The sequence below is a fragment of the Streptosporangium sp. NPDC023825 genome, from assembly GCF_040639575.1.
Lineage (GTDB): Bacteria > Actinomycetota > Actinomycetes > Streptosporangiales > Streptosporangiaceae > Streptosporangium.
Window position 1 is genome coordinate 114,991 of sequence record NZ_JBFAAE010000010.1, and the last position, 57,671, is coordinate 172,661.

Below are 57,671 nucleotides of genomic sequence, written 5' to 3' on the forward strand. Positions count from 1 at the left end.
AGATCGGCGCGCATGTTGCGCTCCATCATCCGCAGTGACGCCTCGGCGAGGTCGGGGTGGATGTGGGCCACGCAGTCGGAGGCCACCCGGACGGAGAAGTCGCGCACGTAGGCGTCCAGCGCGCTGTAGAGCACGCACTGCTCGGTGACCTGGCCGGCGAGCACGACGGTGTCGATCTCCTCGCGGCGCAGCAGGTACTCCAGTGGCGTGCCGAAGAACGCGCTGTGGCGCACCTTGGGCATGAAGGCGCAGTCGTCCGGGGGAAGCACCGGCTCGACCAGGTCGGGACGCCGGCCCTCCAGGGCGCGCCGCCGCAGGTCCTCGGTCGTGGCGGTGAAATCGCCGTGGTTGTCGTTGACGACTATCAGCCGGGCGTCTCGATGCCGGTGGGCGCGCCTCATCAGCCCCGCCAGGGGCTCCACGATCTGCTCGACACTCTTCTCCAGGGTGTCGGCGTCCTCGTGGTCGTAGGGATTCAGCATGTCCACCACGATCACCGCAACAGCACTCATGCCCTCACCCCTCATGATCGGGCCGTGGGTGATCACGGCCACCCGTACGAGAAACCGTGATCACCCGCGGGTCCCAGCCCTGTCAGGCCTGTCAGCCCTGTCCCGTCTCTTCCTTGCCGTAGCCGAGGGTCTGCGCCACCTCCGCCAGGGTGGTGAAGGTCCGCTCCGGCAGCGACCGCACCGCCTCGAGCACCGCGTCGGGCGCACCCTGCTCCTCGGCCCGGGCCAGCAGGGTGGCACGGTCGGCGGGGAAGACGTCGGCGCCGCTGATCCATCGGGCCAGTTCGCTGCGGGCCTCCACCCCCTGCGGGCTGATGCCCTGCGGCGTGCCGGGTTCGTGGCCGGGCGGCCGCGATGTCGATGTCATGTGTTCTCCTTCGATGTGATCCACAGATCTCGTTCCATGTCCCGGATCTCCCCGATCAGGGGTCGAGCTCCGGGTGAGCTTCTCGTGCCGGTGTCGCTCCTCCAGGCGCGCCGCGGCCCCGGCCTCGGACCGTGACGCCCCTTTTCTACCTGTCTACCTGCGAGTCTTCTGCCCGCGAGCGAGCCCTTACCCGCTCCCCGGCGGGCAAACATCCATGTGAGCGGCGCAGGCCCGCCGATCCGGCGAGCGCGGCGAGGACAGCGAGGACGGAGAGGACGGCAAGGGCGGGGAGGACAGGGAGGAAGCGAGAACGGGAGAACGGGAGGACGGGCCGTGCAGTGGCCGGGTGAGCTCCGGCCGAGACTCGTGGATCACACCGAACCGCGGGCGGTGGCTCGGCCGCGGGAAGCGAGGGCCCGCATCACGCGAGGTCTAGTGAGGGGCCATGTCGACGAAACGGCTGTAGTGACCCTGGAACGCCACGGTGACCGTGGCGGTGGGGCCGTTACGGTGCTTGGCCACGATCAGGTCGGCCTCACCCGCCCTGGGCGACTCGCGCTCGTAGGCGTCCTCCCGGTGGAGAAGGATGACCATGTCGGCATCCTGCTCGATGCTTCCGGACTCGCGCAGGTCGCTGACCATGGGCCTCTTGTCCGTTCGCTGCTCGGGGCCACGGTTGAGCTGGGAGATCGCGATCACCGGGACCTCCAGCTCCTTGGCGAGGAGCTTGATGGCCCGGGAGATCTCGGAGACCTCGTTCTGGCGGCTCTCGGTCTTCTTCGGCGAGGACATCAGCTGCAGGTAGTCGATGATGACGAACCGCAGGTCGTTGCGCTGCTTGAGGCGGCGGCACTTGGCCCTGATCTCCATCATCGACATGTTGGGCGAGTCGTCGATGAACAGCGGGGCCTCGGCCACCTCGCCCATCCGCCGGGCCAGCTTGGCCCAGTCGTCGTCGGTCATCGTGCCCGATCGCATGGCGTGCAGCGCCACCCGCGCCTCGGCCGACAGCAGACGCATCGTGATCTCATTGCGCGACATCTCCAGCGAGAACACCACGGTCGTCATACCGTGCTTGATAGCGGCAGACCTCGCGAAATCCAGCCCCAAAGTCGACTTGCCGATGGCGGGACGGGCGGCCACGACGATCATCTGGCCGGGGTGCAGGCCGTTGGTGAGGGAGTCGAGGTCCTGGAAGCCGGTGGGGACTCCGACCATCTGGCCGCTCCGGCCGCCGATGGCCTCCAGCTCGTCGAGGGCACCCGGCATGATGTCGGCCAGCGGGATGTAGTCCTCGGAGGTGCGGCGCTCGGTGACCTTGTAGATCTCCGCCTGGGCGCGGTCGACGAGGTCGTCGACCTCCTCGTCCTGACCGCCGTACCCGTAGGAGACGATGCGGGTGCCGGCCTCGATCAGGCGGCGGAGGATGGCCTGCTCGCGAACGATCCTGGCGTAGTAACCGGCGTTGGCCGCGGTCGGGACGACGGCGGTCAGCGTGTGGAGATAGGCGCCGCCGCCGATCCTGGCGACCTCGCCCCGCTTCTGCAGCTCGTCGAGGATGGTGACGGCGTCGGCGGGGTCGCCGCGGCCGTAGAGGTCGGTGATGATGTCGTAGATGATCTGGTGGGCCGGACGGTAGAAGTCGTCGGACCGCAGGATCTCGACCACGTCGGCGATGGCGTCCTTGGACAGCAGCATGCCGCCCAGGACCGACTGCTCGGCCTCGATGTTGTTCGGCGGGGTGCGCTCGAATCTCGGCTCGAAGACCGGCGGCTCCGCGATGCTCACCACACACCCCCTCTTTCGAACACAGTTACGTTATCTCTATTTGTAGCCGATCGGGGTGACAGTTTCGCGGCTCCGCGCCCGGCTGGCAACGCGGCCTGTCGACAGAGGTGTGGATAAGCTGTGCACTTCTTCCCCAGAGGTGTGGGCACCCTGGGGACAGTACTGTGGATAACTCTTGTCCACAGCTGTGGATAACCCTGTGACCAGGGAAAACGTCATCCACCGCCTGTGGAGAAAAGAAAGTTGGCACGACACGCCGAAAGTCGCCCCAGATGACACGCCCTGACGGGTTCATCCCACTGAAGATCCACCCGAAGGTAAGAGGCACAATGGACAAGTGCCTCTTACTCCTCGATCCGGCCGATCCGAGCCGTCCCGGCCCGGTCGATCCGGCCGGTCCGGCGAATCCGATCGGTCAGATGGGTCCGGTCGGTCAGGCGGATCCGGTCGCGACCACGACAGGCAGATCCTGCGGCTGGCGCTGCCCGCGTTCGGCGCCCTGGTGGCCGAACCGCTGTTCCTGCTGACCGACACCGTCGTCGTCGGCCGCCTGCCCGCCCCCGCGCTCGGCGCCCTGGGAGTGGCGAGCACGGTGCTGAGCTTCCTCGTGGGGCTGTGCGTGTTCCTGGCGTACGGCACGACCGCGGCGGTGGCGCGGCAGATCGGGGCGGGCGAGACAGGACGGGCGCTTCGGCAGGGGGTGGACGGTCTCTGGCTGGCCGCCGGGGTGGGACTGGCGATCATCGTGGTCGTCTGGCCCCTGGCACCCACGCTGGTTCATCTGCTCGGCGCCGAGGGCGAGCTCGCCCGGCAGGCGGTGACCTACCTGCGGATCAGCCTGCTCGGCGTCCCCGCCATGCTGCTGGTGCTCGCGGGCACGGGCGTGCTGCGCGGCATGCAGGACACCGCCACCCCGCTGCTGGTGTCGGTGGGGGCCTTCGCGCTGAACGCCGTGCTCAACATCGTGTTCGTCCTGGGACTGGGCTGGGGGATCGCGGGCTCGGCCTGGGGCACCGTGCTGGCACAGTCGCTCGCCGCCGCCGTCTATCTCCTGCTGATCCTCGTCCGGTACCGCGCGCCGTTCCGCCCCGACCTGGCGGGCGTGCGGGCGGCGGGCTCGGCCGGGATCGCTCTGATCATCCGTACGGCGTGCCTTCAGCTGGTGCTGGCCGTCGCGACCACCGCGGCCACCCGCATGGGAGAGCAGCAGATCGAGGCGCACACCGTCGCCATCAGGATCTGGACCCTGATGGCGTTCGCCCTGGACGCGATCGCCATCGCCGGGCAGGCGATCACCGGCCGCGCGCTGGGCGCCGGCGACGTGGCGGGAGCTCGCGGCGCGACCGGGAGGATGGTCGTCTGGGGGGTCGGCTCGGGCGTGCTGCTCGGCCTTCTCATCGTGCTGGCCAGGCCGTTCGTACCCGCGCTGTTCGACGCCGGCCCCGTCGTCTCCGCGGAGTTGCTCGACCTGCTCTGGGTGGTGGCCGCCCTGCAGCCCGTCGCCGGGGTGGTGTTCGTGCTGGACGGCGTGCTGATCGGAGCCGGAGACCGGCGCTACCTCGCCTGGGCGGGGGTGTGGACGACGATCGCCTACCTGCCCGCCGCTTTCCTGGTGGACCTGCGGGACGGCGGCCTGGTGGCGCTCTGGCTGGCGCTCGGGCTGTGGATGACGGCCCGGCTGGTCACCCTGTCGACGCGGGCGTACGGCAGGGCGTGGCTGGTGGTCGGCGGATGAAGCGGATGAAACGGTTGGAGCGGCCGGGTGGACGCCGAGACGCCGAGACGGCGGGACGGCGGGACGGCGGGACGGCGGGTGGTTCGCCTGTGACGGACGGTGTCCGCCGGGCAGGTGATCCAGGCGTGACACTGTGGTGTCCACGACGTGATCGGATAACCCTTGTCCGGTGGAACTCCCCTGCGGCACTGTGAAACGAGTCCAACAATATAGGGTTATCAGCCCACCACGATTGGTCACGTCGTGCCCGAAGGTCCTTCTTCGTCGATCGTTCGCCGCATGCCGCCGGGCCATGCCACAGGCCGGTTGACCGGTGCGCGCCACGGCCTTCCCACGGCCTATCGCGGGGCGGACCTCATCGTCCTCGGCATCGGGGTCATGATCGGCGCGGGCATCTTCGGCCTCGCCGGCCGCCAGGCGGCGAACATGGCCGGACCGGGCGTGATCCTCTCTTTCATGATCGCAGGAATCACCAGCCTGCTCGTGGCCTTCTGCTTCGCCGAGCTGTCCTCCGCCATGCCGAGCTCGGGAAGCGCCTACACCTTCGCCTACGTCATCTTCGGCGAGGTCTGGGCCTGGGTCGTGGGATGGGCGCTGGTCCTGGAACTCCTGCTGGCCACGGCCGCGGTGGCCCGCGCCTGGTCGCTCTACGCCGCCCAGATGCTCACCGACCTCGGCGTGCGCCTTCCCGAGGTGATCGCGGGCGTGGTCGGCCAGACCACGGGCTTCGACCTGTTCACGCTGTTCATCCTGGCGGTCCTCACGGCCGTGGTGGCCCTGGGCGCCCGTGTCGGGTTGCGCACCCTGTGGGTCATCGTGGTCGCCAAGCTGCTGGCCGTCGGCGCGGTCATCGTGGTCGGCGCCCTCCACTTCGACCAGCGCAACCTCGCGGCCATCCCGGTGCCGGCGGTGCCCGCGGGGAAGGCGGAGGAGGCCCTGGACTCCCCGCTGCTCGGCCTCCTCCTCGGCCAGACGGGCACGTTCGGCTGGTTCGGCATCTTCGCCGCCTCGGCGGCCATCACCTTCGCGTACATCGGCTTCGACGTCGTGGCCACCGCCGCCGAGGAGTCCGAGGACGCCCCGCGGTCGATCCCGAGGGGCATCATCCGCGGGCTGGTGCTCACCACGGTCATCTACATCGCGGTCGCGGTGATCATGGTCGGGATGACCCCGTATGACAAGATCTCCACGGATGCCCCGCTCGCCAGCGCCTTCCGCGAGGCGGGCGAGGGCTTCATGGTGCACGTCATCAACATCGGGGCGGTGCTCGGTCTCACCACCGTCGTCCTGGTGCTGCTCGTCGGCCTGACCCGCGTGCTGTTCTCCATGGCGCGCGACGGGCTGATCCCCCGCTCGCTCTCCAAGATCAACCGTAGCTACCGCAGCCCGACGAGGGTAACGGTGATCATCGGTTTCCTCGCGATCCTGCTGGCCGAGTTCGTGGACGTGCTGACGCTCGAACCGCTGGTCGTGATCGGGGCCCTGTTCGTGTTCATCGCCGTGGCCGGCGGGGTGGTCAGGATGCGGCAGACGATGCCGGACCTGCCCCGAGGCTTCCGCACCCCGCTCTCTCCCGGCGTGCCGATGGCCTCGATCCTCGCCTGCCTGTGGCTCATGGTGAACCTGCAGCTCATCACCTGGCTGTACTTCATCATCTGGATGGCCTTCGGCGTGCTGGTCTACCTGGTGTACGGAAGGCGCAACAGCGTGCTCGCCACGACGGCGCGGCCTCTCCCCGAGCCTCCCGCACCTCCCGCCCCGGAGCGCTACCAGTACGGCCCCGGGGACGGACGGACGGGCCCGCCCGGTCCACCCGGCCCGCCGGGACCGCCGGGCGGCCCGCCCGGTCCTCCGTTCGGCCCGCCCGGCGGTCCCGGCGGTCCCGGATCCGCCGCCGGGCCCCGCGGCAGGCACCGCCGCTGAGACCGTCCGCCGAGGCCTGGACGAGCCCCGGAATCCGGGAGCGGGAAGAGGTCAAAGGCGCCGGGCGTCGATCACACTCTGCACGAACTCCCTGGTACGAGGCTCACGAGGATCGGTGAAGATCTGCTCGGGGGTGCCTCGTTCCAGGAGCACGCCGCCGTCGAGGAAGCAGACGGTGTCGGCGATCTCCCGGCAGAAACCCATCTCGTGGGTGGTCAGGACCATGGTCATGCCCCCCTCCTTGAGCTCCCGGATGATCCCGAGCACCTCCTTGACCAGCGCCGGGTCCAGGGCCGAGGTGACCTCGTCCAGCAGCATCAGGCGAGGCTGGGTGGCCAGGGCCCTGATGATGGCGGCACGCTGCTGCTGGCCACCGGAGAGCTGGTCGGGGTAGGCGTCCGCCTTGTCCGCCAGGCCGAACCTGGCCAGCAGGTCGCGGGCCTGCGACTCGGCCTGCTTCCTGCCCGTCCTGTGCACCTTGCGCGGCGCCAGCGTGATGTTGTCCAGCACGCTCATGTGCGGGAACAGGTTGAACGCCTGGAACACGATGCCCATGCGCTTGCGCACGCCGTCGGGATCGGTCCTGGCATCGGTGATCTCCTCACCGTCCAGGGTGATCGTGCCGTCGTCGGCGGTCTCCAGCAGGTTGACGCAGCGCAGCAGGGTGGACTTGCCGGAGCCGGAGGCGCCGATCAGGCACACCACCTCGTGCGGCTCGACCTCCAGGTCGATCCCGCGCAGCACGCTGTGGCCGCGGTAGTTCTTCCACAGACCCTCGATGGCCAGCAGGCTCATGCCCTCTCCTCCCGTGCCGTCGCCGTCCCACCGGACGACGGGACGCCGCCGCCCGCCCCGGTCCGCCCGCTCACTGGCCCCGCCGCCGCTGCGAGCGGGCCGCCAGGTAGTCGGTGAAGCGGGCCATGGGGATGGTGAGCAGGATGAACAGCAGCGCCGCCGCCAGGTAGGGGGTGTAGTTGAAGGTGCTGGCGACGTGGATCTGCGCCTGCCTGAACGCCTCCAGGGGACCGATCGTGGCGACGAGCGCGGTGTCCTTCTGCAGCGAGACGAAGTCGTTGAGCAGCGGCGGCACCACCCTGCGCACGGCCTGCGGCAGCACCACGTGACGCATGGTCTGGCCGTGACTCAGCCCGAGGGACCGGGCGGCTGCCCGCTGGCTGGGGTGCACCGACTCGATGCCGGCCCGGAAGACCTCCGCCACGTACGCGCCGTACGAGAGGGTGAGCGCGATGATGCCCAGCGTCGCGAGGTCCGTCGGCGTGCCCTGCAGGCCGAGTGCGGGCAGGCCGAAGCCGACGAGGTAGATGACGAGGATCGTGGGCACGCCGCGGAAGACGTCGGTGTAGATCACCGCGAGGGCGCGCAGCGGGAAGAACACCGGCGCCGTGAGGTTGCGGGCCAGCGCGACGAGCATTCCCACCACGAGGATGAGCGGCTCGGCGATCAGGAAGATCTTGATGTTGAGCAGGAACCCGCTCAGCACGTCCGGCAGCGCCTCGATGAGCTGGTCGAGGTCGAAGAACGTCTCCCGCACCCGGGGCCAGCCCGGTGAGGTGGTGAAGAGCCAGAGCAGCAGGACGATCACGAGGATCGTCGAGACCGTCGCGACGGAGCCCGAACGGATCGACGACCTTCTGCGGAGCCGCTCCCGTTCGAGCTGCCGCTCGCTCTTCGCCCAGTCGGCGGGGACCCCCAGGCGCTCGTCGTTCCTCATCGGGCGCCGCCGTGCCGCGGGCCGTACGCGCTCCGCGCCCGCGGCGAACCCTCGGCCCCGGCCCCGGCCCCGATTACGGTTGCGGCTCTGTCTCCGGCCGTGGTTCCGGCTCCGGGCATGGGCATGGGCGACGTCGGAGGGGACTCCAGGGTCACTTCAGCTCCGGTGCGCCCGCGGCGGAGCCGAGCCACTCGGTCTCGATCTTCGCCAGCTCACCGGAGGCGGTCAGCTCGTCGATGGCCTTGTTGACGCAGCCCACCAACGGGCTGCCCTTCTCGAAGACCGCGCCGAAGACCTCGGGCTCCCCCGAGGCCGCGCCGAACTGGCCGACGATCTTGGAGTTCTCGACCTGGGCCGCGGTCACGTAGAAGGCGGTGGGCAGGTCGACCACCACGGCGTCGACCTGCTTGTTCTTCAGCGCGTTGACGGCGTCGATCTGCTCGTTGTAGACGTTGATCTCTGACGACGGCTTGATGACGTCCTTGACCGCCTGCAGCGAGGTGGTGCCGATCTGCACGCCGATCTTGGCGTCCTTCAGGCCCGCCAGATCCGTGGCGGAGGCGACCTTGGAACCGTCCAGCGCGACCACGGCCTGCTTGACCGTGTAGTAGCCCTTGCTGAAGTCGACGACCTTGGCCCGGTCGGGGGTCACCGAGACCTGGTTGACGTCGAAGTCGAACTGCTTGGCGCCCGGCGCGAACGCGGAGTCGAACTTCACCGTCGCCCAGGTGACGTCACCCTTGGCGAAGCCCAGCCGGTCCGCGACGGCGTAGGCGACCGCGCTCTCGAAGCCCTTGCCGTTGGCCGGGTCGTCGTCGCTGAACCACGGATCGTAGGCGGGCTTGTCGGTGCCGATGGTCAGCTTGCCGGGGGTCTTCAGCGCGGGACTGCCCTTGGCGCAGGCGCTGGGAGCCGTGGAGGTCCCCGAGGCGCCTGAGGACGCGGGGCTTGCCTGGGTCGTCGTTTCCGAGGCCGGCGCACAGGCCACCGCGGTCGCCGCGAGGGCACCGAGCGCGAACAGCGTCGAGGGACGGACCATGACAAAACCTCCAGGCCGAAGCAACGGTTCCCGAATTGTATGTACTCGCAGTGACCTGGGGTAACGGGGTATCAGAATATGAAATTTCCCGGCGGAAAAGGGGGTTTCCGCCAATCCTCAGGCTCCGTGGGAGGGCCGGGAAGGCCGGTATCCGCCGGCTTCCGAGCCGGCGGGAGGAGGCCGGCGCGATGACCGCGAAACGGCGAGGACCGCGAAACAGCGACGGCCGGGAAACAGCGAGGACCGGGAAACGGCAACGGCCGGAAAACAGCGACGGCTGGGAAACGGCGACGCCCGGAAACAGTCAGGGCCCGGAAACGGCGACGACCGGGAAACGGTCAGGGCCGGGAAAGGACAAGGGCCGGGAAAGGACAAGGGCCGGGAAAGGACAAGGGCCGGGAAAGGACAAGGGCCCCTCCCCGCGAACGGGAGAGGGGCCCTTGTCGCACGGGGCCTGTCAGGCCGCGACGACCTCGACATCGAGGGACGCGGAGACCTCCGGGTGCAGCTTGACGCTGACCCGGTGGGAACCGAGGCTCTTGATCGCGGAGGCGATCTCGATGCGACGGCGGTCGAGCAGGGGGCCACCGGCGGCCTTGACGGCCTCGGCGACGTCACCCGTGGTGATGGAGCCGAAGAGGCGGCCGGACTCGCCGGCCTTCGTCTTCAGGACCACCTTCAGGGCCTGCAGCTGGCCGGCGACTTCCTTGGCGGTGCCAAGGTCGCGAATCTCGCGAGCGTCACGGGCCTTCTTGATCGAGGAGATCTGCTTCTCGCCGCCACGCGTCCAGAGGATCGCGAAGCCGCGGGGAAGCAGGTAGTTACGGCCGTAGCCGCTCTTGACCTCGACGATGTCGCCGGGGGCGCCGAGGCCGGTGACCTCACTGGTGAGAATGAGCTTCATCTGTCCGGACCTCCTTAGCGCGCGGTGCTCATGTACGGCAGGAGCGCCATCTCACGAGCGTTCTTGATAGCGGTCGCCACGTCACGCTGGTGCTGGGTGCAGTTGCCCGTCACCCGGCGGGCACGGATCTTGCCGCGGTCGGAGATGAACTTCCGAAGCAGCGCCGTGTCCTTGTAGTCGACGTAGGAGATCTTGTCGTGGCAGAACAGGCAAACCTTCTTCTTAGGCTTGCGCAGTGCCGGCTTGGCCATCGTGGTGCTCCTTTCAGAGCCCCGCCGTCAGGCGGGAATGGTCGCTGCGGATATGGACTGGGATTTCGGGACGCGATCGTGGCCGTCCCGGAGGAGCGTCCCTAGAAGGGCGGTTCGTCGCTGAAGTCGCCGCCGCCGAAGCCGCCGCCACCCTGCTGCTGCTGACCGCCGCCGCCCCCGTAGTTGTTGCCACCGCCGCCGGAGAAGCCGCCACCTTGCGGTGCGGCCGGCGCCGCGGAGGCCCACGGGTCGTTGGCGGGGCCGCCACCGAAGCCGCCACCGCCGCCACCACCGCCCTGACGGGCGGTCTTGTTGACCTTGGCGGTCGCGTTTCTCAGGGAGGGGCCGACCTCGTCGACCTCAACCTCGTAAACGGTGCGCTTCTCGCCTTCCTTGGTCTCGTAAGACCTCTGGCGGAGCCGTCCCTGAACGATGACCCGCATGCCGCGCTGGAGGCTCTCGGCGGCGTTCTCCGCCGCCTGCCGCCACACGTTGCAGGTCAGGAACAGGCCTTCGCCGTCTTTCCACTCGTTGGTCGTCTTGTCGAGGAACCTCGGAGTGGACGCGATGCGAAACCGGGCCACCGCTTGCCCCGTGGGGGTGAAGCGCAGCTCCGGATCGTCGACGAGGTTGCCGACGATGGTGATCGTGGTGTCGCCTGCTGCCATGGCTAGCGCTGCCCTTCCTGCGGCCTTCGCTGGTTATCGGCTCAGAGTACGGCTGCCGCCCGACAAAATGCCGGAGATTAGTGCACGTCCGGGCGCAGGACCTTGGTGCGCAGGATTCCCTCGTTGAGGTTCATCTGCCGGTCGAGCTCCTTGACCGTGGCGGGCTCGGCGCTCAGGTCGATGACGGCGTAGATGCCCTCGGGCTTCTTCGCGATGTCGTAGGACAGCCTGCGGCGACCCCACACGTCGACCTTCTCCACGGTGCCGCCGTCGTTGCGGACGACCGTGAGGAACTGGTCGAGGGAAGGGGCGACCGTACGCTCATCGAGCGAGGGGTCAAGAATGACCATCACTTCGTAACGGCGCATGCTGACTTCCAACCTCCTCTGGACTCTTGCGGTCACGACACCGTGCCGTGACAGGAGGACGCTGACGTACTTCACCCCGGGCTCCCATTTCGGCGCTCGGGGTGGAGGGTGGGCCATGACACACCCATTCGACGTAGCCTTGCCAGCCTACCAGTCCGGCAAGGGTTGGGCCGTCACCTCGCCGGGCACGTCCCCATCAGGGGAAACGGGAAGGTCCTGGTGAGACATGTCCTCACCGGGAAAGGGGGGCGGGGAAGATGCCGCATGCGTCCGGACACGGCCGGAGCGGGCGTTCCCGGTTCAGGCTGAACAGCGACGGGCGGCGCCACCCCCTGGAGAACGCGCTGAGCGTCTGCACGATCCTCTGCGGGCTGATCGCCTTCGTGGCCGGGTTCATCCCTGCAGCGCACTCCGTCGCGTCGTTCCTCGGGGTGCTGGGGTTCTTCGGCGGCCTCTACTCCCAGTACATCTCCGCGACGACGCAGGAGCGCGCGCTGAACATCGTGGGCATCGTGGCCTCGTTCGTCGGCGTGGCCTTCGGCATCCGCAACGGGGGTTTCCTCCCGTAGGGTCCCGAACCTGACGAGGGCCATACCGGCGAAGGTCGTGCCGCGGCGGCCAGGCCGCGGGGGCCGGGCCGACGAGCGGCACGCGGACGGGGAACGGCTAGCCGGCCAGGCGCAGATCCACGCCCAGCAGGATGAGGAACCACAGGAACACCGCGAGCAGCGCCTCGGCGATGTCCTTCAGGAGCGCGGGGGTGATGTATTCGTACACCCAGGCGACGTAGAGGCCGATCAGGATGTAGATGAGGCCGATGAGACTGATCCCTCTGCGATAGCGAGCAGCCACTTGGAACTCCTTGGGGTTGGCCCGTGGGGGCGGGCGGTGGGGCGCGACCTGCGACTGCCCCTGCCCTCGGCGTTGAAACGGCTACTCTCGGATACATGCCGCTTATCGGAGCTCATGTCGACCAGGACGACCCGCTGGCGCATGCCAGGGCGCGCGGCGCCGAGGTCGCGCAGTTCTTTCTCGGTGACCCGAAGGGTTGGAAGGCCCCGGTCATCGGTGAGAAGACGCGGGAGATCAAGGACTCGGACGTGGAGGTCTACGTCCACGCCCCTTACGTGATCAACGTGGCGACCGCCAACAACCGGGTGCGCATCCCCAGCCGCAAGCTGCTGAGCTCGCACCTCGCGGCGGCGGCCGAGCTGGGCGCCCGGGGGCTGATCGTCCACGGCGGGCACGTCGGCGCCGGGGACGACCCGCAGACCGGCTTCGACAACTGGCGCAAGGTGTTCGAGCGCCTGGAGGAGCACGAGGTCCCCGTGCTCATCGAGAACACCGCCGGCGGCGGCAACGCGATGGCGCGCAAGCTCGAGCGCATCGCCCGGTTGTGGGACGCGCTCGACGGCTTCGACGTGGGCTTCTGTCTCGACACCTGCCACGCCCACGCGGGCGGCGAGGACCTGGCGGACGTGGTCGAGCGGGTCATGGCGATCACCGGCAGGATCGACCTGATCCACTGCAACGACTCGCGCGACGCCTTCGACTCCGGCGCCGACCGGCACGCGAGCCTCGGCGCGGGCCAGATCGACCCCGAGCTCATCCTGGAGGTGTGCCGGAGCGCGAACGCCCCGATCGTGGTGGAGACCCCCTTGGACGGCCAGGCCGAGGACATCGCCTTCCTCAGGACGAAGCTCTGAGACGAAGCTCTGGAAACGAGGCTCTGAGACGAGGCTCAGCGGTGAGGGGCCGCCGTCGGCGGGCGAGAGTTGGTCCACAGCCTGTGGATAACTTCATGGGATTACTTTTCCTGGAGAGTGGGTAAGGAGGAGCCCCGCCGATCAGCCCACCCAGGCCCCGTCGGCGAAGATCAACACGTTGAGCGCCATCAACGGGCCCACGATCAGGGCGTAGAAGATGATGATCCATCGTTGCCACGGCGCCGGCCCGCCGCTCGCCCTGGCGATGAGGATGAAGAGCGGCCACCACAGCAGCGCCGAGCGCGGGACCGACAGGTAGTAGGCCGAGCACAGCAGGGCGCCCACCTGGAGCCCCACGTAGACGAACTCGCTCCACCTCCGCAGGAAGAGCAGGACCAGCACGAGCCCGACCCCGACGACCGCCCCCGCGATCTCCATCCGGAACGCCCAGGCCATCCGCCCCTCGCCCGCGGCCGCGTTCCAGGTCGTGATCAGCGACTCCCAGGGCCACACCATGTGACGCCCCCAGCCGGCCTCCTGCGCGCTCTTCCAGGCCAGCCAGTCACCCGTACGGGAGTACTGGTAGGCGGAGTAGAGCGCCGGCGGCACGAACGGGAGGAGCAGCCACGCCGCCTGCCGCAGGGGCTGCCTGCGGACGAGGAACTCCACGACCAGCGCGACGGCCAGGAACAGGCCGGTGATGCGCACGCAGGAGGCGCCCGCCGCCAGGGCCGCGGCGAGCGGCCAGCGGCCCTGACGCGCCGCGAGCCAGGCCGGGATGGCGAAGGCCAGGAAGAGCGACTCGCTGTAGCCCGCGAACAGGAACACCGCCATCGGCCAGAGCAGCAGCGCCAGCACCGCGCGCCGGCCGGTTCCCGGCGGCCCTTCGAACTCGGCCAGCCTGGCGAGCGCCGCCATCGCGACGGCACCGGCCACCAGGGAGATCAGCAGACCGGCGAGCGTCCAGTCGTCGATCACGAGATGCACCGCGCGGAGCATCAGCGGCATTCCGGGGAAGAAGGCGGGCAGCCCTCTGTCGGGCTCGCTGCCCGGGACGCCGTCGTAGCCGTGCTCGGCGATGGTGATGAGGAGGTTCGCGTCCCAGTTGCGCCAGCGCTCCAGGAACGGCTTCGGTACGGCGTCCCCCTCCATCAGCGCCTGCGCGCCGACGACGACCAGGACGACGATTCCCAGGCGGGAGGCCAGCCAGAGCAGCAGCCCTTCCGTCGCGGTGTCACGCGGAGAGGTGTCGCGAGGGGGAGCGGAAGGAGTGGTCACAAGGTCGAATTGTTCCGGATCAGCTCGGCGGACCGCCAGACTCGGACTCTCGCCGAACGGACCCATCCTGCCTCCTGCCTCCTGCCTCCTCGCCGGGCGCTCGGCGGACACCCTCGTCCCGGTCCCCGCCACCTCGGCGGACTCACCCGTCCGAGCTCCGCCGCCTCGGCGAACGCACCCACCCGGGCCCCGCCACCCCGGCGAACGCACCGCCCGCCGGACGCGGACGCCCGGCGAACGGCTCCGTCCCCGCGCTAGGAGAGCGCGAGCCGGAAGCGGTCGGGTGCCCCGTCGAAGACGCCGCCCGCCTGGTCGTCGGTCCCATCCTCGCGGATCACGTCCTTGTCGGGGACGAAGATGTCCCGTACGACGAACGCCATCATGATCAGGATGGTGATCGCGCGGGCCCACACCGCGGTGAAGTAGGTGTCGCCCGAGATGCCCAGCGCCTCGTTGCCCGGCTGGATGCCGACCAGATAGAGCCAGATCGCGAAGAAGTACCAGCACTCGGCGAGCTGCCAGAGCGCGATCGGCTTCCAGCCCGGCCTGGCCAGCACCGCGAAGGGGATCAGCCAGAGCACGTACTGCGGCGACCACACCTTGTTGGTCAGCATGAACGCCGCCAGGGTGAGGAAGCACAGCTGCATCAGGCGGGGACGGGTCCTGGCCGTCAGGGTGATCACGGCGATCGCCAGGCAGAACGCGGCGAGCGAGATGACACCCAGCTTGTCGAGGAGTTCGGAGTCGCCCAGGACCGGCCACTGCTTCTGGTTGAAGAAGTACCAGATGGAGCCCCAGTCGGCCGGTCGCTCCTGGCTGAAGACGTAGAACCTCTTCCAGCCGTCGAAGGCGAAGACCATGATCGGCACGTTGACGACGAGCCAGGCGCCCGCGACGCCGCCGATCGTCTTGAGGAACGGCATCCACCTGCCGGTGCGCAGCGTCAGCAGGAACAGCGGGCCGAGGAACATCAGCGGGTAGAACTTGGTGGCGATCGCCAGGCCGAGCAGGATGCCCGCGAGCCACTGCTTGCGCTTCGACCAGGCCAGCAGCGCGCCCAGCGCGAGGGCGTTGGCCGCCAGGTCCCAGTTGATGTACGCGGTGAGGATCAGCGCGGGGGCCAGGGCGTACCAGAGCGCGTCCCAGCGCCTGGCGGGACCGGCCAGCGTGGCCATCAGCAGCACGCCGACGACCAGGCAGAGCGCCATGAGGATGACGGTGAGGTCGTAGAACGCCGTCCCCTGGTCGCTCATCGGGGTGACGATCCGGCGGAAGAACTCCATGATCCCGCCGATGCCGACGGGGTACTCGACCGGATAGTCGAAGTAAGGGATCTTGCCCTCGTTGAGCTTCTCGTTCCACCACAGGGGATAGATGTCGGTGTAACAGAAGTTCGTGAACTGCAGGGTCCCGTGGTTCCACGCCCCGTCGACGCGGCACGGCCACTTCCAGAACCAGGCCAGGACCGCCCCCAGCCCAGCGAACAGGGCCAGGGGCAGGTACGGGATGGCCCGGGTGCCTAACTCGGGCAGCGGGCTTCGCGGCGACAGGAGGTTCTTCATCAGGGACGCCGTCCACTCGCCGAGGGTGTCGGGACCAGGGCCGCGGCCGGCGTGCCGGGTGTGCCGGCCGCGCCCGGCGCGTCGTTCTGTTCCAGCTCGCCGTTCGGCGGACCGTTGCCCTGCTCGCCGTTCTCGCCGACGTCGCACGAGCCGTCCCAGGGCAGGCACTCGCGGCCGTCGGGCTCGCCCTGCTCGCCGCCGCCGTCGTTGTTGTCGTTCGGCGGCCAGCCGCCGTCGTCGCCGTTCTCGTTGGGGAACGGGTTGGTGTCGTCCATCGTCGGCGTCGGGCTGGGCGTCGGGGTGGGCGTGACCAGGTTGTTCCGCGTCCCGGTGTTGGCCCTCGGCGGGAACTGCAGGACCTCGTCCTTGGCGGTCACGACCTGCATGTAGTCGTGCCAGATCTGGGTCGGAGTGCCGCCGCCGCCGATGAACTCGGGCATGGGCTGCTCCTTCCAGAGGATGTTCTCGTCCTTGATCTTCCCGTTCGGCAGGCCGTACTTGTTGACCTTGAGCTTGCGCGTCCCGGCCCTGTTGTAGGGCACGTCGTTGGACATGCCGACCGCGGTGACGATCTGCGGGGTGAAGCCGACGAACCAGGCGTCCTTGTAGCCGTTGTTCGTGCCGGTCTTGCCGGCCACCGGCCGTGTGCCGAGGTTGGCGGCGCCACCGGTGCCGCCCTTGACGACGGCCTGCAGCGCGACGGTCGTGTCGGCCGCGGTCTCGGGAGTGATGACCTGCTTCTCGACGATCTGCTCGGGGAGCACGACGGAGCCGTCGACCGTGGTCACCTTGGTGACGGTGTGCCAGTTGTAGTGTTTGCCCTCGTTGGCGAAGATCCCGTAACCGGCGGCCTGCTCGACCGCGGTGACCGAGGCGCTGCCGATGGTGACCTGGTACTTCTGCTCCTCGACCGCGTAGTCGACAGCGTTCTTGCGCTTGTAGAGGGGGTTGTACTTGGTGGTCTCACCGACCCCCGCCTCCTTGGCGATCCTCGCCACCTCCTCGAGGGTCACCTCCTTGCCCATCTGCACGAAGGCGGTGTTGACCGAGCTGGCCATGGCCTTGACCATGTCGATCGGCCCGAACGCCTGGTTCCCCGAGTTGCTGATCGGGGTGGTGCCGGGCATCTTGATCGTCCGCATGCCGTCCACCAGGCTGTCGAGCGACTTGTCGTTCTCCAGCCAGGCCGCGAGCACGTAGGGCTTGAACGCCGACGCCGCCTGCTTGGTGGAGTCGAACGCGCGGTTGACGGAGTCGTTGACGAAGTCGTCGCCGCTGTAGAAGGCGAGCACCCGGCCGTTCTTCGGGTCCACCGAGGCCAGCCTGGCGTGGATGGTCCGCTCCAGGCCGGAGGTACGGGCCTTCACCGCCTTCTGCGCCGCCTCCATCATCTTCTCGTCGAAGGTGGTGTAGACCTTGTAGCCCTCGGTCTCCAGGTCCTCCTGCTCGATACCCCGCCCCTTGAGCTCCCGCAGGACGATGTTGAGCATGTAGCCCTTGAGACCCTTGTAGGTGTTCGTGACCTTGGCCTTCTTGAACTTCAGGGCCTCGAAGGAGCTTCCCGCGTACTTGCCGTACTTGGCGGGGTCCATCTCCGCCATGTTCTTGAGCGCGGCGCCGAACCGCCACTTGATCGCGGAGTAGTCGCCCTTCTGCTCCTGGACGTCGAAGGCGCTCGGGTTCTGGACCCGGGCGGCCAGGTAGGCGCCCTCCGGCACGGTCAGCTGGCCGACGTTCTTGCCGAAGAACGTCTTCGCCGCCGCCTGGATGCCGTGCGCGCCGCGACCGAAGTAGATGAGGTTGAAGTACTCCTCGAGGATCTGGTCCTTCTCCATCGTCTTGCTCAGCTTGACGGAGACGAAGATCTCCTTGATCTTGCGCTGGATCGAGACCTCCTGGCTGAGGCCGTCGTAGTAGCCGCGCGCCATCTGCTGGGTGATGGTCGAGGCGCCCTGGAGCTGGGTCCCGCTCACGGTGCTCCAGAGCGAGCGGGCCATGCCCGCGAGGTCGATGCCGCTGTCGGTGCGGAAGGTCTGGTTCTCCAGGGCGATCACCGCGTCCTGGACGTGCGTGGGAATCTGCGCGAGCTTCACCGGGACGCGCTGGATGCCGATCCGCGCGATCGGGGTCTTCTTGTCGCGGTAGTAGATCACGCTGCCCCGGTCGTCCACGCTGGCCTGCGTGGAGTTGGGGATGGGCGTGTTGGCGTAGGCGACCGCGATCATGCCGAAGACGCCCGCGCTGAGCACCACGAAGCTGGCCATGACGATCTTCCAGTTGGGCAGGAAGCGCGTCCACCTCTTGGGCTCGTCGTCGCCGTCGGGACCGCCGCCCCCGGGACCTTCGGGGCCCTCGGGACCTTCGGGTCCGCCCGCGGCGGGACCGCTCGCGCCACGCCCGCGGCGCCTGCGCCCGCCCTCACCCGGCCTCGGACCGGCGGGACGCCCGCCGCCCGCCTGGGCGGCGAGCATCGACTGGGTGTCCTCGAAGGCGGCCTCGGTGCGGCGGCCGGTCGGGTCGGTGTCGCGTCGGCGCGCCTCGCCGGGGGCGCCGGGGCCGCGCTGGGGAGTCCCGCCGGGAGCACCGGGAGCGCCAGGGCCGCCGGGGCCGCGCGGCGGCATGCCGCCGGGGGCGCCCGCGTCGCGCCGGGGCGGTCCGCCGGGCTGCTGGGACGGCGCGCCGCCGGGGTAGGGCATCCCGCCGTGCTGGGGCATCATCGCGGTGCGGGGATCGGCCCCCGCTCTCTGCGGTGGCCGGGCCTGCGGTGCCTGCCGGGAAGGATCCCAGCTCGCGTCAGTTTGGGGGTTTTGTGATGGGGGAACTGCACGGGGAGCGGCTCCTGGGCTCGAGCGACGGCGCCGCCCCTGGCGAGCCGATCCGTCGGCGCCTTCCTGGCGCCCGTCCGGCTCCGGGTCATTGCTGTGGCTGTAACTCACGCGTCCTCGTTTGGTCATCGGGGTCTATGACGGCGTGCAGGCGGGCGAGACTACCTCCTGATCAACGGAGACCTCGTCGCCTTGGCTCACTGGTAGCCGGCCTATTCGGGTGGATCTCCATTCCCGGGACGAACGAGATCGCCAGGTGGTTCGGGCAACAACCTTGGCAGACCTCCCCCGCGTTGACGCGGGATTCCCGGCATTGAAAAGCGGTCCACGCCGCGCGGGGGCCGTGTCCCACCACCGCCTGCTGTGACCACATACGCGCCAGACTACGGCTTTTTGCGGTTTGCTCCCAACCTCTTGGGAAAGTCGCTGATTGCAGCCTTATGTTGAATGGACGTATCCTGTCGATGTATCGGTTCGATACATCGACGCGAGAGGTGGTGGTTTCCAGTGGCCGGCGGACGTGGCGGCGTGCTGGAGCTGGCCGTGCTCGGGTCGTTGCACGAGACCCCGCTACACGGTTACGAGCTGCGCAAACGGCTCAACGCCCTGCTCGGCATGTTCCGGGCGTTCTCCTACGGCTCCCTCTACCCGTGCCTCCGCCAGTTGCTCACCGACGGGCTGATCGTCGAAGACGGCGACGCCGCCGCGGCCACCACGGCCGCCGACAGCGCCATCGTGCTCCCCGGCCGCCGTTCGAAGATCGTCTACAAACTGACCGCGGAGGGCAAGGAACGCCTGCAGGAACTCCTCACCCAGGCCGGCCCGTCCGCCTGGGAGGACGAGAGCTTCGGCGTGCACTTCGCCTTCTTCAGGCACACCGAGGCCGAGGTGCGCCTGCGCATCCTCGAAGGTCGCCGCAGCCGGCTCGAGGAACGTCTGGACGCCGTGCGCACGGCACTCGCCCGTACGCGCGAACGGCTGGACAGCTACACCCTCGAGCTCCAGCGTCACGGACTGGAGTCGGTCGAACGCGAAGTGCGCTGGTTGAATGAGCTGATCGCCACCGAACGGCGAGCATCGCCGCCGGAGGGGGAACGGCGGCCCGCGCGAGACGAGACGTCCAGGGCGCCCGCGCCAGGGACGGGCACGACGGGGCGGCACGCCACCCCGGAAGAGAACTGACCACTGAGAGAACAAAGGGGAGCGAGTGCCATGGGTTCGGTGCGCGTAGCCATTGTCGGTGTAGGCAACTGTGCCACGTCGCTCATTCAGGGCGTGCACTACTACCGGGACGCCGATCCCGGTGCCCGGGTGCCGGGCCTGATGCACGTGAAGTTCGGCGACTACCACGTCGGCGACGTGGAGTTCGTCGCGGCGTTCGACGTGGACGCCAAGAAGGTCGGGCGCGACCTGTCCGAGGCGATCGTGGCCTCGGAGAACAACACGATCAAGATCTGCGACGTGCCGCCGCTCGGCGTGACGGTGCAGCGCGGTCCCACCTACGACGGTCTCGGCGAGTACTACCGGGAGATGGTGGAGGAGTCCGACGAGGCCCCGGTCGACGTCGTCCAGGTCCTCAAGGACAGCAAGGTCGACGTCCTCGTGTCCTACCTGCCGGTGGGCTCGGAGGAGGCCGACCGCTTCTACGCCCAGTGCGCCCTCGACGCCAAGGTCGCGTTCGTCAACGCGCTGCCGGTGTTCATCGCCTCCGACCCCGTGTGGGCCCAGAAGTTCGTCGACGCCGGGGTCCCGATCGTCGGTGACGACATCAAGTCGCAGGTCGGGGCGACCATCACGCACCGCGTGATGGCCAAGCTGTTCGAGGACCGCGGTGTCGAGCTGCTGCGCACCTACCAGCTGAACTTCGGCGGCAACATGGACTTCATGAACATGCTGGAGCGCAAGCGCCTGCAGTCCAAGAAGATCTCCAAGACCCAGTCGGTCACCTCGCAGATCCCGCACGAGATGCAGAAAGCCGACGTGCACATCGGCCCGTCGGACCACGTGCCGTGGCTCGACGACCGCAAGTGGGCGTACGTGCGCCTGGAGGGCAGGTCCTTCGGCGACACTCCCCTCAACCTGGAGTACAAGCTGGAGGTCTGGGACTCCCCCAACTCCGCCGGCATCATCATCGACGCGGTGCGCGCCGCCAAGATCGCCCTTGACCGGGGCATCTCCGGCCCGATCCTGTCCGCCTCCTCGTACTTCATGAAGTCACCGCCGGAGCAGTACTCCGACGACGAGGCGCGCGACTACGTGGAGAAGTTCATCCGCGGCGAGGTCGAGCGCTGACCTGCCGGCGCCGCACGGCGACCGAACGGTGAACGGCGAGAGCCCCCGGCCCACATGGGCCGGGGGCTCTCGCCGTGGAAACGGCCGCCGATGTGGGAGGCCCTCACACCACCGGGATGTGGGACCGCCGCCTCGGCGGGCGGGTCAGCGGGCGGCGGGCGGGAGGTCGGCGGGGTCGGCGGCCCGCCATTCGAGCGGGTCGGCGCCGAGCTCGGCCAGCTGGGGGACCTGCTCGCGGCACCAGGGAGAGATCGCCAGCCGGTCGCCGAGCACCCCGTCGGTGAACTCCTTCCACGGCATCCAGCGGACGTCGTCGACCTCGTCGGGGTTGGGCGCCGCCTCCGCGGTCACGAGCACCCGGTAGACCGGGCACAGCTCCCGCTCGACGGTGCCGTTGTCCATGACCGCGCGGTAGGAGAAGCGGGGCAGGAGGAGATCGACCTGGCCGGCCGCGAGGCCCAGCTCGTGGGAGAGCCTGCGGGTCACCGCCTCGGGAAGCGGCTCGCCGGGCAGGGGGTGGCCGCAACAGCTGTTGGTCCACACCCCCGGCCAGGTGATCTTGTGCAGTGCGCGGCGGGACAGGAGGACCCGCCCCTGCTCGTCGAACACGTAACTGGAGAAGGCCAGGTGGAGGGGAGTGTCAAGACCGTGCACCGTGGCCTTGGCCGCCGTGCCGATCGCGTTTCCCTCGGTGTCGACAAGCACAACGTGTTCATCAGGTGTCACCCGACCGAGGGTACGTGATCATGTCGGTTTACCGCGCCCCCTAAGCGATACGTAGGCAAAGGTACGAAATGTCCAACTACCCCGTCAGGGATGTTCCCGATGCCCGCCCGTCGCCGTCGCACATAGGCTGAGCGCGTGTCATTCGCATCCGATCTACGCGTGGTCCTGGAAGGTCGGGACTTCCGGAGGCTGTACGCGACCCGCCTGGTCTCGCAGTTCTCCGACGGGATCTTCCAGTTCGCCGTGGTGGGGTTCGCGTTCTTCAGCCCGGAGAAGAGCACGAGCGCGGTGGAGATCGCCGCCGGGCTGGCCGTGCTGCTGCTCCCGTACTCGATCCTGGGCCCCTTCGTCGGGGTGTTCATCGACCGCTGGTCGCGGCGGCAGATCCTGGTGGTCGCGCCGCTGGTCCGCGGGGCGCTGCTGCTCGCCGCGGCGGCGCTCGTCGCCACGAACGCCCCCGACGGGCTCTTCTACACCGCCGCGCTCGGCGTGCTCGGGGTGAACCGCTTCTTCCTGGCCGCGCTGGGGGCCTCGCTCCCGCACGTCGTGCCGGCCGACCGGCTGATGGTGGCCAACGCCGTCACCCCGACCTCCGGCACCGTGCTCACCTTCGTGGGCATCGGCGCCGGCTACCTGCTCCGGGCGATCTTCGGCTCCGGCCACCCGGGTACGGCGGTGCTGCTGGTCGTCTCCGGTCTCGTCTTCGGGCTCAGCGCGCTCATCTCCATGACCATGGGCAGGCGGCTGCTCGGCCCCGCCTACGATCCCGACCGGCCGCAGGCCCGCGAGGCCGTGCGCCACGTGCTGACCGGCCTGGCCGACGGCGTCCGGCACCTCTCCCGGCACCGGGCCGCCGCCGCGGCGATGGGCGCGATGGCCACCCACCGGTTCATGTACGGCATGTGCACGGCCATGATCGTGCTGCTGTCGCGCTACTACTTCGCCGAGAACGCCGAGGACGCGCTGAACGCGGTCTCCGTCGTGGTCGCCACCTCGGGGGTCGGCTACTTCCTCGCCATCCTGGTCACACCGTGGGCCACCGAGCGCTTCGGCATCGAGCGGTGGGTCCCGGCCATGCTGGTCACCGCCGGGGTGCTGACGCTGGCGCTCTGCGCGCCGTTCCAGCAGTGGGGGTTCGCGGCCGCGGGCTTCGTCCTCGGCATCGCCGGGCAGAGCATCAAGATCTGCGCCGACACCGCCGTCCAGCGCGACCTGCAGGACGCCTACCTCGGCCGGGCCTTCTCCATCTACGACATGCTCTTCAACGGCAGCTACGTGCTGGCCGCGGCCCTGGCGGCGGCACTGCTCCCGCCGGACGGCAGGTCACTGCTCGTGCTGGTGGTCATCGCCGCCGGATACGTCGCGGGCGCGGTGATCTACCGGATCGTCACGCCGGCCCGGGTGACCGAGCCGCTGCCGCCGTCGCCGTCGCGCCCCTCACAGTGACCGAGCCGCCGCCGTCGCCGTCGCGCCCCTCACAGTGACCGGGCCGCCGCCGTCATCGCCGTCGTGACCCTCTCCAGGTCGCCGTCGCCGATCGAGTATGGCGGCATCGCGTAGATCAGCCGTCCGAACGGGCGGAGCCAGACGCCGTGCCGCATGACGAGGTCCTGGACGGCGGGGACGTCGACGGGCTCGCGGGTCTCGATCACCCCGATCGCGCCGAGGACCCGCACGTCGCTCACCCCGGGGGCCCCCGAGGCCCCGGCCAGGCCCGCGAGGAGGCCCGCCTCGATCCGGCCCACCTCCTCACGCCACGGACGCTCCCGCAGCAGCTCCAGGGAGGCGTTCGCGACGGCCGCGGCCAGCGGGTTGCCCATGAACGTCGGCCCGTGCGCCAGCACGCCGACGCCCTCGGCCACCCGCTCGGTGCACAGCGTCGCGGCCATCGACATGTAACCGCCGGTCAGGGCCTTGCCCAGGCACATGATGTCGGGCCTGATCCCGGCGTGGTCGCAGCCGAACAGCTCCCCGGTCCTGCCGAACCCGGTGGCGATCTCGTCGGCGATCAGCAGGACGCCGTGCTCGTCGGCCAGCTCGCGGAGCAGCCGCAGGTAGGCCGGGTGGTAGAAGTGCATGCCGCCCGCCCCCTGGACGACCGGCTCCACGATGATCGCGGCCAGCTCGCCGGCGTGCCGGGCGACCAGGTCCGCCAGCCGGGCCGCGTAGCCCTCGTCGTACTCGCGCGGCGGCCGGTCGGCGAACACGTGCCCGGGCAGCACGCCGGAGAACAGGTGGTGCATGCCGTTGACCGGGTCGCAGACCGACATCGCCCCGAAGGTGTCGCCGTGGTAGCCGCCCCTCACCGTGAGCAGCCGCCCCCTGCCGGTGAACTGGAACGCCATCTTGATCGCGACCTCGACGGCGACCGACCCCGAGTCGGCGAGGAACACCTTCGGCAGCCCGGTCATCGCGGCGAGCGTGGCGGCCAGCCGCACGGCGGGCTCGTGGGTGAGCCCGCCGAACATGACGTGCGCCATGTCCTCCAGCTGGTCCCTCAGCGCCCGGTTGAGCCGGGGGTGGTTGTAGCCGTGGACGGCCGCCCACCAGGACGACATGCCGTCGACCAGCTCGCGCCCGTCGGCGAGCGTCAGCCGCACCCCGTCCGCGCGGGAGACGACGTGCGGCGCCACCGGCTGGGGTGTGGCCGCGTAGGGGTGCCACACGTGTTCACGGTCGAGCCTGGCGATCTCCGCCGGGGCGATCTGCGCGCCCCCGGCCGTCCCCACGATCCCGTCAAGGCCGCCGCGACCGCCGCGGCCGTCCCGGCCGTCAGGGCCGGGACGAGGGCCGGGAGCACCGGAGCCCTCGAAGCCACCGAGATCGCCGAGGCCGCCGAGGTCAGGAGTGCCGTTCAGGGTCCACCTCGACGACGGCGTCGCCCGCCTCGCCGGTCCGGCCGTCCACCCCGTTCGCCCGCGCCCACTCGCGGAGGGCGTCCGCGGCGGCCTCCTTGCCGAGGACACCCCGGTCGAGGCGCATCTCCAGCAGGAACCTGTAGGCGCGGCCCACGACCGGGCCCGGCGGGACGCCGAGGAGCTCCTGGATCTCGTTGCCGTCGAGCTCGGGGCGGATCTTGCCGAGCTCCTCCTCCTCGGCCAGCCGGGCGATGCGCTCCTCCAGCTGGTCGTAGGTCTGCGACAGCGCCTGGGCCTTTCGCCGGTTCCGGGTGGTGCAGTCGGCGCGGGTCAGCTTGTGCAGGCGCTCCAGCAGGTGCCCGGCGTCGCGGACGTAGCGGCGTACGGCCGAGTCGGTCCACTCGCCCGTGCCGTACCCGTGGAAGCGCAGGTGCAGCTCCACCAGGCGGGAGACGTCGGCCACCACGTCCTTGGGGAACTTCAGCTCCGCCATGCGCTTCCTGGCGAGCTGGGCGCCGACCACCTCGTGGTGGTGGAAGGAGACCCGGCCGCCGGGCTCGTGGCGGCGGGTCTTCGGCTTGCCCACGTCGTGCAGGAGCGCGGCCCAGCGCAGGATCCGGTCGGGGCCGCTCTCCTCCAGGTCGATCGCCTGCTCCAGCACGATCAGCGAGTGCTCGTAGACGTCCTTGTGCCGGTGGTGCTCGTCGATCTCCAGACGGAGCTTGGGCACCTCGGGCAGCACGTGGTCGGCGAGCCCCGACTCGACGAGGAGCCGCAGGCCCTCGCGGGGGTGGTCGCCGCCGATGAGCTTGTCCAGCTCGTCGCGGATGCGCTCGGCGGAGACGATGTCGATCCTGTCGGCCATCGCGCCCATCGCGGCGAGCGCCGCCGGGTCGACGGCGAAGCCGAGCTGGCTGGCGAACCTGGCCGCGCGCAGCATCCGCAGCGGGTCGTCGCCGAAGGAGCGCTCGGGGGGGCCCGGGGTGCGCAGCACCTTGGCGTGCAGGTCGTCGAGGCCGCCGTGCGGGTCGACGAAATCGCGGGACGGCAGGCGCAGCGCCATCGCGTTGACCGCGAAGTCGCGCCGGGCCAGGTCGCCCTCCAGCGTGTCGCCGTAGGCCACGTCGGGCTTGCGCGACTTGGGATCGTACGACTCGCTGCGGTAGGTGGTGATCTCCAGCAGCCACCCGCCCTTGCGGACGCCGACGGTGCCGAAGTCGATGCCGATCGTCCAGATGGAGTCGGCCCAGTCGCGGACGAGCTCCAGGACCGTCTCGGGCCTCGCGTCCGTGGTCAGGTCGAGATCGTTGCCGATCCTGCCCAGGAAGACGTCGCGTACGGAGCCGCCGACGAGGGCGATCTGGTATCCCCTGGCGGCGAAGAGCTCGCCGAGCTCGTCCGCCACGGGTGCGATCTTCCGGAACAGCTCGCTCATGCCGTGGCGCTGGCTCTGGGTCAGATTTGAAAGGGACAAGCCGGGTAGGTCCTTCGGTTACGGAACATGTTCCCCTGCGGGGATACACCTGAAGCGATCACCAGGTTACGGTCGGTCAGGGAACCTCGGGGACTGTGCGTCGAGGCAAGGAGCACACACATGAAGGATGCGCTCGCGATCCACCGCTGGCTCCTCGCACACCAGGTCCATCATGAGATCGTACGCCTTCCGCGCGCGATGACATGCTCGGACGAGCTCCCCGAGGTGCTGTCGGCGAGTCCCGAGATCTGCGTGGGAGTCACGGTCCTCGAGGTCACGACGCGGATCGGCCGCGAACCCGTGGCGGTCGTCACCTCCGTCGGCTCCCCGCCGCGCCCCGGCGTGGTCGCCGGCATCCTGGAGGCCCGGCGGGTCCGGCAGGCCTCGGCCTTCACCGTCAACTCCGCCACCGACTACGCCTCGGGCCTGGTCTGCCCGCTGCTGCTGCCCGCCACGCTCACCGTGCTGGTGGACGAGCGACTCACCCGCACCGTCACACCCGTTTACGTGCCCACCGGGGAGCGTCGTACGGCACTCCTGATCCGCGTCGACCATCTGCTCACACTGGTGTCAGGAAAGATCGTGGACCTGACCCGGCACGGCTCCCGGAGGGAGCCGGCGACCTTTCCCCTCGCCGGTTAGGCCATAGCATTACCGGCGTGCGCCGTACTCGACCCCTGGCCGGCACGTGATCCACAAGGCCGCTCTCCTCGCCCTGCTCGCCACCACGCTGCTCGTTCCCGCGGCCGTGGTCGTTCCGGGTACGGCGAACGCCCGGACGACCTCGGTGAGCCGGGCGGGCCTCCAGGTCGTACTGGAGGCGATCGGCCCCGACGCCCCCCGCGACCCGACCACCGAGATCAAGCTGTCCGGCTCCCTGGTCAACTCCGGCACCGAGACCCTGAACGGGTTGCGCATCCGGATGCACTACTCCCCCCAGCCGTTCGCCCGGCGCGCCGACCTGGAGGCCTACCAGACGGGACAGACCCTCCCGAACTCGTGGTGCTGCGAGAGTTTCGTCCAGGCGCCGATCGCGCCCTCGGGCAAGCTGCCGTGGGAGTTCTCCTTCACGCCGCAGGAGCTGAAGTTCTCCGGCTTCGGCGTCTACCCGGTCATGGTCGAGGTGCTCAACGCCTTCGGGCAGCAGGGCACCCTGCGCACCACGGTGACCTACATGCCCAGGGAGACCAGGGTGGCCCGCACCCGGCTCGCCACGGTGCTGCCCATCGTCGACCAGCCGCGCCGGGCCGGCGACTCCACGTTCGTCGACGAGAGCCTGCCCGCGGCCATGGCCCCCGGCAAGCGGCTGGGCGACCTGCTCAAGATCGCCCAGGACACGTCGTCCGCCAAGGGGCTCACCTGGATCGTCGACCCCGCCCTGCTCGACGACGCGCGGGCCATGGGCGAGCCGCACGCGGTCAGGGTCAAGGACCGCACCCAGCAGCGCCCCGCGACCCCCGAGACCGCCCAGTGGCTGAGCGACTTCCGCGAGGCCGTCGCCGACCACCCGGTGGTGGCGACCCCGTACGGCGACCCCGACGTGGCGGCCCTCGCCCACAACGGCGTCGACGACGCCACCGGGACCGGGATCGCCGCGGCCGGGATCGTGGCCAGGGAGACCCTCGGCCGCGACGTGATCACCAACGTGAACTGGCCGGTGGGCGGCCTGATCGACTACGACGGGCTGGACCTGCTGGCCACCGGCGGCGTCGGCACCGTGCTGCTGAACGGGCCGAACCTGCCGCCGGTGACGCCCCCGGTCACCACCCCCGACGCCTCGGCGACCCTGGAGAGCGTGAACGGCCCGGTCACCGCCCTGGTCGCCGACGCGGCGCTGAGCGAGACCGTCGGCGCCGACACCTCCGCCCCCGGCGCGGCGCTGGCGAACCGCCAGCGGTTCATCGCGGAGACGGCGATGATCGCTTCGGAGCCCGGCACCCCGGCCAGGACGGTGATCGCCGTCCCGCACCGCCGCTGGGACCCCGATCCGGAGTACGTGACCGATCTGGTCGAGACGGCCGCCACCCTGCCCTGGCTGGCGCCCGTCACGCTCGACACGGTCAAGCGCGCCAAGGGCGTCCCCCCGGTCCCGCGGGCCGGCCTGACCTACACCGACCAGGACAGGAAGCTGGAGCTCTCCAAGCAGTACCTGACGGGCGTCAAGAGGGTCGGCGCCCGCGCCGACCTGACCGCCGCGATCACCACCGCCCAGGACCTCGACGTCTTCGACCTGGCGCTGCTGCGCCTGACCTCCTCGGCGTGGCGCGGCAGGACCGCCAACGCCGCGCCGTACGTCCAGCAGGTCGCCGAGGCGATCGACAGCCGGATCGCCATGGTCAACATCACCGGCAGCGAGCAGTCGCGGCTGCGCACCCTGGCCGGCAGCAACGGCGACGTGCCGATCAGCGTGCGCAACGAGCTGAGCGGCGAGGCCGGCGAGGTCGCGGTCGCGGTCCGGCTCAAGGTGACCTCCGACCAGCCCGACCTGCTCAAGATCGAGCCGTACGAGGACAAGCTGGAGATCCGCGGCGGCCAGAACCAGACCATCCGGATCCCGATGACCTCCAGGTCCAGCGGCCAGACGACCGTGACGGTCCAGCTCACCACCGAGGACGGCCGCAAGTACGGCAAGCCGATCGAGCTGACCGTGCGGACCACCGGCTACACCGGGGTCGCCCTGGTGATCGTGGGGGCGGCTCTCGTGGTGATGCTGGCGGCCGTCGTCCTGCGCGTCCTGCGCCGCCGGGGAGGCCGCCGCCCCGCGGCGGCCCCGCCGCCGGCGCGCGAGCGCGAGCCCGCCGGTACCGAGTCGTGAGCGCCCGGCGCTCCGAGCACCTAGCGAAGGAAAGCGCATGAGCAGGGTCCTGCGCGCGAGCGCGATCATGGCTGCGGGGACGATGGTCTCCCGCGTCACCGGCTTCGTCCGGACGGCGGTGCTCGCGGCGGCCATCGGGACCTTCGCGCTGGGCGACGCCTACAACGTGGCCTACACGATCCCTTTCATCCTGTTCGACTCCCTCCTCGGCGGGATCCTGAGCAGCGTCGTCGTCCCGATGATCATCCGGCGGCAGCGGAACGACCCAGACGGGGGCCGGGCCTACGAGCAACGGCTGATGACCCTCGGGGTGCTCGCGCTGACGGTGATCGCGGTGGTCTCGGTCCTGCTGGCCAAGCCGCTGATCAGCCTGTACAGCACCGACTGGGGCCCCCGGCAGACCGAGGTGGCGGTCAGGCTGGCCCAGTACATCCTGCCGATGATCGCCTTCTTCGGGATCGGCGCGATCGCCGGGGCGATCCTCAACACCCGGGACAGGTTCGCCGCCCCGATGTGGGCACCCGTGCTCAACAACGTCGTGATGATCACCGTCGCCGTCGTCTACTACCTGAAGCTGGGCGGCGCGGGCACGGACGTCGACACGATCACCGACGCCGACCTGGCCCTGCTCGGGCTCGGCACCACCGCCGGCATCGTGGCGCAGTGCGTGGTGCTGGTCATCGCGCTGCACAGGGTCGGCTTCCGCTTCCGTCCGCGGTTCGACATGCGCAACGCCGGGCTCGGCGAGATGGGCCGCACCGCGATCTGGACCTTCGCCTACGTCGGGATCGGCCAGATCAGCTTCCTGATCACCACCAGGCTCGCGACCGGCGCGGGCCAGCGGGCACCCGGCGCCGGCAACGCCGCCTACGCCTACGCCTACCAGCTCTTCCAGCTCCCGTACGGGATCATCGCGGTCTCGGTGATCACCGCGATGCTGCCCAGGATGAGCCGGGGGGTGGCCGACGGGCAGCTCGACGCGGTCCGCGAGGAGTTCGCCTCCGGGGTGCGGCTGGTGTCGGTTCTGCTGGTGCCCGCCGGGCTGCTGCTGATGGTGCTGGGCCCCGCGGTGACCGTGCTGATCTTCTCGTGGGGCAACATGACCGTCGACTCGGCGGTCTACATCGGCAACGTGCTGCAGGTCTTCGGGCTGGCGCTGGTGCCGTTCTCGATCTTCCAGCTGCTGCTGCGCGTCTTCTACTCCTTCGGCGACACCCGCACCCCGGCCTTCCTCGCCCTCGGCAACGTGGCGGTCAACGCCACGCTCAGCCTCACGGCCTACCACGCCCTGCCCCCCCGGTACATCGTGATGGGCCTGGCCTTCGCGTTCACCGTCGCCTACGTGGTCGGCGCGGCGGTCGCCTGGATCCTGGCGGCGCGCCGCGTGGGAGGCCTGGCGGGGCGCAGGGTGGCCGCCGGGCTGTCCCGGATGTACGTGGCCGCGCTCCCCGCCGCGGCGCTCGCGCTCGGCGTTCTGTGGCTCATGCAGGAGCTCACGGGGCTGGACGCGCTGAGCGCGGCCATCATGCTGGCGGTGGGCGGCGGACTCGGTATGGTTCTTTACTTGGCGATCGCTCACCGGATGCGCATCCCCGAGGTGAGTTCGATCGTTGGAATGGTGGCAGGACGGGTAGGCCGGTAACCCAAAGACTTGTCTCAAACGTCTGACAAGACGAACACGGGCGGAACCGGCGCGGGACTACCATGGTGCAACGCGTGTGGTGACATGCGGCTAATGGAAGCAGGAGGGCGTGGGCGGATCCACCCAGCATCGTGTGATGTGTCGTGATGTGCTGACCGGGCATGGTGCTGTCGTGTTCTCAGGTACGGGGTCCTCGTGAGTTCCCCCGCCGTCGAGCCCGGCACCAAGCTGGCCGAGCGTTTCCGGCTCGAGGACCGCGTCCACGAGTCGGGCGGTGCCACCCTGTGGAAGGCCATCGACGAGGTGCTCGCCAGGCCCGTCGCCGTCCACACCTTCGATCCCGACTTCCCCCGCCTGAACGAGGTCGTCACGGCGGCCAGGGTGGCCAGCCGGCTGACCGACCCCCGCCTCACCCAGGTCTTCGACGCGACCGAGGACGACGGCCACTCCTACGTCGTCAGCGAGTGGGTGAGCGGCGAGTCCTTCGGCGACATGATCGCGAACGGGCCGCTCGACCCCGAGCGGGCCGCCGCGATGGTCGCCGAGGCCGCGGAGGCGCTGGCCCACGCGCACGAGGCGAACCTCGCCCACCTCTGCCTCACCCCCGAGCACCTGGTGTGGACGGCGGGCAGCACCGTCAAGCTGCTCGGCCTGGGAGTCGACGCCGTCCTGGACGACGTGACGAGCGACGACCCCGCCCGCGAGGACGCCGAGGGCCTCGGCCGCCTGCTGTACGCCGGGCTGACCGGCCACTGGCCGGGCGACGAGCAGGACGGCGGCGGCCTGCCCGTCGCGCCCATGGGTGACGGGCACTTCTGCACGCCGCGCCAGGTCACCGCGGGTGTTCCCGGCTATCTGGACGCCATCGTCTGCCGGGCCCTGCTGCCGGAGACCAGGCGCGGGCTCGAACCGCTGACCACGCCCGCCGAGGTCGCCGAGGCCCTGGCCTCGGTGTCGCGGCCCAGTCCCCTGCCGATGCCGACGCCGATGCCCATGACGGCGCTGCCGGTGGCGGCCTCCCGCTCCGAGGGCATCGACACCGCGGCGCCCCAGCGCCACACGCCCCCTCCCCAGCACCACCACCAGAACCAGCACCGCCCGATGCCCCGCCAGGCGGGCGGCGGCATGGTCAACAAGGTCGCCATGACCGTCGTCGTGCTGCTGGTGATGGTGGCCGTCGGCCTGGGCGCCTGGACCCTCGGCCGCAGCATCGGCAACGCCGGCACCCCGGAGGCCGGCGAGGAGAGCACCACGCCCACGCCCACCGCGGCCGCCGGCACCCGGGAGGTGAAGCCCTCCTCGGTCACCGGCTTCGACCCGCTGGGCGACAACCAGGAGCGCGGCGAGCTGGCCCGCTACGCGACCGACGGCAAGGAGTCCACCGACTGGCACTCCGAGTCGTACGACTCCGCCGACTTCGGCCGGCTCAAGACGGGCGTGGGCCTCCTGCTGGACATGGGCGAGAGCGTTCCGGTCAAGCAGGTGACGGTCAACTTCGGCAGCACCTCGGGAGGCACCGTGGAGCTCAGGGTCGGCGACTCCCCGCAGCTCGACGACCTGTCGGTCCTGCAGAAGGTCAACGGGGTCTCCGGCAAGAAGACGTTCACCGCGGAGAGCCCGAAGAAGGGCCGCTACGTGCTCGTCTGGTTCACCAAGATGCCCACCTACCAGGGGAAGTTCCGCGGCCAGGTGCTGGACATGAAGGTCCTCGCGACCAAGTGACACCGCTCCGATTTGATCTGTTTTACCCGGCTTCTTGCAGATCATCGGAGAATCCGTGGCACCATCTATCCCGTAGAGGTGTTCTCCCCGGATCGGCATAGCAGGACTCTCCTTGTGAATTCCCCACCCGAGACCCCGCCAGCGGCGGACGAGCAGACGGCGAAGGCCCCCGTGTCCGACGCCGACCTGCTCACCCGGCACATCGCCGGGGATCCGCACGCCTTCAGTGAAATAGTCAAGCGACATCGAGACCGCATGTGGGCGGTCGCCCTGCGCACGCTGGGCGATCCCGACGAGGCGGCCGACGCCGTTCAGGACGCCTTCGTCTCGGCCTACCGCAAGGCCGGGAGCTTCCGCGGCGAGGCGGCGGTGACCACGTGGCTGCATCGCATCGTGGTCAACGCCTGCCTCGACCGCATGCGCAGGAAATCGGTGCGCCCGGTGGCCGACGACGAGCTCGTCGAGGCCGCGGAGCGCGAGACCCCGGTGCTCGACCAGACGGCCGAGCGCGAGGTGTCCATGGAGGTCTCGGCGGCCCTGAAGCTGCTGCCCTCCGACCAGCGCGCCGCGCTGGTCCTCGTGGACATGATGGGCTACTCGGTCGAGGACGCGGCCCAGGTGCTGGAGGTGCCGAGCGGCACGGTGAAGAGCCGATGCGCTCGCGGAAGGGCGAAACTCGCCCCGATTCTTTCCCATTTGCGGAACCGATCAGACCTGTCTCGCGTCTCATCCGCGAAGGGAGCAGAACTTCGTGACGGGTGATACGCACTACGACCTGGAGATCTTGGCCGAACTGGCCGAGGGGCTCCTCGACGCCGCCACGGCCATGCGGGTACGCGAGCATCTCGCGATCTGCGATCCCTGTGGTGAGAGCCTCGCCGACCTCGCGGCAGTTCGCGAGGTGCTGGCGGCGACTCCTACACCGGCGATGCCGATGGGAGTCGCGCTGAGGATCGACCGTGCACTGGCCGCTGAGGCAGACAGCTTCCGTGGAGGTGGAGTGGGCCTGGTGGAAGCACCGGCCTGGGACGACATAATGCGCGACGCGCCGTGGGAGACGTCCTCTCCCGCAGAACCGGCGCCATGGGAGACGTCCCCTCTGCGGGCACCGCTCCCGCAGCAGGAGCCTGAGCTCGAGCCGGTGCGGCTGGGGGTCGTCGGCGACGACGGCACCGTGGTCCCGGCGGCCCCGGCCAGGCGCCGCGGCGCGAACCGGCGGAGCCGGTGGGCGATGCCCGCCGCGGCGGCGGGCGTGGCGGCGGCGGTGATCGGCGCGACCGTGCTGGCCACCGGGACGCTGACGGCGTCCGGGCCGGACCAACTGCCGATGAGCGCCCACCCCGCGCCTGCGGACACGATCCAGTACGCGCTGACCGACAGCAACTACAACTACACCGACGCCGAGCTTCGCGGCTCGCTGCTCGACTACATCGGTCCCGGGACCATCCTCGGGACGGCCGAGAACTCGGGGATCGACAAGTGTGTCCGGCAGGTCTCGGCGCAGGTCGGCATCTCGCCCTTCGCCGTGGACCAGGGGTTCTACAACGGGCAGGAGGCCAACATCCTGCTCTTCTGGCAGGACCAGGCCAAGAACACGGTGCGCGTCCACGTCGTGGGCCCGCAGTGTGACGACGTGCGCAAGCCAGGCCTCGCACGCTGGAAGTGACCGGCGGTGCGGCCCCGGGTGACCTCGACAGGCCACCCGGGGCGGCCGGCGGTGAAACACCCGGGATGACCGGTGACAGGGGTCCCGGGGAATGACCGGTGACAGGGGTCCCGAGGTGATCCCCGGCGGGTAATCCGCCGCCAAAACCCTCGCTTCCGCCGTGGGTGCCCGGCATGGATTCGTCCGTGCCGGGCTTTCCGGTCCCACCCGGGGGACCCGTCACCGCGCCGGGCGGGAATCACCGGCGCCTAGGATCTGTTGACGCCGGTGGCATCGACAGAGGGAGAGGCGCGAGCGCTGATGGACGTCCGGAATGTGATCATCATCGGGTCGGGTCCCGCGGGTTACACGGCCGCGGTGTACTCCGCGCGTGCCGAGCTGAATCCGCTGGTCTTCGAGGGGTCGGTCACCGCGGGTGGCGCCTTGATGAACACCACCGAGGTGGAGAACTTCCCGGGATTCCCCGGCGGCATCATGGGCCCGGACCTGATGGACGGGATGCGCAAGCAGGCCGAGCGGTTCGGCGCCGAGCTGGTCGCCGACGACGTGGTCGAGGTCGACCTGGCCGCCAACCCGAAGGTCGTCAAGACCGCCACCGACACCTACTACGCCACGTCCGTCATCCTGTCGATGGGCTCGGGCTACCGCGAGCTGGGCGTGCCCAACGAGAAGCGCCTGTCGGGCCACGGGGTGTCGTGGTGTGCCACCTGTGACGGGTTCTTCTTCCGCGGCCAGGACATCGTGGTCGTCGGCGGCGGGGACACCGCGATGGAGGAGGCGATCTTCCTGACCCGGTTCGCGGCCTCGGTGACGGTGGTGCACCGTCGTGGCGAACTGCGCGCCAGCAAGATCATGCAGGATCGGGCGTTCGCGAACGAGAAGATCCGCTTCCTGTGGGACAGCGAGGTCGTCGACGTGCTCGGCGAGAACAAGGTGAGCGGGGTGCGGGTACGCAACCTCAAGACCGGCGCGGAGGCGGAGCTGGCGGCCACCGGGCTGTTCATCGCGATCGGCCACGATCCGCGCACCGAGCTGGTCAAGGGCCAGGTGGAGCTGGACGACGAGGGCTACATCAAGGTCGAGGCGCCCTCGACGCGCACGAACCTGGAGGGCGTCTTCGCCGCGGGTGACGTCGTCGACCACACCTACCGCCAGGCGATCACCGCCGCCGGCACCGGGTGCGCCGCCTCGCTCGACTCCGAGCGCTGGCTGGCCGAGCACCACGGCGCGTGAGAACGGCGTGTGACGACGGCGTGTGACGACAGGGTGCACGGCTGGGTGTGACGCCCCCGCGAGGCAGGCCTCGGGCGCGCGTCGCACCCCCGCCGGACGACACCCCGCCCGCACCGGTCACCCATCGGCAACGTCATCAGGAACGAGTCCTCAGACAAGAGGGAGAGCAGGAACCTTGGGCACCATCAAGCACGTGACCGACGCCAGCTTCGACGCCGACGTCCTCAAGAGCGACAAGCCCGTGATCGTCGACTTCTGGGCCGAATGGTGCGGCCCGTGCCGCCAGGTCGCGCCGATCCTGGAGGAGATCGCCGGCGAGCAGGCCGGCAAGCTCACGGTCGTCAAGCTGAACGTCGACGAGAATCCGACAACGGCGACAAACTACGGCGTACTCCAGATTCCCACTCTGAACGTCTATAAGAACGGAGAGGTTGTGAAGCAGATCATCGGCGCCAAGCCGAAGGCCATGCTGCTTCGCGAGCTCGAGGGCATCATCTAGGCCCCCTGCGGGTCGGCCGCCCCCACAGCGTCCGCCCGTATCACCCGCTTCCGAGCGGCACACCCACCCACTGAAAGCCCCCCGTCTCACCGCGGGGGGCTTTCATATGCGCAGGGCACCCGTACAGGCACTTGCGCAGGGCACTCGTACCGGGGCTTTTCGGCACGCGCCGCGCCGGGCGGGCTCGCGAGACCTCCGGAGACGGGCTCACGGCTCCCGTGGACAGGCTCACGGCTCCCGGAGGCGTGCTTACGAAGCCCGGAGGCGGGTTCACGGCCCCCGGAGGGCACCGTTCGGCCCACAACGTGCCGTACGGGCTCCAGAGGGTCTCAGACGGGCCGCAGCGCCCTCTCGGGACTCATCGACCCGAGCAGCCTCTCCAGTGCCACCTCGACGTCCTCACGCCATGAGACGGCGTTCTTGAGCTCCAGACGAAGGCGGGGGAAACGCAGGTGGGGGCGGACCGTCTTGAAACCCACGGAGAGCAGGTAGTCGGCGGGCATCAGGCACGCGCCCGGCTGCTCCCACTTCAGGTCGCCGAACGCCTCGATCGCCCGCACCCCGCGCCGGGTCAGGTCCTTGGCCACGCCCTGGACCAGCATCCGGCCCAGGCCGCCCCCGGAGAACTCCGGGATGATGTGCGCGGTCATCAGCAGCACCGCGTCCGCGCTGACCGGGGAGGTCGGGAAGGCCACCGAGCGCGGCACGTAGTGGGGCGGCGCGTAGAGCACGAAACCGGCCGCCACCCCGTCCACATAGACGATCTTTCCGCAGCTTCCCCACTCCAGCAGGGTGGAGGAGATCCAGGCCTCCTTCTCCAGTCCCGGATCACCGGCCTTCATGGCCCGGTCCGCGTTGACGGGGTCGAGCTCCCAGAAGACGCACCGGCGGCAGCGGCGCGGCAGGTCGTCGAGATTGTCGAGGGTGACGTTTGCCAGCCGACGCGACACCTGTTGGCCCCAATCCTGGCGAGACGAGTGCAAGCCATGGCGAAAAACGCGCGAAAACGGCGTCTCCAGCTGGCATCGTAGCCCAGTGCGGGTCCTGGTTTCAGGAGGTCCCGTCCCCACACGCAGACGAACTGCAGCCCCTGACGTACCCTGGTTTCTCTGGTATGAGCGCTTTGTGTGCTCCACACAACCTAGGAGGTGGACCGTGCCCCAGGACAACGATCACGGTCAGACCATCGCCCCGACCCAAGGCTCGCGCATCGACGCTTACGTCGACCGTTACGCGGCACGGGCAACCGGGATGGTCGCCTCCGAGGTGCGAGCTCTCTTCTCCGTCGCGTCGAGGCCCGAGGTGGTCTCGCTCGCCGGCGGCATGCCGTACGTCACCGCCCTCCCCCTGGACGTGGTGGGGGAGCTGGTCGCCGACCTGATCGCCAAGCGCGGCCCGGTCGCGCTCCAGTACGGCTCGGGGCAGGGCGACCCGCACCTGCGCGAGCAGATCTGCGACGTCATGCGGATGGAGGGCATCGAGGCCAACCCCGACGACGTCGTCGTGACCGTCGGCTCCCAGCAGGCCCTCGACCTGATCACCCGGATCTTCATCGACCCGGGTGACGTCGTGCTCGCCGAGGGTCCCTCCTACGTCGGAGCCCTGGGCACGTTCTCCGCCTACCAGGCCAAGGTCATCCACATCGCGATGGACAGCGAGGGGATCATCCCCGAGTCGCTGGCCCAGACCATCTACGCCCTGAAGAGCGCGGGCAACCGGATCAAGTTCCTCTACACGATTCCCACCTTCCAGAACCCCGCGGGCGTGACGCTCAGCGTCGCGCGCAGGCAGCAGGTCCTGGAGATCTGCCAGCGGGCCGACGTGCTGATCGTCGAGGACAACCCGTACGGCATGCTCGGCTTCGACGGCGATCCCATGCGGACGCTGCGCGCCGACAACGCCGACGGAATCGTCTATCTCGGCTCGTTCTCCAAGACCCTGGCCCCCGGTTTCCGGGTCGGCTGGGCCCTCGCCCCGCACGCCATCCGCGAAAAGCTGGTGCTGGCGATGGAGTCCGCGGTGCTGTCGCACTCCTCCTTCACGCAGCTGGCCGTCGGCCAGTACCTCGCCACCCAGCCCTGGCGCGAGCAGATCAAGTCGTTCAGGGAGCTCTACCGCGAGCGCCGCGACACCATGCTCTCCTCGCTCGAGGCCCTGATGCCCGACGGCGTCACCTGGACCCGCCCCGGTGGCGGGTTCTTCGTTTGGGCCACCCTCCCCGAGGGGCTCGACTCCAAGGCGCTCCTGCCCCGCGCGGTCGCCGAGCGGGTGGCCTTCGTACCGGGCACCGGTTTCTTCGCCGACGGCGGCGGCGCGCGGCACATGCGGCTCTCCTACTGCTACCCCGAGCCCGAGCGCATCCGCGAGGGTGTGCGCCGCCTGGCCGGGGTGATCGGGCAGGAGCTCCGCGTCCGCGACACCTTCGGGACCGGCTCGCCCGCCGAGCGAGCCGGGATCGACACTCCGGGACCCGACCTCGCGTGACCCCGCTCTCCGGGGGTGCTCCGCGCCACGGGGCACCTCCGGCATGAGCTCCTCCCCGCCGGTACCGTACGGTGACTTCCTGCGCCGGTGCGCGGTGATCGATCCGGTTCGCCGGAACAGCCGGACCGCGCGTGACGAGAGCGACAGGACAGGCTCGGAGCGGGCCTTGACGAGAGGTATGTCGGATGAGTGACCTGGGCCATGTGCTCGTCCTGGCGGGCGGGCTCTCCTACGAGCGGGAGGTCTCGCTGCGTTCCGGCCGCCGGGTGAGCGAGGTGCTGCGCGGCGCGGGCGTCTCCGTGGAGACCCGCGACACCGACGCGTCACTGGTTCCCGCCGTGCTCGCGGACCCGCCGGACGCGGTCTTCGTCACCCTGCACGGCGGGGCGGGCGAGGACGGCGCCATCCGCTCGGTTCTCGAACTCCTCTCCGTCCCGTACGTCGGCGCCGGCCCCGACGCCTGCCGGGTCGCCTACGACAAGCCCACCGCCAAGACCGTCGTCCGCTCCGTCGGGTTGCGCACCCCCGAGTCGGTGACGCTGCCCAAGGAGACCTTCCACGACCTCGGCGCCTCCGCGGTGCTGGCCCGCATCGTGGACCGCCTCGGCCTTCCCCTGTTCGTCAAGCCGTCCCGCGGCGGCTCGGCGCTCGGCGCGTCGATCGTCCGCAGCGCCGAGGAGTTCCCCGCCGCCATGGTCGGCTGCTTCGCCTACGGCGACACCGCGCTGATCGAGCGCTGCGTCGAAGGGGTCGAGGTCGCCGTCTCCGTGGTCGACCTCGGGAGCGGGCCGGTGGCACTGCCCCCCGTGGAGATCGTCGCCAACGAGGGCGTGTACGACTACGCGGCCCGCTACACCGCCGGGCACACCGAGTTCTTCGCCCCGGCACGCCTGTCGCCCGAGGCGTCGGCCGCCTGCGCCGAGATGGCCGTGACCGCGCACACCGCCCTCGGCCTCAGGGACATCTCCCGTACGGACCTGATCGTCGACGCGGACGGCCTGCCCTACTTCCTCGAAGTGAACGTCGCCCCGGGCATGACCGAGACGTCCCTCCTCCCCATGGCCGCGGAGGCCGCAGGGGAGGACCTCGGCACCCTCTGCCGCGTTCTCCTGGAACAGGCCGCCGCCCGCGGCGCCTGACCTCTCTCCCGCTCTCCCGGCTCCCGCTCTCCCGGCTCCCCCGCGTGAACCCTGCCACGGGCGCGGGCCGGGCCGGCGGACCTGGGCGGTGGGCGGGCCGGGCCTCCCCCTACGCTGGCCGTGTGCTGACCTCCACCCCATTTCCCAAGAGCTTCGCCAGCGACAACCACGCGGGCGTGCATCCTGCGGTTCTCACCGCCATCCTCGAAGCGAACACCGGAGACGCCCTCGCCTACGGCGGGGACGCCTGGACCACCGCGATGGAGAACGCCTTCCGCGCCGAGTTCGGCGCCCACGCGACCGCCTACCCGATGTTCAACGGCACCGGCGCCAACGTGGTGGGCCTCGGACTCGTGCTGCGGGCGTACGACGCGGTGCTCTGCCCGGCCACCGCCCACATCAGCACCAGCGAGTGCGGTGCCGCGGAACGCGTGCTGGGCGCCAAGCTGGTCACCCTTCCCACCGGAGACGGCAAGATCTCCGTGGACGACGTCCGCGGCCAGCTGTCCGCGCTGGGGGACGAGCACCACTCCCAGCCCAGGGTCATCTCCATCTCCCAGGTGACCGAGTGCGGCACCTGCTACACCGCCGACGAGATCGCCGAGCTCGCGGAGTTCGCGCACGCGCACGGTCTCTTCCTGCACATGGACGGCGCTCGGCTGGCCAACGCGGCGGCCGAGCTCGGCTGCTCGCTCCGCTCCCTCACCACGGACGCGGGTGTGGATCTGCTCAGCTTCGGGGGCACCAAGAACGGTGCCATGGGCGCCGAGGCGCTCGTGATCCTCCGCCCGGAGCTGGACGCCCCGGCGCTGTTCCTGCGCAAGCAGGGGATGCAGCTCGCTTCCAAGATGCGCTTCGTCTCCGCCCAGCTGACCGCTCTCCTCACCGACGACCTCTGGCGCGAGAACGCCGCTCACGCCAACGCCATGGCCCACCGTCTGGCCGACGGCATCGCCGGTCTCCCGGGCGTCTCCCTGCGCTACCCCGTGCAGTCCAACGCCGTCTTCCCGGCTCTCCCTGAGAAGGCCATCGCGGAACTGCAGCAGCGCTACCTCTTCCACGTCTGGGACGCGGCCGAGAACGTGGTCCGCTGGGTGACCGCCTTTGACACCACCCCCGAGCACGTCGACGCCTTCGTCGCCGACATCCGCCTCGTCGTTCAGGAGAACCTCGGCTCCTGAACGACGCCTGTTTCACGTAAAACGGCCGGCTCCGGAGGCGGTGACTGTTTCACGTGAAACACCCCCCGCCGTCTCCGGACCGCCTTTCTCCCCCTACTTCTCTTTCCCCTACGTCAAGATCCCGGTCGTTCCTTCGTGGGTGAGGGACCCGGTCGTTCTTCGTAGGCGAGAGCCTCCGCCTCTCCCGTCGTTCCCCGATTTCCCTCATCGATGAACCCGTGCCCTGCCGGGGACCGGCGCGCACATCCCACCGCTTCGTGTTTCACGTGAAACGACGCCTCCTCCGTGAGGACAGCAGCGGATCACCCGACGAGACGACCGCGAGATGTCGCCGGCCGGCCGGCCCCACGAAGGCCTCCGGCTGGGGTGCGGCACTCCACGCGCGACGGTCTCGCCGAAGCGGGCCCCACGCCCCTGGAACCGCGCATGCGCACGCGTTGGACGCGCCATGAGGGCAGAGGTCCAGTCGATCACCGCAACGCCGTACGGCGAGCACAGGGCGGTGAACGGAGGAGAAGGAAGGACCGAGCGCCTGGAGGCGAAGGGCGGCAGGGCGCGGACGGCAGAGAAGCGGGCATGGGGAAAGGCCGAGTGCGGGGAAGGGCTGTGAATGAGCGGGAAGCAGCCACGGGAAGGCGAGCGAGACCGGCGGAAGCAGAGGGTGGGGTCGGTCGAACCTGCCGAATCAGGGGTCGGTCGAACCTGCCGAATCAGAGGGAGCCGAGGATAACGACCGAGCACACGGGAGCGGCCGAGCACACGGGAGCGGCTGGACCATGGGAACGACCAGAACACACGGAAGCTGCCGGACACAGGAACGATCGAGCACACAGGGGCGGCCGGGCCATGGAAGCGACCGACCACACAGGAGCGGCCAGGCACAGGATCCACCGGGCACATGGGAGAGACCGGGACACGCAAGCCGCGGAGAACGCGAACGGCCTCCCTGTTTCACGTGAAACAGGGAGGCCGTTCGTCGTCGGGGAACCGTCCGGGAAGGTCGGCCGCCGGGGTCAGCCCGGAAGGCAGCCATCCCGGAAGGGGCCTCGGGGGAGATTCACCGGCCCGGCGGGTGCGCCACGGGCTCGCCTTCCCGGGCTTCCAGAGCCGGTTCGATCATCCTTCCATCGCCTGCAGCGAGCCCGGAGCCATCGTGCCGATGATGCGCTCCAGATCGTCGATGGTCGCGAACTCCACCACGATGCGTCCCTTGCGACGGCCGAAGTCGACCTTCACCCGGGTCTCGAAGCGGTCGGAGAGCCGGTCGGCCAGATGCCGGAGGGCGGGCTCCTCGTCGGGCTTGGGCCGGGGAGCACGCGGAGCCGGCGCCGGGGCGGCCTTGGCGTCACCCACGGCCACGATCTCCTCGACCGCGCGGACCGAGAGGAGCTCGGCCACGATCCGGCGGGCGAGATGCTCCTGGGCCGCGGGGTCGTCCAGCCGGAGCAGTGCCCGGGCGTGGCCCGCGCTGATCGTCCCGGCCGCGACGCTGAGCTGCACCCCCGGCGGCAGCTTCAGCAGGCGCAGCGTGTTGGTCACGTGCGAGCGGGAACGGCCGATCCTGGTGGCGAGCTGCTCGTGGGTCGCGCCGAAGTCGTCGAGCAACTGCTGGTAGGCCGCCGCCTCCTCCAGGGCGTTGAGCTGCTCGCGCTGGAGGTTCTCGATGAGCGCGTCGAGCAGGAGCTTGTCCTCCTGGGTGTTCCGCACGATCGCGGGGATCTCGGAGAGCCCGGCGAGCCTGGAGGCGCGCCAGCGGCGCTCGCCCATGACCAGCTCGTAGCGTCCCTCACCCGTGGCCCGCACCACGACCGGCTGGAGCAGGCCGACCTCGCTGATCGAGGCGGCCAGCTCCTGCAGGGCCTCCTCGTCGAAGACATCGCGGGGCTGGCGCGGGTTGGGCACGATGTCGTCGACGGGGATCTCAAGGAAGTAGGCGCCCGCGACCGGCGCGGGACCGGGCTGTTCGGGCACCACCACCGGCTCGGGAGCGACCATGGTCGCGGTCATCGACGCGGGCGGCTCCGCGACGACGGCCGGACCCGTGGGGATGAGCGCCCCCAGTCCCCTGCCCAGCCCTCTCGGCTGCTTACTCACTGCCCCTCCCGAGACTCAAGGTGTCGCCCTCACTGACGTACCCGCGACCGCGGCCGCGGGGTTCCCGGTGCTCATACGGCCGCACCGCGGTAAGCGATCTCGCGGGCGGCGTCCATGTACGCCATCGCACCACTGGAGCCCGGATCGTACGTCATGACCGACTGACCGTAGCTCGGAGCCTCGGAGACACGCACGCTTCGGGGGATCAGCGTGCTCAGCACCGTCGCCCCGAAGTGGGAGCGAACCTCGTCGGCGACCTGCGAGGCGAGGCGGGTGCGCCCGTCGTACATCGTCATGAGGATGGTGGAGAGGTCGAGCGTGGGGTTCAGGTGGGCGCGGACCAGATCCACGTTCCTCAGCAGCTGGCCGAGACCTTCCAGCGCGTAGTACTCGCACTGGATGGGGATCAGCAGCTCGTTCGCGGCCATCAGCGCGTTGACCGTCAGCAGGCCGAGCGAGGGAGGGCAGTCGATGAGGATGTAGTCGAACTCGACGGCGTCGTACGCGGCCAGCGCGCGCTGCAGGCGGGCCTCGCGGGCGACCATGGAGACCAGCTCGATCTCGGCGCCGGCCAGATCGATCGTGGCGGGGGCGCAGTAGAGGCCCGGCATGTCCGGGACCTCCTTCACGACCTCCGCGAGCGGCAGGTCCTCCACGAGCACCTTGTACATGTCCGGCACGTCACCGCGGTGCTCGACGGCCAGGGCCGTCGAGGCGTTTCCCTGGGGGTCGAGGTCGACCACGAGGACCCGCTGGCCGTGCATGGACAGCGCCGCCGCCAGGTTGACCGACGTGGTGGTCTTGCCGACGCCGCCCTTCTGGTTGGCGACGGTGAAGATCCGGGTCTTGGAAGGGCGGGGCCAGTCACCGTCCCGGACCCCGGTGGAACCTCCGGGAGCGGCGGTCTTCTGGGCCGATGTTTCACGTGAAACCACTGAGCTGAGTGCCTCTCGTACCAGCGGCGAGTCGCCGGGATTAAGGGGGGTCTGGGTCACGGTCGTCTTCCTTTCAACCGGCCTGACTACGGCACCGGGTGCCGCTGCCGGCCAGCCCAGACCGGAAAGGCGTCCATGGGGCAGAGCGGCGGGAACCTCGGGCCAGCCGAGACCGCTCCTCGCGCTGGCGATCGCACTCGAACGGTCGTTCACTGGCCTCGTACTCGCTTTGCTCGGTTTACCTGGTGACCTCGCGCTTACCTGCCTCGCGAGGCACGATCCTTCCGGCGAGAGGCCTTCCGCGCTCCTTCGGGAGCCCGACCGGCGACCACTCGGATGAGAGTTGCGGGCGGCTCGACCTTACCGTGCCCGACCGATGTAAGCTCGGCGGTTTGCACCCCACTCGCCCGCAATTGCGGCTCGGCGTCCGCCAATTCCTCGGCGGCACGCTCCCCCTTCATGGCCAGCAGCTCACCACCCTCGCGCAGCAGGGGCAGCGACCATTTCAGCAGACGGTCGAGCGGCGCCACCGCCCGGGCGGAGGCGACGTCGAACTCCCGCCTGCCCGCGAACTCCTCGGCCCGGCCGCGCAGTACCTCGACGTTGTCGAGTTTCAGCGACTCCACGCACTCCTCCAGGAAGACCGTCCGGCGAAGGAGCGGCTCCAGGAGGGTGACGGTGATGTCGGGCCGTACGATCGCCAGGACCAGGCCCGGCAGGCCGGCACCGGAACCGATGTCGACCAGGCGCACGCCGGCGGGCACGGCCTCGGAGATCACCGCGCAGTTGAGCAGGTGGCGGTCCCAGATGCGCGGCACCTCCCGCGGGCCGAGCAGCCCACGCACCACCCCGGGACCGGCCAGCAGCTCCGCGAAGGCCTCCGCTCTGGCCCAGGCGTCGCCGGTGAACACCTCGCGCGCGACCTCGGGCGGTTCGGGGATCTGGTCACTCACTCGATGCTCACTCTTCCCTCAAAAATTCGGGGTCAGGCCGGTCTCAAGGCTAACGGCCCGCTTCGGCGCCGTCGTACAGCACGGGGTGGGGACGCCGCCGCAGGCGCGGGACACGGTGCCGTGCGAGGGCGTGCGGCGGTACCGGACGGGTCGGGTGGCGGGAGGCCACGGCCTTCCCGGGCGCCGCGAAGCATGATTTCGGGACACACAAGGATCCCGGGACACACCGGCAAAGGTCCCCGGGACGGCGGCGGCCCGGACGGTGTCCCCACGGCGCGGGCCACGAAAGCGAGCCACCAAGACGGGCCGCAAGACGGGCCACGAAAAAGTCCCGCAAAGCGGGCCACGAAAGCGGGGCACGAAAAAGGCCGCCGTCCCCGGGGAACCGGGGGCGGCGGCCGGCGCCGGCCCACGCCGTCGCCAAGAGGCGCTAAACGGGAAGCACCACCACGAACCGGCGGGGCTCCTCGCCCTCGGACTCGCTCCGCAGGCCCGCCGCCGCGACGGCGTCATGCACGATCTTCCGCTCGAACGGGGTCATCGGCTGCAGCGACTTGGGCTCACCGTTCCTTTTGACGTCCGCCGCGATCTTGGTGCCGAGCTCGCTCAGCTCGCTCCGGCGGCGGTCGCGGTAGCCGCCGATGTCGAGCATCAGGCGCGAGCGCTCACCCGTCTGGCGGTGGACCGCGAGGCGGGTCAGCTCCTGGATGGCCTCCAGCACCTCGCCGTTGGGGCCGACCAGGTCGCCGCCCTTGATGTCGACGACCGACACCACGGCGCGATCACCTTCGACATCCATGTCGATGTCACCGTCGATGTCGGCGATGTCGAGCAGACCCTCGACGTAGTCCGCCGCGATCTCGCCTTCCTGCTCCAGGGCGGCGAGATCGGGAGCCGTCTTCGCGGGCTCCTTCTCGGCCTCGGCCTCGGTCACGTCCGGCCACTCCTTCGTGCTGTCGGGATGAGACGTCAGGACTTCTTGCTACCGGTCCGCTTGCTGCGGGGCTGGCGGGTGGGCTGCTGTCGGATCACCTTGGCCTCCGGCACGGGCGGCGCCTCGGGCTCGGGGGCGGTCTTCTTGACCTTGCTCAGCAGGCTCGGCTTGGGCTCGGGAGTCGTGACGTTGCCCTTGGCGTCGACCACCGGCGAGGGGTTACGGCTGTAGAACCAGTGCTGCTGGCCGAGGGTCCAGACGTTCGTGGTGACCCAGTAGAGGATCAGGCCGAGAGGGAAGTTCAGCGAGAAGATCGCGAACAGCGGCGAGACGTACATCAGGATCTTCTGCTGCTGCGCCATCGGGTTGTCCGGCATCTGGGCGATCGAGCGGGTCACGCTCTGCCGGACGGTCAGGAAGGTCGTCAGCGAGCTGACCGCCACGAAGATGGCCAGCACGACCTTGGTGACGATCGGGTCGGCGTCCAGCTTGATGATGTCGGCCGAGCTCGTGAAGAACGTCGCGGGGATGGGCGCGCCGAAGATGTGCGCGGCCCGGGCGCTGTCGACGAGCCCCTGTGACATCCCGAACTTGGCATGGCCCGCGGCCATGGCCTGCAGCACGGTGAACATCGAGATGAAGATCGGGAACTGCGCCAGGATCGGGAGGCAGCCACCCAGCGGGTTGGCCCCCTGTCCCTGGTACAGCGCCATGACCTCCTGGTTCATGCGCTGTTTGTCGTTCTTGTAGCGCTTGCGGATCTCCTGGACCTTGGGCGCCAGCTCCTGCATCTTCTTCGACGAGCGCATCTGCTTGAGGAAGAGCGGGAAGATCAGCAGCCGCATCAGCACGGTGAGCGTGATGATGGTCAGCGCCCAGTTGAGCCCGCTGTCCTTCGGGATGAAGGTGCTGTAGCCCTGGTGAATCCAGGTGATTACATGGGCGACGGCTGTGTACAGCCAGTTCAGCCAGGACAGCTCCACCGAGCTAGCTCCCTTGCGTTTCGTCGGACCGGCCCGGGCGCGGGGGCACCGGGTCAAAGCCTCCGGGATGGAATGGGTGGCAACGCCCGATTCTCCGGATCGTCAACCATGTGCCGCGCAGCGCGCCGTGAACGGCCACGGCCTCGAGGCCGTAGGCACTGCACGAGGGGTGGAAGCGGCAACGGGGACCCAGCAGAGGACTCACGAAGGACCGGTAGAACCGGATCGGAGCCATCAGGATCCTGGCAGCCGGAGAAATTCCAGCGGTCTGCTGCGCCGTCATCATCGCCCATCCATGCGAGCCCCAGGGGGCTCCAGCCGCCTGAGTAAACGATCCAGCGCGACGTCGAGTTCGGCGGCGATGCGCTCGCTTCGCGCGGACGCGGCCGGTGGATTGGCGCGTACCACCAGCAGGCTACCTCTCGGAAGCCGGTCGAGACGGTCTCGCATGAGGTGTCTCAACTGACGTTTAACCCGATTTCTGATGACCGCGCCTCCTACGGCACGACTCACCACGAATCCGACCAGGGGGGGAGTGTCCCTGTCAGAGCGCATGCCAAGGTGCGCGACCAGGGTGGGACGGCCTGCTCGGCTTCCCCTTCTGACCGCGCCGGCGAACTCGTCGCCCCGGCGCATGCGGGACCCGGACGGCAGCACGAGAGATCTTGGTGACCCTGGGCAGGTACGCCCGTCGCCCGCCGGCAGCGATGCCGGCGGGCGACGGGCGCTACTGCCTAGGCCCGGCGAACCGGGCGCAACGGATGCGTCAGGCGGAGATCTCGGCGCGGCCCTTGCGACGGCGAGCGGCAAGGATGGCGCGGCCGGCGCGGGTGCGCATGCGGAGCCGGAAGCCGTGGGTCTTCGCACGACGGCGGTTGTTCGGCTGGAAAGTACGCTTGCTCACGAGTGGGCTCCAGGCTCAAGACGCATCCCCAGCACATGGGGACGCTCGACAGTGGCTGGCTTGCCGGATGCGGGGCATGCGAAATAGCCGCCGCGTGGCAAGCCGACCGTCGTACGTTACGGGTCAGGCGTGTCCCAGGTCAAACCGGAGAGTGTTCCGAAGCACGCACACACAGGTTATCCACGTTTCCACAGGCACGTTATCCACCGGCGCCTCGCCGTCCACAGGATGTGCGCTCCGTCCCCTCCGTACGCCACTAGGCTGTGGACAACGTCTTGTACACAGCTGTGGACAGGGCTACTGTCGGCCCTTCCAGACCCTCTCTCCGCTGCGAGGACGCGTCGGGCCGCAGGTAACGGGCTGTGCACAGCCTGTGGATTCGATGTGGATTTCGTATGGCGCCCACGAAGACGCCACGGGACTCCCGGCATGTGGACAACGACGAGATCCGGTGCGCCCGGCGGCCACCATTGTGGATAAACAGATCGCGGTGGGCCAGCGGGGCCGCGTCGGGAGGAGGGGAGCCGGACCATGGACGGAACGGACCTCAGCGCGGTCTGGGCGAGGGCTCTTGAGAACTCCCTGAACGAGAACGTCCCGTCCCAGCAGCGGGTCTGGCTCAACATGACCCGGCCCTTCGGCCTCATGAACGACACCGTGGTGCTCGCCGCGCCCACGGATTTCGCCAGAGATGTCCTGGAGAACAAGCTTCGTCCGCTCATCAGCCAGGCGCTCTCCCAGGAGTTCGGCCGCCCGATGCGGGTGGCGGTCATGGTCGACCCCAGCGCGGCGGGCCCCGAGTCCGGGCTCACCCCCCGCCAGGACGCTTATCCCCAGGCCCAGCCGCAGGGTTATGCACAGGCCGGCGGGGACCGGCAGGGTTATGCACAGCCCGCTCCGCCCCAGCACCACGGGGGTTCCGGGCTCCAGCACCCCTATCCGGGGGGCAACCAGGCCGCGCAGCCGTCCACCGACTATCCACAGGCCCAGCCGTTCTCCTACCCGTACCAGCAGGGCGAGGAGTCCCCCCAGCCGTACCTGCCCGCGGAGCCCTCGCAGACGCCCGCGCAGGGAGAGCAGAGCCCCGGATACGGCCGCGGCTACACCCCGCAGCCGTCACCACCGCGGTCCGAGCCCGACTCCTTCGACCGCGGCGCGCCTCCCGTGCCCGCCGCGGGCGGCGCCGGCGGCGTGCAGAACAGGTGGGACGGCCGCGGGAGCCGCACCCAGGGGGAGCCGGCCCGGCTGAACCCGAAGTACACCTTCGACACCTTCGTGATCGGCTCCAGCAACCGGTTCGCGCACGCGGCGGCGGTCGCGGTGGCCGAGGCGCCGGCCAAGGCGTACAACCCCCTGTTCATCTACGGTGACTCGGGTCTGGGCAAGACCCACCTGCTGCACGCGATCGGTCACTACGCGCAGAGCCTGTACGACGGCGCGCGGGTGAGATACGTGAGCTCGGAGGAGTTCACCAACGACTTCATCAACTCCATCCGCGACCACAAGGCCGACAACTTCCGGGGCCGCTACCGGGCCGTGGACATCCTGCTGGTGGACGACATCCAGTTCCTGGAGGGCAAGGAGCAGACGCAGGAGGAGTTCTTCCACACCTTCAACACGCTGCACAACTCCAACAAGCAGATCGTCATCTCCAGCGACCGGGCGCCGAAACAGCTGGTCACGCTGGAGGACCGGCTGCGCAACCGGTTCGAGTGGGGACTGATCACCGACGTCCAGCCGCCCGAGCTGGAGACCCGGATCGCGATCCTGCGCAAGAAGGCGATCCAGGAGGGCCTGGCCGCGCCGCCCGAGGTGCTCGAGTACATCGCGAGCCGCATCTCGACCAACATCCGCGAGCTGGAGGGCGCCCTGATCAGGGTGACCGCGTTCGCGAGCCTGAACCGGCAGTCGGTGGACCTGCAGCTCACCGAGGTCGTGCTCAAGGACCTCATCACCGAGGACGCGGGCTCGGAGATCACCGTCGCCACGATCATGGCGTCCACCGCCGCGTACTTCGGGCTGTCGATCGACGACCTGTGCGGCGGGTCACGCTCGCGGGTGCTGGTGACCGCCCGCCAGATCGCCATGTATCTGTGCAGGGAGCTGACCGACATGTCGCTGCCGAAGATCGGCCAGCAGTTCGGCGGCCGCGACCACACCACGGTCATGCACGCCGACCGCAAGATCCGCTCCCTGATGGCCGAGCGACGCTCGATCTACAACCAGGTCAACGAGCTGACGACCCGGATCAAGCAGCAGTCCCGCAATGGATGATGAGGTTTTTCACCCCGTGATGCACAGGCTGTGGAAAACCTTGTGGATCAACGGTTCGCGGGGGACCGGGAGGCTCCGGGGCGTCGAACCATGATCATCCGGAAACCCGCTGGTCCGAACGTTGTTCGGCGCATGTGGACAACCCTGGGGAGAACTTGGGGACAACCTGGGGACAACTCGTGGATAACCTGGGGACGCCCTGTGGGGAGAGTTTTCCACAAGGACAAAACGACCTCCTACCCCGTGGATAACCTGGGGAAACCTCGTGGAAAACTTGGGGACAGAGGGCACCGAATCTGGGGACGGCCTGTGTGTACTCCGGGGTTCTCCCCAGCCCCAAGAGTTGTCCACAGTCCCCACCCACAGCCCCAGTGGATGAAAAAACAGCACTTGACCTGCGGAAACAATGGCTTTCCACAGTATCCACAGCCCCTAATACGAAGGCCACTTGTATCTCTAACTAGGAAACCCAAGAGCCATAAGAGGGGTTCCGAGGGAGCGCAGGTGCGCGACAGTGAACACTTGAACCCCAGGCACCGAGCGGATGGCGCTCGACACACAGGAGGCGGATCCACGTGATGTTCCGGGTCGACCGAGACGTGCTCGCTGAGGCGGTCGCATGGACGGCGCGCAGCCTGCCGGCGCGTCCCTCCGTGCCGGTGCTGGCCGGCATGCGTCTTGAGGTCACGGAGAGCGGGCAGCTCAAGCTGTCGGGCTTCGACTACGAGGTCTCCGCCGAGGTGACCCTCGAGCTGCAGACGGGCGAGGCGGGCGTGGTGCTCGTCTCCGGCAGGCTTCTGGCCGAGATCACCAGGGCGCTTCCCGCGCAGCCTGTGGATTTCGTGGTGGAGGGAGCCAAGGCGGTCGTCACCTGCGGCAGCGCCCGGTTCACACTCCTGACCATGCCTGTGGAGGACTACCCCTCCCTGCCGACCATGCCCCCGGCCGCCGGCCGGGTGGGCAGCGACGTGTTCGCCTCGGCCGTGGGCCAGGTCGCGGTGGCCGCGGGCAAGGACGACACCCTGCCGATGCTCACCGGCGTGCGCGTGGAGATCGAGGGCGACACGGTCACGCTCGCGGCGACCGACCGCTACCGCCTCGCCGTACGGGAGCTGAAGTGGCAGCCGGGCCAGCCGGACTTCTCGGCGATCGCGATGATCCCGGGCAGGACCCTCGCCGACACGGCCAAGGCCCTGGGCGGCACCGGCGCCGAGGTCGAGATCGCGATGAGCTCCGCCGGCGGCACCGGTGAGGGCATGATCGGCTTCTCCAGCGCGGGACGCCGCACCACCACCCGGCTGCTCGACCCCGAGTTCCCCAAGTACCGCTCGCTGCTGCCGACGGAGTTCTCCGCCCGCGCGGAGCTGCCGACGGCCGCCTTCGTCGAGGCCGTCAAGCGCGTGGCCCTGGTCGCCGAGCGCAACACGCCCGTACGGCTGGCCTTCCGCGGCGACGAGGTCGTCCTGGAGGCGGGCAGCGGCGACGAGGCGCAGGCGGTCGAGGTTCTCCCCGTCGACTTCGAGGGCGACGACATCAACATCGCCTTCAACCACCAGTTCCTGCTCGAGGGGCTTGGCGCGATCGACTCCGACGTGGCCCGCCTGCAGATGACGACGTCCACCAAGCCCGCCATCCTCACCGGCGGCAAGCCCGCCGACGACGGCGGTGTTCCCGACTACCGCTACCTGATCATGCCCATCCGCCTGTCCAGCTGATGGAGGCCCCGCGACGGCCCGGCGCGGGGGATCACCCGGTGGATCCCGAGGTGAATCCCCCGGCGGGTCCCGGAAGTGATCCCGCGCCGAGAACGGCGGCGGGCGGAGGCGCCGAGGCGCGCGGCGGGACGGCGGTGCGGCGGGGGGAGGCCACGTGGCTCAAGGCGTGCCTGAACGGCGCCAGGAGGCCCGGCGACCACCCGGCCCTCCCCCTGACCCCCCTGGAGCTCGCTGAGGCGGCCCGTGAGGCGCGTGGGGCGGGTGCGGACGCCGTTCACCTTCATCCGCGCGACGAGGCGGGCAGCGAGTCGCTCAGCGCCGCCCACGTCGGGGCGGCCGTACGGGCCGTGCGCGAGGCCTGCCCCGGCCTCCCCGTGGGGGTGAGCACCGGCCTGTGGATAACCGGCGGGGATGTGGACGCGCGGCGCGACGCCGTCCGCGGCTGGGCCGCGCTCGCCCCCGGCGGGCTGCCGGACTTCGCCTCGGTGAACCTCTCCGAACCCGGCTTCGAGGGCCTGTGGCATGATCTGCGACGGCTCGGGGTGGGGGTGGAGGCCGGGGTCTGGTCCGTGGACGACGCCGACGCGCTCGCCGCGACCGGCCTGGACTGTGTGCGGGTGCTCGTTGAGATCCTCGGCGGCCCCGCGGGGACCGCCGTCTCCCGGGCGCGCGCCGTCCTGGACCGCCTCGCCGAGCTGGGCGTCCCCGGTCCGCGACTGCTCCACGGTGAAGGGGACCCCGCCTGGATTCTCCTGGACGAGGCGGGGCAGTCTGGACTCGCCACGCGCATCGGCCTGGAGGACGTCCTCCACAGCCCTGTGGGTGACCCCGTCGGCGGGAACGCCGAGTTGGTAAGGCTTGCGCGGGCACGTCTGGCGTAGGTGAATGATGAAACCCTGAAGGGGGTCTCGTATGCAGATCGGCATGGTCGGGCTGGGCAAGATGGGCGGCAACATGGCTGAGCGCCTGCGCCGCGGCGGCCACGACGTCGTCGGGTACGACCGCGATCCCGCGGTCAGCGACGTCTCCGGCCTCGAGGAGCTGGTGGAGCGGCTCCAGGCGCCGCGCACCGTGTGGGTCATGGTGCCCTCCGGCGACCCGACCCGGGCGACGGTCGAGGCGCTCGGCGGCCTGCTGTCACCCGGCGACATCCTCGTCGACGGCGGCAACTCGCACTACGTCGACGACCAGAAGCACGGCGCCGAGCTCGCCGCCAAGGGTGTCGGCTTCGTCGACTGCGGCGTGAGCGGCGGCGTCTGGGGGCTGCAGAACGGCTACGCGCTCATGGTCGGCGGCGAGAAGGCCGACGTCGAGCGGGTGATGCCGATCTTCGAGACCCTCAAGCCCGAGGGCGAGGACGGTTTCGTGCACGCCGGCACGGTCGGCGCCGGTCACTTCGCCAAGATGGTCCACAACGGCATCGAGTACGGCATGATGCAGGCCTTCGCCGAGGGCTGGGAGCTGCTCGAGGCCTCCGACATCGTGACCGACGTGGCCGGCTCCTTCAAGAGCTGGCGGCAGGGCACGGTCATCCGCTCCTGGCTGCTCGACCTGATGGTCCGCGCGCTCGACGAGGACCCGTCCCTGGCGGAGCTGGAGGGCTACGCGCAGGACTCGGGCGAGGGCCGCTGGGCGGTGCAGGCCGCCGTCGAGCACGCGGTCCCGCTGCCGGTCATCACCGCCGCCCTGTACGCCAGGTTCGCCTCCCGCCAGGAAGACTCGCCGGCGATGAAGGTCGTCGCGGCCCTGCGCAACCAGTTCGGCGGCCACGCGGTCACCTCCAAGGCGGGCGCGGCCGAGAAGGGCGCCGACTCTCCCGGCGCCGACGTCACCCCGCCGGTCGAGACGGCCGGCTGACCCGCCGTCCCCGCGCGGCTCGCGCCATACCTTTTCCACAGGGCGCGAGCCGTACGGACGCGGGGGCCCCGGGGACGGACGGGGCCGACTAATCTTCCTGGGGTGCATGTCGCCCATCTCTCCCTGACCGACTTCCGGTCCTACGAAACCGTCGACCTCGGCATGGAGCCGGGGGTCACGGCCTTCGTCGGGCCCAACGGCATGGGAAAGACCAACCTGGTCGAGGCGCTGGGATACGTGGCGACGCAGGCCAGCCACCGGGTCGCCAACGACGGGCCGCTGGTCCGGCAGGGCGCGGCGCGGGCGATCGTCCGCTCGTCGGTGGTGCGCGACGACCGGCGCGCGCTGATCGAGCTGGAGATCAACCCGGGCAGGGCCAACCGGGCCAGGCTGAACCGCTCGCCCGTCTCCCGCCCCCGCGACGTCGTCGGCCTGCTGCGCACGGTCCTGTTCGCCCCTGAGGACCTCGCGATGGTCAAGGGCGACCCCTCCGAGCGGCGCCGGTTCCTCGACGACCTCCTGGTGGCCAGGACGCCCAGGTTCGCGGGGGTGCGCGCCGACTACGACCGGGTGCTCAAGCAGCGCGGAGCCCTGCTGCGCACCGCCGCGCAGGCCCGGCGGGGCTCCGGACGGAGCCGGAGCGCGCGGCGGGCCGAGAGCGACGCCGCGTTCGCCGAGGCGGGGGCGGGAGACCCGCTCAGCACCCTGGAGGTCTGGGACGCCCACCTGGCGACGCACGGCGCCGAGCTGCTCGCGGCCAGGCTGGAGCTCGTCGAGACGCTGCGCCCGCTGGTCGCCGCCTCGTACGCCTCGCTCGCGCCCGGCTCCGCCCCGGCGGGGCTGGAGTACCGCGGCACCCTGCCCCCGGACGCCGGGACCGACCGCGCCGAGCTGGCGGAGCGGCTGCGGGCCTGCCTGCTGGAGGTCCGCGCCTCCGAGCTCGAACGCGGCGTCACCCTCGTCGGACCGCACCGCGACGACCTGTTCCTCGGCCTGGGCGAGCTGCCGGCGCGCGGCTACGCCAGCCACGGCGAGTCGTGGTCGTTCGCGCTGGCGCTCAGGCTGGCCGCCTACGACCTGCTCAGGGCCGACGGGGGCGACCCGGTCCTGATCCTGGACGACGTCTTCGCCGAGCTGGACAACAGGCGCAGGCGCCGCCTGGCCGAGATGGTCGCCCCCGCGGAGCAGGTGCTGATCACCGCCGCGGTCCCCGACGACGTGCCGGGGGAGCTGGCCGGGAGCCGTTTCGACGTGACCGAGGGGGGCGTGGCCCGTGTCCGATGACGGTGGAGAGGGCGGACCGGTGCCCGTGCCGCGGGCCCCGGAGCCGAGACGGCGCGGCGCCGCGCGAGGTGGTCAGGAGCGGGGCGGGCCCGACCCCCGTTCGCCGGACCCGGCCGCCCCTGACGGCGCGGCACCCGCGCCGAGTGGTACGGGTGGTGCGGGGGTGGACGGCGCCGCCGCCGGATCGGCGAGGAGCGCGGCCGCCAAGGGGGCCGCGATGGCCAGGGAGAAGCTGGCCCAGGCCAAGTCGGACGCCGCCAGGCGGGGACAGCTCCCCCGCCGCGAGCCGCGGCGCAGGGCGTCGGGGGCGCGCAGGGACTCCGGTGATCCCCAGCTCTTCGGCAGGGCCATCGCCGACCTGCTGTCCGATCGCGGTTGGGAGCAGCCCGCCGCGATCGGCGGGGTTTTCGGTCGCTGGCACGAGATCGTCGGCGCCGACATGGCGGCCCACACCAAGCCGGAGACCTTCGCCGACGGTGAGGTCGTGGTGGTCGCCGACTCCACCGCCTGGGCCACCCAGGTGCGGTTGCTGGCGAGGACGCTCGTCAGGAGGTTGAACGAGGAGCTCGGGGACGGAACGGTGCAAAAGGTAAAAGTTCGTGGACCGCAGAACGGTCCCCGCTCCAGCGGTGGCCTGCGCGTCACCGGAAGCCGCGGTCCGGGCGACACGTACGGCTGATCCGAGGCTCGAAAACGGATCAGCGGCCTTTCTGACGGGGCGAACCCCGTCCCCGTAGGGGGATGTCCAAGACGATGATCGTCGCGCGACAGGCCATTCCAGAGGCCGTCAATGCCACATGATGTGCTCTGAGCCGCTAGAATGAAATCGAATTCCGGACACGTCCGTTTGCGTGTCACCCCCGGCGCGCATGCCGGCTCCCCTGGGTGAACGCATCGGGGCATTCACGACGGTGACGGGCACGGCGGGGCTACATGTTGTCTCCCTGCCGCGTGTCCGCGGCAGGAGGATTTCGCACTTGTCCTACGACGCTAGCTCAATCACCGTTCTCGAAGGGCTTGAGGCGGTCCGTAAGCGCCCCGGCATGTACATCGGCTCCACCGGCGAGCGCGGTCTGCACCACCTCGTCTACGAGGTCGTGGACAACTCCGTCGACGAGGCGCTGGCGGGACACGCCGACCGGATCGAGGTCACCCTGCTCGCCGACAACGGCGTGCGGGTCGTCGACAACGGCCGCGGCATCCCCGTCGGGAACGTCCCCGGCGAGAACCGTCCCGCGGTCGAGGTCGTCCTGACCGTGCTGCACGCGGGCGGCAAGTTCGACGACAAGTCGTACGCGGTCTCCGGAGGCCTGCACGGCGTGGGCGTCTCCGTCGTCAACGCGCTGTCCAGCAAGCTCGACGTGGAGATCCGCACCGAGGGCCACCACTGGCGCCAGAGTTACGTCGAGAGCAGGCCCACCGCCCCGCTGGCCAAGGGCGAGAAGGCCGACGAGACCGGCACCTCGATCACCTTCTGGGCCGACGAGACCATCTTCGAGACCACGACCTGGCACTTCGAGACCCTCGCGCGCCGCTTCCAGGAGATGGCCTTCCTCAACAAGGGCCTGACGATCTCCATCAGGGACGAGCGCCCCGACTTCGCCGAGGGCGAGGAGGGCGAGCCCAGGGAGGCCACCTTCCACTACGAGGGCGGCCTGTCCGACTTCGTCAAGCACCTCAACTCCAAGAAGGAGCCGGCCCACCTCTCGGTGATCGACTTCGAGGAGCAGGGCGAGGGCATCGCCGTCGAGATCGCGATGCAGTGGAACAACTCCTACAGCGAGTCCGTCTACACCTTCGCCAACACGATCAACACGGCCGAGGGCGGCACCCACGAGGAGGGCTTCCGGGCGGCGCTGACGTCCATCGTCAACCGCTACGCGCGCGAGCAGAAGTTCCTCAAGGAGGGCAAGGACGACAACCTCGCCGGAGAGGACATCCGCGAGGGACTCACCGCGATCATCTCGGTGAAGCTGACCGACCCGCAGTTCGAGGGCCAGACCAAGACCAAGCTGGGCAACACCGAGGCCAAGTCGTTCGTCCAGAAGGCGTGCAACGACCACCTGCGCGACTGGTTCGAGCGCAACCCCGGCGAGGCCAAGGACATCATCACGAAGTCCCTGCAGGCCTCCCGCGCCCGCCTCGCGGCCCGCCAGGCCCGCGACCTGACCCGGCGCAAGTCGCTGCTGGAGTCGGGCTCGGGGCTGCCGGGCAAGCTGGCCGACTGCCAGTGGAGCGACCCGGAGAAGTGCGAGCTGTACATCGTCGAGGGTGACTCGGCGGGCGGCTCCGCCAAGGGCGGCCGCGACTCCAAGTTCCAGGCGATCCTCCCGATCCGCGGCAAGATCCTCAACGTCGAGAAGGCCCGGATCGACAAGGTCCTGCAGAACAACGAGGTCCAGGCGCTGATCACCGCCATGGGCACGGGCGTGCACGACGAGTTCGACATCGCCAAGCTCCGCTACCACAAGCTCATCCTGATGGCGGACGCCGACGTCGACGGCCAGCACATCACCACGCTGCTGCTGACCCTGCTGTTCCGCTTCATGCGGCCGCTGATCGAGGCCGGGCACGTCTACCTCTCCCAGCCGCCCCTCTACAAGATCAAGTGGGACCGGAAGGGCGAGGACGCCTCCTACGCCTACTCCGACCGCGAGCGCGACGCGGTCATCCAGGCGGGCATCGACGCGGGCAAGCCCGACCCCCGGCCGCGCGACAACGTGCAGCGCTTCAAGGGTCTGGGCGAGATGAACGCCGCCCAGCTCTGGGAGACGACCATGAACCCGGACACCCGCCTTCTCCTCCAGGTCACCCTCGACGACGCGGCCCAGGCCGACGAGCTGTTCAGCGTGCTCATGGGTGAGGACGTCGAAGCCCGCCGCTCCTTCATCATCAGGAACGCCCGGGACGTCCGTTTCCTCGACGTGTAGCGGTAGCCGTACCAGAAAAGGATCTTGACCTGTGACGGAAGTCAACACTCCGCCCGGCCCTCCGACCGACCGCGTCGAGCCGGTCGACATCCAGTCCGAGATGCAGCGCAGCTACATGGACTACGCGATGTCGGTCATCGTCTCGCGCGCGCTGCCGGACGTCCGCGACGGCCTCAAGCCGGTGCACCGCCGCGTGCTGTACGCCATGTACGACGGCGGCTACCGGCCCGACCGCGGCTACTTCAAGTGCTCCCGCGTCGTCGGTGACGTCATGGGCTCCTACCACCCGCACGGCGACGCGTCGATCTACGCCACCGTGGTGCGGATGGCCCAGCCCTGGTCGCTGCGCTACACGCTGGTCGACGGTCAGGGCAACTTCGGCTCGCCGGGCAACGACCCGCCGGCCGCGATGCGCTACA

The 57,671-nt window shown here is 69.8% G+C and carries 53 protein-coding genes (2 of these 53 only partly in view); 27 read left to right on the forward strand and 26 right to left on the reverse strand.

Features of this window, described 5'->3' with window-relative positions:
* The 3 genes from AB0G15_RS12290 to dnaB form a co-directional block, all read right to left on the reverse strand.
* A protein-coding gene (locus AB0G15_RS12290) for an isochorismatase family cysteine hydrolase (protein WP_362837987.1) crosses the window boundary here: on the reverse strand, positions 1-512 show its 5' portion. Its footprint begins 28 nt before the window's first position; the window shows 512 of its 540 coding nt (coding positions 1-512); the start codon lies at positions 510-512; its stop codon lies beyond the left edge, outside the window.
* Between the two features lie 91 nt (positions 513-603).
* A complete protein-coding gene (locus AB0G15_RS12295) occupies positions 604-879 on the reverse strand; it encodes a DUF2795 domain-containing protein (protein ID WP_362837990.1) in 276 nt (91 codons plus the stop codon).
* A gap of 432 nt (positions 880-1,311) precedes the next feature.
* Complete coding sequence (gene dnaB, locus AB0G15_RS12300) at positions 1,312-2,667, reverse strand: replicative DNA helicase (protein WP_344744206.1); 1,356 nt, start codon at positions 2,665-2,667, stop codon at positions 1,312-1,314.
* Between the two features lie 466 nt (positions 2,668-3,133).
* Between dnaB and AB0G15_RS12305 the strand changes: the two genes are divergently transcribed.
* Together AB0G15_RS12305 and AB0G15_RS12310 are read left to right on the forward strand one after the other, a co-directional pair.
* A complete protein-coding gene (locus tag AB0G15_RS12305) occupies positions 3,134-4,402 on the forward strand; it encodes an MATE family efflux transporter (RefSeq protein ID WP_362838164.1) in 1,269 nt (422 codons plus the stop codon).
* Between the two features lie 279 nt (positions 4,403-4,681).
* Positions 4,682-6,325 (forward strand): amino acid permease, encoded by a 1,644-nt coding sequence (locus AB0G15_RS12310; RefSeq protein WP_362837993.1) that lies wholly within the window; start codon positions 4,682-4,684, stop codon positions 6,323-6,325.
* A gap of 51 nt (positions 6,326-6,376) precedes the next feature.
* On the opposite strand, the gene AB0G15_RS12315 is transcribed toward AB0G15_RS12310, so the two are convergent.
* The 7 genes from AB0G15_RS12315 to rpsF all read right to left on the reverse strand — a co-directional run bounded on the left by AB0G15_RS12315 (position 6,377) and on the right by rpsF (position 11,287).
* The gene (locus AB0G15_RS12315) at positions 6,377-7,120 is read right to left on the reverse strand and encodes an amino acid ABC transporter ATP-binding protein (protein WP_362837995.1); all 744 of its coding nucleotides are present in this window, start codon (positions 7,118-7,120) and stop codon (positions 6,377-6,379) included.
* Positions 7,121-7,190: 70 nt separating this feature from the next.
* On the reverse strand, positions 7,191-8,057 hold the full coding sequence (locus AB0G15_RS12320; protein ID WP_362837998.1) for an amino acid ABC transporter permease: 867 nt from the start codon (positions 8,055-8,057) through the stop codon (positions 7,191-7,193).
* 151 nt (positions 8,058-8,208) lie between these two features.
* On the reverse strand, positions 8,209-9,096 hold the full coding sequence (locus AB0G15_RS12325; RefSeq protein WP_362838001.1) for an ABC transporter substrate-binding protein: 888 nt from the start codon (positions 9,094-9,096) through the stop codon (positions 8,209-8,211).
* A gap of 457 nt (positions 9,097-9,553) precedes the next feature.
* On the reverse strand, positions 9,554-10,000 hold the full coding sequence (rplI, locus tag AB0G15_RS12330; protein ID WP_344744211.1) for a 50S ribosomal protein L9: 447 nt from the start codon (positions 9,998-10,000) through the stop codon (positions 9,554-9,556).
* A gap of 14 nt (positions 10,001-10,014) precedes the next feature.
* The gene (gene rpsR, locus AB0G15_RS12335; protein WP_012895699.1) at positions 10,015-10,251 is read right to left on the reverse strand and encodes a 30S ribosomal protein S18; all 237 of its coding nucleotides are present in this window, start codon (positions 10,249-10,251) and stop codon (positions 10,015-10,017) included.
* Between the two features lie 101 nt (positions 10,252-10,352).
* Positions 10,353-10,919, reverse strand: coding sequence for a single-stranded DNA-binding protein (locus AB0G15_RS12340; protein ID WP_362838005.1), 567 nt, complete (start codon positions 10,917-10,919; stop codon positions 10,353-10,355).
* A gap of 77 nt (positions 10,920-10,996) precedes the next feature.
* Positions 10,997-11,287, reverse strand: a complete 291-nt coding sequence (rpsF, locus tag AB0G15_RS12345; protein ID WP_030919721.1) for a 30S ribosomal protein S6 — start codon at positions 11,285-11,287, stop codon at positions 10,997-10,999.
* 257 nt (positions 11,288-11,544) lie between these two features.
* On the opposite strand from rpsF, the gene AB0G15_RS12350 reads away from it, so the two are divergent.
* On the forward strand, positions 11,545-11,856 hold the full coding sequence (locus tag AB0G15_RS12350) for a hypothetical protein (protein ID WP_362838008.1): 312 nt from the start codon (positions 11,545-11,547) through the stop codon (positions 11,854-11,856).
* A 97-nt stretch (positions 11,857-11,953) separates the two neighbouring features.
* Here AB0G15_RS12350 and AB0G15_RS12355 read toward each other — a convergent pair whose 3' ends face one another.
* Positions 11,954-12,139, reverse strand: a complete 186-nt coding sequence (locus tag AB0G15_RS12355; RefSeq protein ID WP_362688145.1) for a hypothetical protein — start codon at positions 12,137-12,139, stop codon at positions 11,954-11,956.
* Positions 12,140-12,234: 95 nt separating this feature from the next.
* On the opposite strand from AB0G15_RS12355, the gene AB0G15_RS12360 reads away from it, so the two are divergent.
* On the forward strand, positions 12,235-12,993 hold the full coding sequence (locus AB0G15_RS12360) for a deoxyribonuclease IV (RefSeq protein ID WP_362838010.1): 759 nt from the start codon (positions 12,235-12,237) through the stop codon (positions 12,991-12,993).
* Positions 12,994-13,134: 141 nt separating this feature from the next.
* On the opposite strand, the gene AB0G15_RS12365 is transcribed toward AB0G15_RS12360, so the two are convergent.
* The 3 genes from AB0G15_RS12365 to AB0G15_RS12375 all read right to left on the reverse strand — a co-directional run bounded on the left by AB0G15_RS12365 (position 13,135) and on the right by AB0G15_RS12375 (position 18,550).
* The gene (locus tag AB0G15_RS12365) at positions 13,135-14,271 is read right to left on the reverse strand and encodes a hypothetical protein (protein ID WP_362838013.1); all 1,137 of its coding nucleotides are present in this window, start codon (positions 14,269-14,271) and stop codon (positions 13,135-13,137) included.
* 254 nt (positions 14,272-14,525) lie between these two features.
* Positions 14,526-15,833, reverse strand: a complete 1,308-nt coding sequence (locus tag AB0G15_RS12370; RefSeq protein ID WP_362838016.1) for a glycosyltransferase 87 family protein — start codon at positions 15,831-15,833, stop codon at positions 14,526-14,528.
* Complete coding sequence (locus AB0G15_RS12375; protein ID WP_362838019.1) at positions 15,833-18,550, reverse strand: transglycosylase domain-containing protein; 2,718 nt, start codon at positions 18,548-18,550, stop codon at positions 15,833-15,835. Before AB0G15_RS12375 ends, AB0G15_RS12370 begins: the two co-directional genes overlap by 1 nt.
* A gap of 615 nt (positions 18,551-19,165) precedes the next feature.
* Between AB0G15_RS12375 and AB0G15_RS12380 the strand changes: the two genes are divergently transcribed.
* Both AB0G15_RS12380 and AB0G15_RS12385 read left to right on the forward strand, forming a co-directional pair.
* Positions 19,166-19,840, forward strand: coding sequence for a PadR family transcriptional regulator (locus tag AB0G15_RS12380; protein ID WP_344744221.1), 675 nt, complete (start codon positions 19,166-19,168; stop codon positions 19,838-19,840).
* Between the two features lie 30 nt (positions 19,841-19,870).
* On the forward strand, positions 19,871-20,950 hold the full coding sequence (locus tag AB0G15_RS12385; protein ID WP_362838023.1) for an inositol-3-phosphate synthase: 1,080 nt from the start codon (positions 19,871-19,873) through the stop codon (positions 20,948-20,950).
* A 144-nt stretch (positions 20,951-21,094) separates the two neighbouring features.
* Here the strand turns inward: AB0G15_RS12385 and idi are convergent, their stop codons facing one another.
* Positions 21,095-21,676, reverse strand: coding sequence for an isopentenyl-diphosphate Delta-isomerase (gene idi / locus AB0G15_RS12390; RefSeq protein WP_362688166.1), 582 nt, complete (start codon positions 21,674-21,676; stop codon positions 21,095-21,097).
* A gap of 135 nt (positions 21,677-21,811) precedes the next feature.
* On the opposite strand from idi, the gene AB0G15_RS12395 reads away from it, so the two are divergent.
* The gene (locus AB0G15_RS12395; RefSeq protein WP_362838026.1) at positions 21,812-23,122 is read left to right on the forward strand and encodes an MFS transporter; all 1,311 of its coding nucleotides are present in this window, start codon (positions 21,812-21,814) and stop codon (positions 23,120-23,122) included.
* Positions 23,123-23,151: 29 nt separating this feature from the next.
* Here AB0G15_RS12395 and AB0G15_RS12400 read toward each other — a convergent pair whose 3' ends face one another.
* Together AB0G15_RS12400 and AB0G15_RS12405 are read right to left on the reverse strand one after the other, a co-directional pair.
* Complete coding sequence (locus tag AB0G15_RS12400; protein WP_362838028.1) at positions 23,152-24,405, reverse strand: adenosylmethionine--8-amino-7-oxononanoate transaminase; 1,254 nt, start codon at positions 24,403-24,405, stop codon at positions 23,152-23,154.
* A gap of 112 nt (positions 24,406-24,517) precedes the next feature.
* Entirely contained in the window at positions 24,518-25,969 is a 1,452-nt protein-coding gene (locus AB0G15_RS12405; RefSeq protein ID WP_362838166.1) for a CCA tRNA nucleotidyltransferase, read from the reverse strand.
* Positions 25,970-26,128: 159 nt separating this feature from the next.
* Between AB0G15_RS12405 and AB0G15_RS12410 the strand changes: the two genes are divergently transcribed.
* The 8 genes from AB0G15_RS12410 to trxA all read left to right on the forward strand — a co-directional run bounded on the left by AB0G15_RS12410 (position 26,129) and on the right by trxA (position 35,585).
* Positions 26,129-26,650, forward strand: coding sequence for a YbaK/EbsC family protein (locus AB0G15_RS12410; RefSeq protein WP_362838031.1), 522 nt, complete (start codon positions 26,129-26,131; stop codon positions 26,648-26,650).
* A 46-nt stretch (positions 26,651-26,696) separates the two neighbouring features.
* The gene (locus AB0G15_RS12415; RefSeq protein ID WP_362838034.1) at positions 26,697-28,823 is read left to right on the forward strand and encodes a DUF6049 family protein; all 2,127 of its coding nucleotides are present in this window, start codon (positions 26,697-26,699) and stop codon (positions 28,821-28,823) included.
* Positions 28,824-28,860: 37 nt separating this feature from the next.
* A complete protein-coding gene (gene murJ, locus AB0G15_RS12420; RefSeq protein WP_362838036.1) occupies positions 28,861-30,465 on the forward strand; it encodes a murein biosynthesis integral membrane protein MurJ in 1,605 nt (534 codons plus the stop codon).
* 195 nt (positions 30,466-30,660) lie between these two features.
* Positions 30,661-32,187, forward strand: coding sequence for a protein kinase family protein (locus AB0G15_RS12425; protein WP_362838038.1), 1,527 nt, complete (start codon positions 30,661-30,663; stop codon positions 32,185-32,187).
* Between the two features lie 114 nt (positions 32,188-32,301).
* Positions 32,302-32,949 carry an RNA polymerase sigma factor SigM gene (gene sigM, locus AB0G15_RS12430; RefSeq protein WP_329088091.1) on the forward strand — a complete coding sequence of 216 codons (648 nt, stop codon included), beginning with the start codon at positions 32,302-32,304 and terminating at the stop codon, positions 32,947-32,949.
* Positions 32,939-33,853: a zf-HC2 domain-containing protein gene (locus AB0G15_RS12435; protein WP_362838041.1), complete on the forward strand. Its 915-nt coding sequence runs from the start codon at positions 32,939-32,941 to the stop codon at positions 33,851-33,853. The genes sigM and AB0G15_RS12435 overlap by 11 nt, the downstream gene beginning before the upstream one ends.
* Positions 33,854-34,150: 297 nt before the next feature.
* The gene (trxB, locus tag AB0G15_RS12440) at positions 34,151-35,086 is read left to right on the forward strand and encodes a thioredoxin-disulfide reductase (RefSeq protein ID WP_362838168.1); all 936 of its coding nucleotides are present in this window, start codon (positions 34,151-34,153) and stop codon (positions 35,084-35,086) included.
* A gap of 175 nt (positions 35,087-35,261) precedes the next feature.
* On the forward strand, positions 35,262-35,585 hold the full coding sequence (gene trxA, locus AB0G15_RS12445) for a thioredoxin (protein ID WP_362838043.1): 324 nt from the start codon (positions 35,262-35,264) through the stop codon (positions 35,583-35,585).
* A gap of 329 nt (positions 35,586-35,914) precedes the next feature.
* On the opposite strand, the gene AB0G15_RS12450 is transcribed toward trxA, so the two are convergent.
* Positions 35,915-36,535, reverse strand: a complete 621-nt coding sequence (locus tag AB0G15_RS12450) for a hypothetical protein (protein WP_030919650.1) — start codon at positions 36,533-36,535, stop codon at positions 35,915-35,917.
* 301 nt (positions 36,536-36,836) lie between these two features.
* Between AB0G15_RS12450 and AB0G15_RS12455 the strand changes: the two genes are divergently transcribed.
* From AB0G15_RS12455 to AB0G15_RS12470, 4 genes are all read left to right on the forward strand, one after another.
* Positions 36,837-38,069: a PLP-dependent aminotransferase family protein gene (locus tag AB0G15_RS12455; RefSeq protein ID WP_362838170.1), complete on the forward strand. Its 1,233-nt coding sequence runs from the start codon at positions 36,837-36,839 to the stop codon at positions 38,067-38,069.
* A 185-nt stretch (positions 38,070-38,254) separates the two neighbouring features.
* Positions 38,255-39,208: a D-alanine--D-alanine ligase gene (locus AB0G15_RS12460; protein WP_362838045.1), complete on the forward strand. Its 954-nt coding sequence runs from the start codon at positions 38,255-38,257 to the stop codon at positions 39,206-39,208.
* A gap of 122 nt (positions 39,209-39,330) precedes the next feature.
* Positions 39,331-40,389, forward strand: coding sequence for a beta-eliminating lyase-related protein (locus AB0G15_RS12465; protein WP_362838048.1), 1,059 nt, complete (start codon positions 39,331-39,333; stop codon positions 40,387-40,389).
* A gap of 448 nt (positions 40,390-40,837) precedes the next feature.
* Positions 40,838-40,999, forward strand: coding sequence for a hypothetical protein (locus AB0G15_RS12470; protein ID WP_362838051.1), 162 nt, complete (start codon positions 40,838-40,840; stop codon positions 40,997-40,999).
* Between the two features lie 506 nt (positions 41,000-41,505).
* On the opposite strand, the gene AB0G15_RS12475 is transcribed toward AB0G15_RS12470, so the two are convergent.
* The 8 genes from AB0G15_RS12475 to rpmH form a co-directional block, all read right to left on the reverse strand.
* Positions 41,506-42,483 (reverse strand): ParB/RepB/Spo0J family partition protein, encoded by a 978-nt coding sequence (locus AB0G15_RS12475; RefSeq protein ID WP_362838054.1) that lies wholly within the window; start codon positions 42,481-42,483, stop codon positions 41,506-41,508.
* Positions 42,484-42,554: 71 nt separating this feature from the next.
* Complete coding sequence (locus AB0G15_RS12480; protein ID WP_362838056.1) at positions 42,555-43,418, reverse strand: ParA family protein; 864 nt, start codon at positions 43,416-43,418, stop codon at positions 42,555-42,557.
* A 257-nt stretch (positions 43,419-43,675) separates the two neighbouring features.
* Positions 43,676-44,371, reverse strand: a complete 696-nt coding sequence (gene rsmG, locus AB0G15_RS12485) for a 16S rRNA (guanine(527)-N(7))-methyltransferase RsmG (RefSeq protein WP_362688208.1) — start codon at positions 44,369-44,371, stop codon at positions 43,676-43,678.
* Between the two features lie 430 nt (positions 44,372-44,801).
* Positions 44,802-45,305 (reverse strand): R3H domain-containing nucleic acid-binding protein, encoded by a 504-nt coding sequence (locus tag AB0G15_RS12490; RefSeq protein ID WP_344744242.1) that lies wholly within the window; start codon positions 45,303-45,305, stop codon positions 44,802-44,804.
* Positions 45,306-45,340: 35 nt separating this feature from the next.
* Complete coding sequence (yidC, locus tag AB0G15_RS12495; RefSeq protein WP_362838059.1) at positions 45,341-46,288, reverse strand: membrane protein insertase YidC; 948 nt, start codon at positions 46,286-46,288, stop codon at positions 45,341-45,343.
* 4 nt (positions 46,289-46,292) lie between these two features.
* Complete coding sequence (gene yidD, locus AB0G15_RS12500) at positions 46,293-46,571, reverse strand: membrane protein insertion efficiency factor YidD (protein WP_344893437.1); 279 nt, start codon at positions 46,569-46,571, stop codon at positions 46,293-46,295.
* Complete coding sequence (gene rnpA, locus AB0G15_RS12505; RefSeq protein WP_350968641.1) at positions 46,571-46,945, reverse strand: ribonuclease P protein component; 375 nt, start codon at positions 46,943-46,945, stop codon at positions 46,571-46,573. The genes yidD and rnpA overlap by 1 nt, the downstream gene beginning before the upstream one ends.
* A gap of 109 nt (positions 46,946-47,054) precedes the next feature.
* Positions 47,055-47,192 (reverse strand): 50S ribosomal protein L34, encoded by a 138-nt coding sequence (gene rpmH, locus AB0G15_RS12510; protein ID WP_329088117.1) that lies wholly within the window; start codon positions 47,190-47,192, stop codon positions 47,055-47,057.
* A 531-nt stretch (positions 47,193-47,723) separates the two neighbouring features.
* On the opposite strand from rpmH, the gene dnaA reads away from it, so the two are divergent.
* The 8 genes from dnaA to gyrA all read left to right on the forward strand — a co-directional run.
* Positions 47,724-49,466, forward strand: coding sequence for a chromosomal replication initiator protein DnaA (dnaA, locus tag AB0G15_RS12515; protein WP_362838061.1), 1,743 nt, complete (start codon positions 47,724-47,726; stop codon positions 49,464-49,466).
* A 575-nt stretch (positions 49,467-50,041) separates the two neighbouring features.
* Entirely contained in the window at positions 50,042-51,181 is a 1,140-nt protein-coding gene (dnaN, locus tag AB0G15_RS12520; protein ID WP_362838064.1) for a DNA polymerase III subunit beta, read from the forward strand.
* 38 nt (positions 51,182-51,219) lie between these two features.
* Complete coding sequence (locus AB0G15_RS12525; protein ID WP_362838067.1) at positions 51,220-52,062, forward strand: 3-keto-5-aminohexanoate cleavage protein; 843 nt, start codon at positions 51,220-51,222, stop codon at positions 52,060-52,062.
* A gap of 31 nt (positions 52,063-52,093) precedes the next feature.
* Complete coding sequence (gene gnd / locus AB0G15_RS12530) at positions 52,094-53,038, forward strand: phosphogluconate dehydrogenase (NAD(+)-dependent, decarboxylating) (protein ID WP_362838070.1); 945 nt, start codon at positions 52,094-52,096, stop codon at positions 53,036-53,038.
* Positions 53,039-53,140: 102 nt separating this feature from the next.
* Positions 53,141-54,322: a DNA replication/repair protein RecF gene (gene recF / locus AB0G15_RS12535; RefSeq protein WP_362838073.1), complete on the forward strand. Its 1,182-nt coding sequence runs from the start codon at positions 53,141-53,143 to the stop codon at positions 54,320-54,322.
* Between the two features lie 163 nt (positions 54,323-54,485).
* A complete protein-coding gene (locus AB0G15_RS12540; RefSeq protein WP_362838075.1) occupies positions 54,486-55,001 on the forward strand; it encodes a DciA family protein in 516 nt (171 codons plus the stop codon).
* Positions 55,002-55,299: 298 nt separating this feature from the next.
* A complete protein-coding gene (gene gyrB, locus AB0G15_RS12545) occupies positions 55,300-57,252 on the forward strand; it encodes a DNA topoisomerase (ATP-hydrolyzing) subunit B (protein ID WP_362838078.1) in 1,953 nt (650 codons plus the stop codon).
* 31 nt (positions 57,253-57,283) lie between these two features.
* A protein-coding gene (gene gyrA, locus AB0G15_RS12550) for a DNA gyrase subunit A (protein ID WP_362838080.1) crosses the window boundary here: on the forward strand, positions 57,284-57,671 show its start. 2,162 nt of this gene lie beyond the right edge of the window; the window shows 388 of its 2,550 coding nt (coding positions 1-388); it begins with the start codon at positions 57,284-57,286; its stop codon lies off the right edge, out of view.

Bases quoted from the DNA above. Each gene is read 5' to 3' on its own strand.
- AB0G15_RS12295 (WP_362837990.1), bottom strand. From the start codon at position 879: ATGACATCGACATCGCGGCCGCCCGGCCACGAACCCGGCACGCCGCAG.
- AB0G15_RS12310 (WP_362837993.1), top strand. From the start codon at position 4,682: ATGCCGCCGGGCCATGCCACAGGCCGGTTGACCGGTGCGCGCCACGGC.
- AB0G15_RS12315 (WP_362837995.1), bottom strand. From the start codon at position 7,120: ATGAGCCTGCTGGCCATCGAGGGTCTGTGGAAGAACTACCGCGGCCAC.
- AB0G15_RS12320 (WP_362837998.1), bottom strand. From the start codon at position 8,057: ATGAGGAACGACGAGCGCCTGGGGGTCCCCGCCGACTGGGCGAAGAGC.
- AB0G15_RS12325 (WP_362838001.1), bottom strand. From the start codon at position 9,096: ATGGTCCGTCCCTCGACGCTGTTCGCGCTCGGTGCCCTCGCGGCGACC.
- rplI (WP_344744211.1), bottom strand. From the start codon at position 10,000: ATGAAGCTCATTCTCACCAGTGAGGTCACCGGCCTCGGCGCCCCCGGC.
- rpsR (WP_012895699.1), bottom strand. From the start codon at position 10,251: ATGGCCAAGCCGGCACTGCGCAAGCCTAAGAAGAAGGTTTGCCTGTTC.
- AB0G15_RS12340 (WP_362838005.1), bottom strand. From the start codon at position 10,919: ATGGCAGCAGGCGACACCACGATCACCATCGTCGGCAACCTCGTCGAC.
- rpsF (WP_030919721.1), bottom strand. From the start codon at position 11,287: ATGCGCCGTTACGAAGTGATGGTCATTCTTGACCCCTCGCTCGATGAG.
- AB0G15_RS12350 (WP_362838008.1), top strand. From the start codon at position 11,545: ATGCCGCATGCGTCCGGACACGGCCGGAGCGGGCGTTCCCGGTTCAGG.
- AB0G15_RS12360 (WP_362838010.1), top strand. From the start codon at position 12,235: ATGCCGCTTATCGGAGCTCATGTCGACCAGGACGACCCGCTGGCGCAT.
- AB0G15_RS12370 (WP_362838016.1), bottom strand. From the start codon at position 15,833: ATGAAGAACCTCCTGTCGCCGCGAAGCCCGCTGCCCGAGTTAGGCACC.
- AB0G15_RS12375 (WP_362838019.1), bottom strand. From the start codon at position 18,550: ATGATGCCCCAGCACGGCGGGATGCCCTACCCCGGCGGCGCGCCGTCC.
- AB0G15_RS12385 (WP_362838023.1), top strand. From the start codon at position 19,871: ATGGGTTCGGTGCGCGTAGCCATTGTCGGTGTAGGCAACTGTGCCACG.
- AB0G15_RS12405 (WP_362838166.1), bottom strand. From the start codon at position 25,969: ATGAGCGAGCTGTTCCGGAAGATCGCACCCGTGGCGGACGAGCTCGGC.
- AB0G15_RS12410 (WP_362838031.1), top strand. From the start codon at position 26,129: ATGAAGGATGCGCTCGCGATCCACCGCTGGCTCCTCGCACACCAGGTC.
- murJ (WP_362838036.1), top strand. From the start codon at position 28,861: ATGAGCAGGGTCCTGCGCGCGAGCGCGATCATGGCTGCGGGGACGATG.
- AB0G15_RS12455 (WP_362838170.1), top strand. From the start codon at position 36,837: ATGGTCGCCTCCGAGGTGCGAGCTCTCTTCTCCGTCGCGTCGAGGCCC.
- AB0G15_RS12460 (WP_362838045.1), top strand. From the start codon at position 38,255: ATGAGTGACCTGGGCCATGTGCTCGTCCTGGCGGGCGGGCTCTCCTAC.
- AB0G15_RS12470 (WP_362838051.1), top strand. From the start codon at position 40,838: ATGAGGGCAGAGGTCCAGTCGATCACCGCAACGCCGTACGGCGAGCAC.
- yidD (WP_344893437.1), bottom strand. From the start codon at position 46,571: ATGACGGCGCAGCAGACCGCTGGAATTTCTCCGGCTGCCAGGATCCTG.
- dnaA (WP_362838061.1), top strand. From the start codon at position 47,724: ATGGACGGAACGGACCTCAGCGCGGTCTGGGCGAGGGCTCTTGAGAAC.
- gnd (WP_362838070.1), top strand. From the start codon at position 52,094: ATGCAGATCGGCATGGTCGGGCTGGGCAAGATGGGCGGCAACATGGCT.